40 protein-coding genes and 1 pseudogene are annotated in these 51,171 nt (G+C 66.3%); 13 read left to right on the top strand and 28 right to left on the bottom strand.

What is annotated here, in order from left to right:
• Positions 1-804: PfkB family carbohydrate kinase (locus WBV89_RS20800; protein ID WP_423983242.1), on the bottom strand; the 804-nt coding region annotated here is incomplete at its 3' end.
• A 148-nt stretch (positions 805-952) separates the two neighbouring features.
• On the opposite strand from WBV89_RS20800, the gene htpX reads away from it, so the two are divergent.
• The gene (gene htpX, locus WBV89_RS20805; protein WP_423983244.1) at positions 953-1,855 is read left to right on the top strand and encodes a protease HtpX; all 903 of its coding nucleotides are present in this window, start codon (positions 953-955) and stop codon (positions 1,853-1,855) included.
• 33 nt (positions 1,856-1,888) lie between these two features.
• Here htpX and ppgK read toward each other — a convergent pair whose 3' ends face one another.
• Complete coding sequence (gene ppgK / locus WBV89_RS20810) at positions 1,889-2,644, bottom strand: polyphosphate--glucose phosphotransferase (RefSeq protein ID WP_423983245.1); 756 nt, start codon at positions 2,642-2,644, stop codon at positions 1,889-1,891.
• A gap of 43 nt (positions 2,645-2,687) precedes the next feature.
• Positions 2,688-3,914 carry an acyl-CoA dehydrogenase family protein gene (locus WBV89_RS20815; RefSeq protein ID WP_423983246.1) on the bottom strand — a complete coding sequence of 409 codons (1,227 nt, stop codon included), beginning with the start codon at positions 3,912-3,914 and terminating at the stop codon, positions 2,688-2,690.
• 113 nt (positions 3,915-4,027) lie between these two features.
• On the opposite strand from WBV89_RS20815, the gene WBV89_RS20820 reads away from it, so the two are divergent.
• Together WBV89_RS20820 and WBV89_RS20825 are read left to right on the top strand one after the other, a co-directional pair.
• Positions 4,028-8,776 (top strand): NAD-glutamate dehydrogenase, encoded by a 4,749-nt coding sequence (locus WBV89_RS20820; protein WP_423983247.1) that lies wholly within the window; start codon positions 4,028-4,030, stop codon positions 8,774-8,776.
• A gap of 60 nt (positions 8,777-8,836) precedes the next feature.
• On the top strand, positions 8,837-10,522 hold the full coding sequence (locus WBV89_RS20825; protein ID WP_423983248.1) for a flavin-containing monooxygenase: 1,686 nt from the start codon (positions 8,837-8,839) through the stop codon (positions 10,520-10,522).
• Between the two features lie 28 nt (positions 10,523-10,550).
• Here the strand turns inward: WBV89_RS20825 and WBV89_RS20830 are convergent, their stop codons facing one another.
• Genes WBV89_RS20830 through WBV89_RS20840 form a run of 3 tightly spaced genes read right to left on the bottom strand, consistent with a single transcriptional unit; the run spans position 10,551 to position 15,152 of the window.
• Positions 10,551-11,399, bottom strand: coding sequence for a 2Fe-2S iron-sulfur cluster-binding protein (locus WBV89_RS20830; RefSeq protein ID WP_423983249.1), 849 nt, complete (start codon positions 11,397-11,399; stop codon positions 10,551-10,553).
• Positions 11,396-13,159 (bottom strand): NAD(P)H-dependent oxidoreductase subunit E, encoded by a 1,764-nt coding sequence (locus WBV89_RS20835; RefSeq protein ID WP_423983250.1) that lies wholly within the window; start codon positions 13,157-13,159, stop codon positions 11,396-11,398. The genes WBV89_RS20830 and WBV89_RS20835 overlap by 4 nt, the downstream gene beginning before the upstream one ends.
• Positions 13,152-15,152, bottom strand: coding sequence for a molybdopterin oxidoreductase family protein (locus WBV89_RS20840; RefSeq protein ID WP_423983251.1), 2,001 nt, complete (start codon positions 15,150-15,152; stop codon positions 13,152-13,154). The genes WBV89_RS20835 and WBV89_RS20840 overlap by 8 nt, the downstream gene beginning before the upstream one ends.
• A gap of 163 nt (positions 15,153-15,315) precedes the next feature.
• On the opposite strand from WBV89_RS20840, the gene WBV89_RS20845 reads away from it, so the two are divergent.
• Complete coding sequence (locus WBV89_RS20845; protein ID WP_423983252.1) at positions 15,316-16,431, top strand: L,D-transpeptidase family protein; 1,116 nt, start codon at positions 15,316-15,318, stop codon at positions 16,429-16,431.
• A gap of 219 nt (positions 16,432-16,650) precedes the next feature.
• Here the strand turns inward: WBV89_RS20845 and WBV89_RS20850 are convergent, their stop codons facing one another.
• Genes WBV89_RS20850 through WBV89_RS20860 form a run of 3 tightly spaced genes read right to left on the bottom strand, consistent with a single transcriptional unit; the run spans position 16,651 to position 18,659 of the window.
• Entirely contained in the window at positions 16,651-17,142 is a 492-nt protein-coding gene (locus WBV89_RS20850) for a DUF2231 domain-containing protein (protein ID WP_423983253.1), read from the bottom strand.
• A gap of 42 nt (positions 17,143-17,184) precedes the next feature.
• Positions 17,185-17,811 carry a hypothetical protein gene (locus WBV89_RS20855; protein WP_423983254.1) on the bottom strand — a complete coding sequence of 209 codons (627 nt, stop codon included), beginning with the start codon at positions 17,809-17,811 and terminating at the stop codon, positions 17,185-17,187.
• 26 nt (positions 17,812-17,837) lie between these two features.
• The gene (locus WBV89_RS20860) at positions 17,838-18,659 is read right to left on the bottom strand and encodes an LLM class flavin-dependent oxidoreductase (RefSeq protein ID WP_423983255.1); all 822 of its coding nucleotides are present in this window, start codon (positions 18,657-18,659) and stop codon (positions 17,838-17,840) included.
• A 55-nt stretch (positions 18,660-18,714) separates the two neighbouring features.
• Between WBV89_RS20860 and WBV89_RS20865 the strand changes: the two genes are divergently transcribed.
• Positions 18,715-19,533 (top strand): arylamine N-acetyltransferase family protein, encoded by an 819-nt coding sequence (locus tag WBV89_RS20865; RefSeq protein ID WP_423983256.1) that lies wholly within the window; start codon positions 18,715-18,717, stop codon positions 19,531-19,533.
• A 4-nt stretch (positions 19,534-19,537) separates the two neighbouring features.
• On the opposite strand, the gene WBV89_RS20870 is transcribed toward WBV89_RS20865, so the two are convergent.
• Positions 19,538-20,017, bottom strand: a complete 480-nt coding sequence (locus WBV89_RS20870; RefSeq protein WP_423983280.1) for a VOC family protein — start codon at positions 20,015-20,017, stop codon at positions 19,538-19,540.
• Positions 20,018-20,338: 321 nt separating this feature from the next.
• Here WBV89_RS20870 and WBV89_RS20875 point away from each other — a divergent pair, with 321 nt between their 5' ends.
• The gene (locus WBV89_RS20875) at positions 20,339-20,734 is read left to right on the top strand and encodes an AhpC/TSA family protein (protein WP_423983257.1); all 396 of its coding nucleotides are present in this window, start codon (positions 20,339-20,341) and stop codon (positions 20,732-20,734) included.
• Positions 20,735-20,786: 52 nt separating this feature from the next.
• A complete protein-coding gene (locus WBV89_RS20880) occupies positions 20,787-23,432 on the top strand; it encodes a DEAD/DEAH box helicase (RefSeq protein ID WP_423983258.1) in 2,646 nt (881 codons plus the stop codon).
• Positions 23,433-23,540: 108 nt separating this feature from the next.
• On the opposite strand, the gene WBV89_RS20885 is transcribed toward WBV89_RS20880, so the two are convergent.
• The 4 genes from WBV89_RS20885 to WBV89_RS20900 form a co-directional block, all read right to left on the bottom strand.
• Entirely contained in the window at positions 23,541-24,737 is a 1,197-nt protein-coding gene (locus tag WBV89_RS20885; protein ID WP_423983259.1) for a hypothetical protein, read from the bottom strand.
• A gap of 127 nt (positions 24,738-24,864) precedes the next feature.
• Positions 24,865-25,599 (bottom strand): DedA family protein, encoded by a 735-nt coding sequence (locus WBV89_RS20890; RefSeq protein ID WP_423983260.1) that lies wholly within the window; start codon positions 25,597-25,599, stop codon positions 24,865-24,867.
• On the bottom strand, positions 25,596-26,300 hold the full coding sequence (locus WBV89_RS20895) for a hypothetical protein (protein ID WP_423983261.1): 705 nt from the start codon (positions 26,298-26,300) through the stop codon (positions 25,596-25,598). The genes WBV89_RS20890 and WBV89_RS20895 overlap by 4 nt, the downstream gene beginning before the upstream one ends.
• Entirely contained in the window at positions 26,297-27,673 is a 1,377-nt protein-coding gene (locus WBV89_RS20900) for a glutamate decarboxylase (protein ID WP_423983262.1), read from the bottom strand. The genes WBV89_RS20895 and WBV89_RS20900 overlap by 4 nt, the downstream gene beginning before the upstream one ends.
• Positions 27,674-27,847: 174 nt before the next feature.
• Between WBV89_RS20900 and WBV89_RS20905 the strand changes: the two genes are divergently transcribed.
• Positions 27,848-29,743: a CASTOR/POLLUX-related putative ion channel gene (locus WBV89_RS20905; protein ID WP_423983263.1), complete on the top strand. Its 1,896-nt coding sequence runs from the start codon at positions 27,848-27,850 to the stop codon at positions 29,741-29,743.
• Between the two features lie 13 nt (positions 29,744-29,756).
• On the opposite strand, the gene WBV89_RS20910 is transcribed toward WBV89_RS20905, so the two are convergent.
• The 3 genes from WBV89_RS20910 to WBV89_RS20920 form a co-directional block, all read right to left on the bottom strand.
• Positions 29,757-32,657, bottom strand: coding sequence for an arylsulfatase (locus WBV89_RS20910; protein ID WP_423983264.1), 2,901 nt, complete (start codon positions 32,655-32,657; stop codon positions 29,757-29,759).
• A 90-nt stretch (positions 32,658-32,747) separates the two neighbouring features.
• Complete coding sequence (locus tag WBV89_RS20915) at positions 32,748-33,140, bottom strand: SHOCT domain-containing protein (RefSeq protein WP_423983265.1); 393 nt, start codon at positions 33,138-33,140, stop codon at positions 32,748-32,750.
• Positions 33,141-33,303: 163 nt separating this feature from the next.
• The gene (locus WBV89_RS20920; protein ID WP_423983266.1) at positions 33,304-35,559 is read right to left on the bottom strand and encodes a LuxR C-terminal-related transcriptional regulator; all 2,256 of its coding nucleotides are present in this window, start codon (positions 35,557-35,559) and stop codon (positions 33,304-33,306) included.
• A 207-nt stretch (positions 35,560-35,766) separates the two neighbouring features.
• On the opposite strand from WBV89_RS20920, the gene WBV89_RS20925 reads away from it, so the two are divergent.
• Complete coding sequence (locus tag WBV89_RS20925; protein ID WP_423983267.1) at positions 35,767-36,252, top strand: DUF6325 family protein; 486 nt, start codon at positions 35,767-35,769, stop codon at positions 36,250-36,252.
• 854 nt (positions 36,253-37,106) lie between these two features.
• Here the strand turns inward: WBV89_RS20925 and WBV89_RS20930 are convergent.
• The 4 genes from WBV89_RS20930 to WBV89_RS20945 all read right to left on the bottom strand — a co-directional run bounded on the left by WBV89_RS20930 (position 37,107) and on the right by WBV89_RS20945 (position 41,362).
• Entirely contained in the window at positions 37,107-38,825 is a 1,719-nt protein-coding gene (locus tag WBV89_RS20930) for a SulP family inorganic anion transporter (protein ID WP_423983268.1), read from the bottom strand.
• A gap of 63 nt (positions 38,826-38,888) precedes the next feature.
• Entirely contained in the window at positions 38,889-39,050 is a 162-nt protein-coding gene (locus WBV89_RS20935) for a hypothetical protein (RefSeq protein ID WP_423983269.1), read from the bottom strand.
• 3 nt (positions 39,051-39,053) lie between these two features.
• Positions 39,054-40,304, bottom strand: a complete 1,251-nt coding sequence (locus tag WBV89_RS20940; RefSeq protein ID WP_423983270.1) for a DUF2252 domain-containing protein — start codon at positions 40,302-40,304, stop codon at positions 39,054-39,056.
• A 224-nt stretch (positions 40,305-40,528) separates the two neighbouring features.
• Positions 40,529-41,362, bottom strand: coding sequence for a DUF1269 domain-containing protein (locus tag WBV89_RS20945; RefSeq protein ID WP_423983271.1), 834 nt, complete (start codon positions 41,360-41,362; stop codon positions 40,529-40,531).
• A 255-nt stretch (positions 41,363-41,617) separates the two neighbouring features.
• Between WBV89_RS20945 and WBV89_RS20950 the strand changes: the two genes are divergently transcribed.
• The gene (locus WBV89_RS20950; RefSeq protein WP_423983272.1) at positions 41,618-42,094 is read left to right on the top strand and encodes a hypothetical protein; all 477 of its coding nucleotides are present in this window, start codon (positions 41,618-41,620) and stop codon (positions 42,092-42,094) included.
• A 65-nt stretch (positions 42,095-42,159) separates the two neighbouring features.
• Here the strand turns inward: WBV89_RS20950 and WBV89_RS20955 are convergent, their stop codons facing one another.
• A complete protein-coding gene (locus tag WBV89_RS20955; RefSeq protein ID WP_423983282.1) occupies positions 42,160-42,318 on the bottom strand; it encodes a hypothetical protein in 159 nt (52 codons plus the stop codon).
• On the opposite strand from WBV89_RS20955, the gene WBV89_RS20960 reads away from it, so the two are divergent.
• Positions 42,278-42,958: a hypothetical protein gene (locus WBV89_RS20960; RefSeq protein WP_423983281.1), complete on the top strand. Its 681-nt coding sequence runs from the start codon at positions 42,278-42,280 to the stop codon at positions 42,956-42,958. The two genes, WBV89_RS20955 and WBV89_RS20960, sit on opposite strands and share 41 nt — an antisense overlap.
• Before the next feature lie 112 nt (positions 42,959-43,070).
• A complete protein-coding gene (locus WBV89_RS20965) occupies positions 43,071-44,861 on the top strand; it encodes a molybdopterin-dependent oxidoreductase (protein ID WP_423983273.1) in 1,791 nt (596 codons plus the stop codon).
• 417 nt (positions 44,862-45,278) lie between these two features.
• On the opposite strand, the gene WBV89_RS20970 is transcribed toward WBV89_RS20965, so the two are convergent.
• The 5 genes from WBV89_RS20970 to WBV89_RS20990 form a co-directional block, all read right to left on the bottom strand.
• Positions 45,279-46,775: a Ppx/GppA family phosphatase gene (locus WBV89_RS20970; RefSeq protein ID WP_423983274.1), complete on the bottom strand. Its 1,497-nt coding sequence runs from the start codon at positions 46,773-46,775 to the stop codon at positions 45,279-45,281.
• Positions 46,776-46,877: 102 nt separating this feature from the next.
• Positions 46,878-47,315, bottom strand: coding sequence for a nuclear transport factor 2 family protein (locus WBV89_RS20975; protein ID WP_423983275.1), 438 nt, complete (start codon positions 47,313-47,315; stop codon positions 46,878-46,880).
• Positions 47,312-47,560: an SHOCT domain-containing protein gene (locus tag WBV89_RS20980; RefSeq protein ID WP_423983276.1), complete on the bottom strand. Its 249-nt coding sequence runs from the start codon at positions 47,558-47,560 to the stop codon at positions 47,312-47,314. The genes WBV89_RS20975 and WBV89_RS20980 overlap by 4 nt, the downstream gene beginning before the upstream one ends.
• A 10-nt stretch (positions 47,561-47,570) precedes the next feature.
• Positions 47,571-47,855, bottom strand: coding sequence for an SHOCT domain-containing protein (locus tag WBV89_RS20985; RefSeq protein WP_423983277.1), 285 nt, complete (start codon positions 47,853-47,855; stop codon positions 47,571-47,573).
• 45 nt (positions 47,856-47,900) lie between these two features.
• Positions 47,901-48,341 (bottom strand): DUF6325 family protein, encoded by a 441-nt coding sequence (locus WBV89_RS20990; RefSeq protein WP_423983278.1) that lies wholly within the window; start codon positions 48,339-48,341, stop codon positions 47,901-47,903.
• Positions 48,342-48,603: 262 nt separating this feature from the next.
• Between WBV89_RS20990 and WBV89_RS20995 the strand changes: the two genes are divergently transcribed.
• A complete protein-coding gene (locus tag WBV89_RS20995; RefSeq protein WP_423983279.1) occupies positions 48,604-50,685 on the top strand; it encodes a RecQ family ATP-dependent DNA helicase in 2,082 nt (693 codons plus the stop codon).
• Positions 50,686-50,697: 12 nt separating this feature from the next.
• Here WBV89_RS20995 and WBV89_RS21000 read toward each other — a convergent pair.
• A pseudogene (locus tag WBV89_RS21000) lies at positions 50,698-51,171 on the bottom strand (hypothetical protein); the annotation flags it as partial.

Consider the following 51,171-nt stretch of genomic DNA (forward strand, 5'->3'; position numbering starts at 1 on the left):
GTCCCGCCCCCATCCCGACGCGGCCCACCACGCGAGCATCCCGGCGCCGAACGTGTCGCCCGCTCCGATCGTGTCGACGACCGAGCCACGGATGGACGGGACCGCGATCTCGGCACGGTCGTCACCGGCGAGAACCGTCGTGGCCGACGAACCGGCCGTCAACACGACCGCACGGGCACCGACGTCGAGCAGGCGACGAGCGGCGGCGAGCGGACCGACACCGGGAAACAGGTACTCGAGGTCCTCGTCGGAGACCTTCACGATGTCGGCGCGGCCGATCACGGCCACCACCCGATCGACGTACGCGCTCCGGTCCTCGATCACGGCCGGTCGGCAGTTGACATCGATCATCACCACGACGTCACCGGCGAGTGATCCGATCGCATCGACCACGGCGGTCGCCAACGGTTCGAGCACGAATCCGAGTCCACCGGTGAAGAAGATCCCGACCCCGGTGTCGACGCTGGGGACGGGAATCGTGCCGACCTCGACGGTTCCCGCCGACGTCTGCTCGAGGTAGAAGCGATAGGTCGCTGACCCGTCCTCGCCGATCTCCGCTGCCGCGAGTGTCGTCGGTCGGTCGGTTCGTGTGGCGTGTCCGATGCCGACGCCGTCGTCGGTCAGGCGAGCAGCGAGCAGCGAGCCGAACCGGTCGTGGGAGATCCCTCCGACGAACTCGACGTGAGCACCGAGGCGCGCGGTCGCACGGGCGGTGTTGAACGGCGCGCCGCCGAGCACCGCGTCGACGGCACCATCGGTTCCCACCACGAGGTCGACCAGGGCTTCTCCGACGACGACGATCACCCGATGATTCGTACCACGCGCGCGTCAGCAATCCGTCGGTATCGGGTTCCGCCCGACGACTCAGCCGAACGACTGTGCCGCGTCACACGGCGGCGGTGCGGGTCCGCACAGATATCCTGACCTGCTCGAACGAGACGCGGAGGACGCGATGGACACCACCGAACTCAACACCGGCCAACCCAAGAAGATCGGCGGATTCGCGACGCGGATCGGTCTGCTGATCGGGACCAACCTGGCGGTGATCGCGCTGTTCACGTTCGTCGCCTCGATCTTCGGGGTCGACCCACAGGGCATCGTCGGGCTCACGATCTTCGCGGCGCTGTTCGGGTTCGGCGGTTCGTTCGTCTCGCTGGCGATGTCGAAGAAGATCGCGATCCGCTCGACTGGTGCCGTCGTCATCCAGACACCGACGAACGACACCGAGCGTTGGCTCGTCGACGTGGTGACGCGGCTGTCGCGCGATGCCGGAATCGAGACCCCGGACATCGCCGTGTTCGACCATCCGGTCCCCAACGCATTCGCGACCGGCGCGAAGCGCAACGACGCTCTCGTCGCCGTCAGCGTCGGACTGCTCCAACAGATGAAGCCGGCCGAGGTCGAAGCGGTGCTCGGGCACGAGATCGCCCACGTCGCGAACGGCGACATGGTGACGCTGACGCTGATCCAGGGCGTGGTGAACACGTTCGTGATCCTCATCTCGCGGATCCTCGCCAACGTGGTCATGAGCGCACTCGGCCGTGATCGCGGTGGGATGGGCATCTACTTCATCGTCGTGATGTTCCTGCAGGTCATCCTCGGATTCTTCGCCACGATGATCGTGATGTGGTTCAGCCGCCATCGCGAGTTCCGCGCCGACAGCGGGTCCGCTCAACTCACGAGCAGCACGCAGATGGTGTCAGCTCTCCAGGCGCTCCAACGCCAACACGCCGAGGACACACTTCCGGACGAGGTCGCCGCGTTCGGTATCCGCCCGAGCAAGGCGAAGGGTGTGCGCAAGCTGTTCTCGTCACATCCCCCGCTCGAAGTCCGCATCGCAGCCCTCCAGAACTGATCGGACAACTGGTGCCTGACACCAGTTGTCGGGTCAGGGGGCGACGAGGGCGGCGCCGACGATCCCGGCGTTGTTCGCCATCGAGGCGACCTGGATCTCGGTGTCGATCGAGATGTGGTCCAGCCACTTGTGCGGGTGTTTGCTCACGCCGCCACCGACCACGAACAGATCGGGACTGAACAGGGCCTCGACGTGGCGGAGGTAGTGCTCGACCTTCTTCGACCAGTGCGACCACGACCAGTCGTGGCGCTTGCGCGCGCTCGCAGCCGCTCGACTCTCCGCGTCGTGGCCGTCGAGTTCGAGGTGGCCCAGTTCGGTGTTCGGAACGAGCACGCCGTCGATGAACAGCCCCGACCCGATGCCGGTCCCGAACGTCAACATCATCACGACGCCCGTGCGACCGGCGGCCGCGCCGAAGCGCACCTCGGCCAACCCGGCAGCGTCGGCATCGTTGATCATCCGCACACCCGAGCCGAGGGCGTCGGTGAACAGCTTGTCGGCATCGACGTCGATCCAGGACGTGTCGATGTTTGCCGCCGACTCCACGACACCGTTTCGGACCACCGCGGGAAATGCGCAGCCGACGCCGCCGTCCCAGCCGTGATGCCGGACCAGCTCGACGACGACCTCGGCCATCGCCTCGGGCGTGGCCGGTTGCGGGGTGGCGATCCGGAACCGGTCACTGAGCAGCTCGCCGGTGGACAGGTCGACCACAGCCGCCTTCATCCCGCTGCCGCCGATGTCGATGCCGAACGCCTGGCCGGCACGGTCGTTGGTCGATGTCGTCACGCTGGACAACGTAGCGTCCGCCGACCGTCCGTGGAACGACCGGCTACACGGCCAACTTGCGCGCCTCGGACCACGACATCCCGCGTTCGACGTTCGGCTCCCGGGGCAGGCCGAGGACGTGCTCGGCCACGATGTTGCGCTGCACCGCGAACGTACCACCGCCGAGCGTGAGCGCCGGGGAGAAGAGGTAGCCGTAGTGCCAGATCGGGTCGACCTCGGGCACCTCGTCGGAGGTGAAGTTGTTCTCGGTCGGCGTGCCCTTCGCCTCGGGCGGCACGCGGCCGACCGGCCCGGAGCCGTCGAGCATGCCGTCGGCACCGGCCAGATCCTTCGCGAGTGCGAGCACGTGCTGACCGTGGTCGTCGGCCATGATCTTCTGGATCGAGGCTTCCGGCCCCGGGGTCTTGCCCTGCAAGGTCGCGCTCAGGCTGCGGAACCGGTTCAGACGCAGCAGTTCGGCTTCGATGTGGACGTCGACGGCGCGCTGTCGCAGCACCGGGTCGGCGAGTCCACCGTTCTCACGGATCAGGTTCATCAGCAACTCGGCCGACGGGCCGACGCCCCACATCGACCCGGCCGCCGACAGCGACACCCGCTCGTTGGACAGCGTCACCTTCGCGAGTCGCCATCCGTCACCTTCGGCCCCGACGCGGTTCTCGACCGGGATCCGCACGTTGTCGAAGAACACCTGATTGAACGAGTGCGCCGTCGTCATGTCGACGATCGGCGACATCGAGAGGCCCTCCGCATCCATCGGCATGATGAAGTACGAGATGCCCTTGTGCTTGGGCTGGTCCGGATCGGTCCGCGCGATGAGGATGCCGAACTGGGAGTGGTGTGCGCCACTCGACCAGATCTTCGAACCGTTGATCACATACTCGTCACCGTCACGCTCGGCACGAGTCGCGAGGTTCGCCAGATCCGAGCCCGCCTCGGTCTCGGAGAACAACTGCGACCAGAACTCCTCCCCCGAGAAGATCTTCGGCAGGTAGCGCTCGTGCTGTTCGGGTGTGCCGGCGAGAAGGATCGTCGGCGCGGCCCAGCCGATCCCGATCGCGTTGTTCGGACGACGGACACCGGCGCGGCGCAATTCGTCGTCGATCACCAACTGATCGATCGGATCGGCGTCGAGTCCCCAGGGAGCGGGCCAGTGGGGTACCACGTAACCGGCCTCGGCGAGGTCCGCTCCGGTCGGCTCCGGATTGGCCTGGAGCCACTCGCGGACACGCAGACGTGTCGGATGATCGTCTGGCGGCAGATCGAAGTCCATCGAGACCGATTCTGGTCGCTCACAGTCCGTCGGAGAGCATCGGCGCCGATGGGCGGGCGCGACTACGTTGAGAGGTGGCGCTCAACGTGGATCGCCGGGAACGGAGAACGATGGTGGCCGAACAGGACCACACGACGACGCTCGATGTGCTCGGGGCACTCGCCTCCGAGCGCCACCCCGACGATCCCCTCCTCGAGGATTTTCTCCGCGACTACTACCGCCAGGTCCCCGACACCGACGCCGGCGACCGCCGCATCGACGACATCTATGCTGCGGGACTCGCGCACTTCCGTCTCGGTCGGGTGCGCAGGGCCTCCGACGTCCTGGTCGAGGTTCTGTCCCCCGACTTCGAGCGCGACGGCTGGCAGACCGATCGGTCGATCCTGCTGTTCATCACGTCCGACATCCCCTTCCTGGTGGACACGGTGCGGATCGTGCTCGAACGTTTCGAGTTGGGAATCCACCTCCTCGTCCACCCGATGCTCGCCGTGGATCGCGACGAGGATGGTGCGCTGACGTCGGTTGCAGCGAGCGCCGGCAGCGGCGATGACACCGTCCCGGTCCGTCTCTCGGGCGACCACGCCGCCGACGATGTCGAGGCGTGGACCCAGATCGAGTTCGACCGGTGCCCGCCGGGCATGCGTTCGACGGTGGAGGAAGCGGTCAGGTCGGCGATCGGTGACCTGCAGCAGGTCGTCGCCGATTTCGTGCCGATGCGCGACCGCCTGGCCGAACTGTCGCAGGGCGATGCACTGACCGAGTGGCTCGCCGATCCCCACTTCGTCTTCCTCGGAGCGGCCTGCTACCGACGGATCGGCGACGACCTCGAACTCGAGCCCGACTCCGTTCTCGGGACGTATCGCGACGCCGGCCGCCTCGATCCGCTCACGATCGATCCACCGAGCCGCGCAGGTGACCAGCGGTTCGTGATCTCCCGGACCGAGGCCGTCTCGGTCATCCACCGACCGGTCCGGATGACGTCGATCGCGATCCGTCCCGAGGGAACCGACCTCGAGTATCGCTTCGTCGGACTGCTCGGGAGCGGCGCCTACCGCGACAGCGTCTTCGCGATTCCGTGCGTCGCGGAACGCGCCAAGGAGGTGTTGCAGTTGGCGGGCGTCTCGGCGCGCAGCTACCTGGGCCGAGCGGTCAAGAACACGCTCGAGACGCTGCCCCGCGACCTGATGTTCGAGTTGGACAGCCACGAACTCGCCGAACTCGTCATCGGGATCGTCGGAATCCAGGAACGACGCATCGTGCGGGTCTTCGATGTCGCCGAGCCCGTCGGCCCGTACACCACCGTGCTCGTCCACGTCCCGCGGACCCGATTCAACGCCCGCCTCCCCGACACCGTCGCACGGATCGTCGAGGAGAACTACGGCGGCGCCGTTCGAGACGTCGAGACCACGCTCAACTCGAGTTCGCTCGCACGCGTCTCGGCATCGGTGCGCGCGTCCAACCGATCGGTCGACCTCGAGCGTCTGGCCGACCTCTTGGACACCGCGACGCGGAGCTGGGACGAGCGCGCCGAGATCGCGCTCGTCGACAGCTTCGGCGAGCTCGAGGGTCGCCGGATCTTCGCCACGGTGAAGGATGCGGTGCCATCCGACTATCGAGCTCGGACCCGACCCGAACTCGCCGTCAAGGACCTCGCCCACGTCGCCGAACACCTCGCGATCCCACCCGGTTCGGTCCTGGTCACCACGACGTTCGGGCGCACACTCGATGCACCCGACGGCGTGGTCCGGTTCCGCGTGTTCCTGAGCGGACGCAGTGCGACGATGGCCGAACTGGTCCCGATTCTGGATCACCTCGGCATGCACGCGCTGGAGGAACGACCGTCGGAGTTCCGTGGTCCGAACGGCACCACCTACTTCTACGACATCGACGTCCGCCTCGACGTCGGTCGCATCGACGACGCCCAGGCCGAGGAGGTCCAGCGCACCTTCGCCGGTCTCGCCGACGGAACGATCGAGTCCGACGGCCTCAACCGTCTCGTGCTCACCGCCCGACTGTCGATCCGCGAGGTCGCCGTCCTCCGCCTGTACCACCGCTACCTCCGGCAGGGCGGGTTCCCGTTCAGCCGCTCGTACATCGAGCGCACGTTGACGTCGCAGCCCGACATCGCGGCGTTGCTCGTGCAGCTCTTCGCTGCGAAGTTCGACCCGACCATTGCGACGTCCGTCGCGGATCGGCGACGTCGGGTCGAGGAGATCTCCGAACGCGTCGCGCACGCGCTCGATGCGGTTCCCTCGCTCGATGACGACCGGATCTGTCGGGCGTTCCTCACCCTGCTCGACGCAACGGTCCGGACGAACGCGTTCTGCGAGACCGACGAGATCGCCGTCAAGTTGACGCCCGCCACGATCTCCTTCCTCCCCGAACCGCGCCCGGCGACCGAGATCTTCGTGTCGTCGCCGTGGGTCGAGGGGGTTCACCTGCGCGCCGGACCGATCGCCCGTGGAGGCCTCCGCTGGAGTGACCGGCCCGAGGACTTTCGGACCGAGGTGCTCGGCCTCGTCAAGGCGCAGATGGTGAAGAACGCCGTGATCGTGCCGGTCGGGGCCAAGGGCGGTTTCGTCGTCCGGCGTTCGCGCGCCGAACCGAGCGATCGCGACGCCGTGCGCAACGAGGCCATCGATCGCTATCGACGCTTCATCGTTGCCCTGCTCTCGATCACGGACAATGTCGTCGACGGGGAGATCGTGCACCCGGAGGGTTGCGTCGTCCACGACGGGCCCGACCCGTACCTCGTGGTGGCGGCCGACAAGGGCACGGCGACATTCAGTGACATCGCCAACGCGATCGCGGTCGAACGCGGCTTCTGGCTCGGTGACGCGTTCGCGTCGGGTGGAAGCAACGGCTACGACCACAAGGCGATGGGGATCACGGCGCGCGGCGCATGGGAGAGCGTGCGCCGTCACGCCCGGGTCATGGGTCGAAACATCAAGACCGACGAGTTCACCGTCGTCGGCATCGGCGACATGTCGGGGGACGTGTTCGGCAACGGGATGCTGCTCTCACGGCACCTACGGATCGTCGCCGCGTTCGATCATCGGCACATCTTCCTCGATCCCGATCCGGACCCCGCGGTGTCGTTCGCCGAGCGTTCCCGTCTCTTCGAGCTGCCGCGTTCGAGTTGGGCCGACTACGACCTCTCGCTCATCTCGGAGGGCGGCGGCGTCTACCCGCGCACGCTCAAGACGCTCGAGGTGAATCCCCTCGTCCGCGCCAGCCTCGGGATCGACGACACGATCACCCACCTCCGGCCGGACGAGCTCATCTCCGCGATCCTCCGAGCCCCCGTCGACCTGTTGTGGAACGGTGGGATCGGGACGTACGTGAAGGCGCGTTCCGAGCACCACGACGACGTCGGCGACCGCAGCAACGACTCGGTGCGCGTCGACGGCGCCGACCTGCGATGCAAGATCGTCGGCGAGGGCGGAAACCTCGGCCTCACACAACTCGGCCGCGTGGAGTTCGCAGCGGCCGGTGGCCTGATCCTGACCGACGCGATCGACAACTCGGCGGGTGTCGACTGCAGCGATCACGAGGTCAACATCAAGATCGCCCTCGATCAACTCGTCCATTCGGGCGATCTGACGGTCAAGCAGCGCAACGAACTGCTCGCCGAGATGACCGACGACGTGGCCGAACTCGTCCTCGACGACAACCGGACCCAGACGCTCGCACTCCGCATCGCTCGCCGACAGGCGCTGCCGATGGTCAACGTGCATGCGCGCTACATCGACGTGCTGGAGTCCGAGGGGTTGATCAATCGGACACTCGAGTTCCTCCCGAGTGACAAGGTGCTCGCCGAGCGGCAGTCGAACGGACAGGGGATGTTCACACCCGAGTTCGCGGTGCTGATCGCATACACGAAACACGTCGACGTGCAGGAGATCCTCGACTCCGACCTGCCCGATGACCCAGCGCTCGACGACGACCTGCTCGCCTACTTCCCCGCTGCCCTCCGCAACCGGTATCCGGAACAGCTGCGGGCGCATCGCCTCCGGCGCGAGATCATCGCGACCTCGATCGTGAACAGCATGGTCAACCTGTCGGGCATCTCGTTCGACCACCGCATGACCGAGGGAACCGGGGCGACGGTGACCGACGTCGCTCGTGCGTACGTCGTGTCGCGCGAGGTCACCGGGTTCGCGAAGTGGTGGGGTGAGATCGACCTTCTGGTCGGCATCGACGCCGACGCACAGGTCGATCTGTTCCTCGAAGCACGACGGATGGCCGAGCGGAGCGCGACCTGGCTGCTCCGGAACCGACGCCCACCACTCGACATCTCGGCCACGATCGAAGCGTTCCGAGACGGCATCGACGCCTTGTCGACCTCGCTCATCCACGTGACCGCGGGCCGGGTCAAGGACGACATCGACGAGCTGCGACAACGGCGCCTCGATCAGGGCGTCCCGGCCGAGCTGGCCGAACGGTCGTCACAGTGGCCGTGGCTGCACACCGGGTTCGACATCATCGAGATCGCTCGACCGCGCGGCTGCAGCGTCGAGCAGGCGGCCTGTACCTATTGGTCGGTGTTCGACGCGTTCGACCTCGGCTGGCTGTGGGACGGGATCGGTGCACTCCCCCGCTCCGACCGCTGGCAGACGCAGGGACGCGCGGCACTGCGCGATGACCTCCTGGCTCTGCTCGGGGTGCTGACCGGCCACGTGCTCGACACGGCGGACGGTGACCCGCACGCGTGGATCGCGGCGAACGACCGTCCCGCGCAGCGCGCCATGTCGATGCACACCGAGATCCGTCGAGCCGACAGCTTCAACATGACCACACTGTCGGTTGCCCTGCGTCAGCTGCGCAACCTGACCCTCACCGCCGTCGGCTCCGACACATGACCGCTCCGCCCATCCGGGTGTGATTCGGTCGGTCGGGTGGGCCGATGCGAGGCTGATCGCGTGAGCTCTGACCCCCGTGACGCGCCACTCGAGAACAGGGCCCGTCACCGCACGGACGTGCTCGTCGTCGGTGCCGGGTTCGGTGGGATGTACGCCGTGCACCAGTTGCGCAGCGCGGGCTTCGACGTGCGCGCGATCGAGGCCGGAAGTGGCGTCGGTGGGACCTGGTACTGGAACCGCTACCCGGGGGCCCGGTGCGACGTCGAGAGCCTCGAGTACTCGTACTCGTTCGATCCCGACCTGCAGCAGGAATGGAGCTGGAGCGAGCGCTACGCACCTCAACCGGAGCTGCTCCGCTACGCCGAGCACGTCGCGGATCGCTTCGACCTCCGCGAGCGCATCGAGTTCGACACGCGCGTGACGCGTGCGGTGTATGACGATGCTCGTGGACGCTGGACGGTGACGACGAAGCCGGTCGTCGGTCGGACGGTCGGCGGCGATGACCTCGGCGCGTCGGCGTACGTCTACGACGCGCAGTTCGTCGTCATGGCGACGGGCGTCCTCTCGAGCACGAACATCCCCGACTTCGACGGGATCGACGACTTCCGGACCGCAGGGGGCAGCGTCGTCCACACCGGGCGCTGGCCGGCAGACGGCCTCGACGTGTCGGGGCGCCGCGTGGCGGTGATCGGAACCGGATCGTCGGGTGTCCAGGCGATCCCACTGCTCGCGCAGGATGCCGATCACCTGACCGTTTTCCAGCGCACCCCCACGTATGCGACCCCGGCCTACAACGCCCCACTCGACCCCGATGTCGAAGCGGAGGTCAAAGCCGACTACGCCGGATTCCGCGCCACGTTGAGCCGACGCGCAACAGCGTTTGGCGCGAGCTACCCGCGCCCGGCCGGGAACGCACTCGATCACGCTCCCGACGAGCGGACCCGCATCCTCGACGACCGGTGGCGCCTGGGCGGCTTCGCACTGTCGAGCGCGTTCACCGACACCCTGCTCGACCCCGAGGCGAACGAGGTCGTCGCCGAGTTCGTCCGCGACAAGATCCGCTCCGTCGTCACCGATCCGGCGACCGCCGCGCTCCTGTGCCCCGATCAGACCTTCGGCTGCAAGCGCCCGTGCGTCGACACCGGGTTCTACGAGACGTTCAACCGGCCCGACGTCACGCTCGTCAGCGTGCGTGACAATCCGATCGAGCGACTCACCGACACGGGCATCGAGCTCGCCGACGGATCGTCGTTCGAGTTCGACACGATCGTGTTCGCCACCGGTTACGACGCGATGACGGGCAGTCTGCTGCGCATCGACATCCGCGGACGTGACGGGTTGCCGCTCGGCGATGCGTGGGCGGCGGGACCGCGCACGATGCTCGGGCTCGGCATCCCGGGCTTCCCGAATCTGTTCACGGTCACCGGACCGGGGAGTCCGTCCGTGCTGGCGAACATGATCACCGCCGTCGAGCAGCACGTCGACTGGATCTCGGCGTGCCTCGTCTGGCTCCGCGAGAACGACCGATCGACGATCGAGGCCGACGAAACCGCGGCCGATCGATGGGTCGACCACGTCAACCAACTCGTCGACGGCACGCTGTATCCGACCTGCAACTCGTGGTATCTCGGGGCGAACGTCCCCGGCAAGCCGCGGGTGTTCATGCCGGCACTCGGGTGGCCGCGCTACGTGGATGCCTGCGACGCGGTCGCCGCGGCCGATTACGCCGGCTTCCACACCGCCTGATTCACGACTCGCCGACGCGCAGCGCAGGTCAGTTGCCGACGTACTTGTAGCCGAAGCGGCCCTTGATGCACAGGTTCCCGTGGGTGACGGAGTGATCGACCGGTGAGGTGACCTTCACGATCTCGTTGTCCTGGACGTGCAGCTCCAGATTGCACCCGACACCACAGTACGAGCAGACGGTCGTCGTCACGGTCTGATCCTCTTCGCGCCAGTTTCCGGCCGAGCGCAGATCAAACTCCGAGGTGAACTGCAGCGCGTTCGTCGGGCACACCGCCACGCAATTTCCGCAGTAGACACAGGCCGAGTCGGGCAGCGTGACGTCGAACTCGGTGGAGATGCGGTTGTCGAATCCGCGGCCGGCCACGGCGATCGCGAACGTGTGCTGAGCGTCGTCCCCGCACGCCTCGACGCACTTGTAGCAGAGCACACACTTGTCGTAATCGCGGATGTAGAGCTCATCCTGGATCCGGATCGGCTCGTCGATCACGGCGCGACTATTGACGTAGCGTGACACATCGGCCTCGTATCGAGCGGAGTACTCGTTGATCTCGGGCGCTTGGCTCAGGTCGACCCCCGACCCGAGGAACTCCAGCACCATCTTGCGGCTGTGGCGAACGCGTTCGGAGTCGGTCTGGATCACCATCGACTCCTCCGCCACACGTGAACACGACGGGACCAGAGTTCGGCTTCCCTCGACCTCGACGACGCACACCCGGCACACGTTGACCGGTGTGAGATTCTCGGCGTAGCAGATCGTCGGCGTGTCGACACCGTGCGCGTTGCAGGCGTCGAGGATCGTGGCACCCGCGGGCACCGAGACGTCGTCGCCGTCGATCCGCACCGTCACGCGGGTCGTGGTCGTTGCGTCCTGTGTCATGGGCGGGCTCCGATCAGACCGAGACGAATCGCCGACTGGACCGCCCCGGCAGCCGTGTGGCCGAGACCACAGATCGAGGCGTCGGCCATCGCCCGCGCCATGTCGTCGATGAGCGCGTTGCGGTCGTCGGTCAGCGAGCCCCGTTCGCTCATCTCGACGAGCACCTCGTGCTGGCGAACGACACCGACCCGGCACGGGACGCACTGTCCACACGACTCGTTCCGGAAGAACTCGGCGACCCGCAGCACCAGCGCGGTGAAGTCGACCGAGTCGTCGAACAGTGTGACCACCCCGGATCCCAGCGTGACCCCGGCGTGACGGGTCGCCTCGAGCGAGAGTTGGAGATCCAGCTGATCGGGGCCGACGAAGAAGCCGGCCGCACCGCCGAGCAGGATGGCCCGGGTGGTGCCCGTCGCTCCCCCGGCGAGGGCGATGAGCTCACCGAGTGGGAGTCCGAACGGCACCTCGTAGACACCGGGGACCGCCACGTGTCCGGACACGCAGAAGAGCCGATGGCCGTTCGAGCTGTCCGACCCACGCGATCGGTAGTGCTCGGCTCCGGACTCCAAGATGTCGAGCACGTTGAGCAGCGTCTCGGGATTGTTGACCACGGTCGGCTCGCCGAACAGACCGTGGGTCGTGGGGAACGGCGGTTTGTTCCGTGGCTCGCCACGGAAACCCGCGATCGACTCCATCAGGGCGGTCTCCTCGCCGCAGATGTACGCGCCGGCACCGCGGCGGATCTCGATGTCGAACGGTTTCCCCGACCCCATCACGTTGGTGCCCAGCAGGCCTTCCGCGCGTGCCTGCTCGATCGCGCTCTCCAGACGAGCAGTTGCCAACGGATACTCGCCACGGATGTAGATCCAACCGTTGTCGGCACCCGTGGTGACACCGGCGATCGTCAACGACTCGACCACGGCGAACGGGTCGTTCTCCATCAGGATCCGGTCCTTGAACGTCCCGGGCTCGGACTCGTCGGCGTTCGCGATGACGTGCTTCGGCCGTCCGGTCTGCTCGGCCACAGCGCGCCACTTGACCGCCGTCGGGAATGCGGCACCACCGCGCCCGGTCAGCTCCGCGGTACCGATCTCGTCGAGCACCGCGTCGGGGCCGATCGCGACGGCGTAGCGGAGCATGTTGTAGCCACCGTTGTCGCGGTACGACTGGAGCGACGTCGGGTCGACGACTCCGATGCGGTGGAGCAACCGCAGATCGGGTGACCCGTGTTGGGGCAGGCGGTAGCTGCCGGGCTCCGCGACGACCGCCGCATCGGCGGGAACGTGATCTCGAACACCGCGACCCTGGACGAACTGGGCCGGGGCCCGCTCGCACTGTCCGAGACACGGCCCGCGATGAACCTGCCTGCCGTCGGCTTCGAGCCCGGCCGCGAACTCCTCCGCCCCGGCGATCTGACATGCGGTGTCGACACACACGTGATGGACCGAGTCGCGATGACCCGGATCGGTCGTCCGGAACAGCTCGTAGAAGGTCGCGACGCCGTAGGCCTCGGCCGGGGGGACCTGGAGCGCATCGCACAGATAGTTCATCCCGCCGGGGCTGATCCACCCGGCCTCGGCCTGCAGCGCGTGCAGCCCCGGGAGCAGGAGATGGCGGCGCTCGCGTCGACGCGCCGTTCCTCCGCGGACCGACCGGTCGGATTCGTGGACTACCGCGCGGCCGGACGGTTCGACGACCGCATCGACCGCCGCTCGTTCGTCGGCCGTCGACGTGTCGACATGGACCTTCAGATCAGCCATCGACGACCGCCGCCGCCGCGCCATCGGGTGTCTGCGACACGACGGCGGGGAGTTTGTCGATCCGGATGGCCGCGGCCTTGAACTCCGACGTTCCCGATCGCTTGTCCCACGCGTCGTTGGTCAATACGTTGACGTCGACCAACTCGGGGAAGTGATACGTCGTGAACGTGAGTCCGACCGGAATGTCGGGCTGGATCCGAACGGCCATCTCGACCGAACCTCGCGGCGACGAGACCGTGACGCGTTCACCGTCGTCGATCGACAGCGCGGCCGCATCATCCGGGTTGACGTCGAGTGCTTCGCCGTACCGGATCGGTGAGGTGAAACCGCCCGATTGGACGCCGGTGTTGTACGAGTCGAGCGACCGACCCGTGGTGAGTCGCAGTGGGAACTCGTCGGTCACCGACTCCTTGGGTCCCTCGTGTTCGACGACCGAGAACGGCGCCGGTTCACGACCGCCCAGATCGTCCTCCCACAACCACCCGTGGAGAAACGGAGAACCGGGGTGCTCGAGGGTCGGACACGGCCATTGCAGGCCGCCATCCTCGAGGCGCTCGTACGACATCCCGGCATGCAGCGGCGACAGCGAACGCAGCTCGTCCCAGAGCTCCTCCGGGCGACTCACACCGAGGTCGACACCGAGACGCTCGGCGAGCGCGATCATGATGTCGATGTCGTGGCGGGCCTCGCCAGGCGGCGTCACGGCTGCTCGCACCCGTTGCACGCGGCGTTCCGACGAGGTGACCGTGCCGTCGTGTTCGGCCCATGCAACCGACGCGGGAAACACGACATCGGCCATCTCGGCGGTCCGGGTCATGAAGATGTCCTGGACGACCAGGCAATCGAGAGCGCCGAGCAGCTCGCGGGCGTGCACGATGTCCGCCTCGGAGTCAGCCGGGTTCTCGCCGACCACGTACGCCGCGGTCATCTCGCCCCGCTCCATCGCTTCGAACATCAGCGTCAGGTGCAACCCCGGAGTGGGGTTGAGCGACGTCCCGTACACGGCCTCGAACTTGCCACGCGATGCATCGTTGTCGATGTTCTGGAATCCGGGCAGCTTGTCCGGGAGCGCACCCATGTCGCCCCCGCCCTGGACATTGTTCTGCCCGCGCAGCGGGACGAGGCCCGAACCCCAGCGTCCGACGTGACCGGTGAGCAGCGCCAGATTGCACAGAGCGAGCACGTTGTCGACCGCGTTGTGGTGCTCGGTGATGCCGAGCGTCCACAGGATCTGGCACTTCGCTCCGGACGCGTATGCGTGCGCGAGTTCACGGATCGATGCCGCCGGCACCCCGGTGATCTCAGCAGCCACATCGAGGGTGTACGGCTCGACGGCTGCTGCGAACTCGTCGAATCCGGACGTCGAGTGGGCGATGAAGTCGTGGTTGGCGAGTCCGGCATGGATGATCTCGCGAGCGATCGCGTTCGCCAGTGCGATGTCGGTGCCGACGTCGATCCCGAGCCACAGATCGGCGAACTTCGACGACGAGGTACGCCGCGGATCGACGCAGTACATGGCCGCGCCGTTGTCGAGACCCTGCATCAGGTGGTGGAAGAAGATCGGATGCGCCTCACGCGCGTTCGAACCCCACAACACGATCACGTCCGCGTTCTCGATCTCCTCGTAGGACACCGTTCCGCCACCTGCTCCGAAGACTGTCGCCAGACCGACGACCGAGGGAGCGTGTCAAGTTCGATTGCAGGAATCGATGTTGTTCGATCCCATCACCGCCCGGGCGAACTTCTGGCCGAGGTAGTTCACCTCGTTCGTCGCCTTCGAGCACGAGAACATCCCGAACGCGTTCGGCTCGGAGCCATCGGCGATCTTCGAGCGGGCGCTCGACAACCCGGCTGCCGCACGGTCGAGCGCCTCGTCCCACGAGGCCTGCCGCAAGGGTTCGCCGCGAGCGTCGCGCACCATCGGCGTGGTCAACCGTTCGAGCCGGGGTGCCGACATCCGTTCGTGCTGGAACCGTGCCGAGCGCTTTCCCATGGACCTCAAGCTAATCGGTCGCGCCATGGCGACCGCGTCCAGCGCCATCGGTTCGCCGGCACGTCCTCCCGACGTCCCGACCGCCCGGACTCGCCCGCCGCGTGAGCGGTTTGTGGAGCAAGAGCCCGAATCTCCGCCCAACTGCTCGCTAGGCTTCGATCCCATGCGCGACCAGTGGGAAGGCCAACGTGACGAGATGGCTCCGCGGGCGCACCACAAGTACTCGAAGTCGGTCGAACAGCGGCGCCGCGAGGTCTTCCTCGGGATCGCCGTGGTCGGGGTGCTGGGCGTGGGCGCCCTCGCCGGCTTCGCCACCGCCGGCGGCGATGACGCCGATTCGACATCGATCGTCAGCGCCGACGAAACCGATGCGCCCGACGATGCCCTGGCCGACATCGACCAGGCGATCGCTGCCACCGAGCAGGCCGAAGCTGCGGTTGACGGGGACGAACCCTTCGTCGAGATGGTCGACGTCGAACTCGCCGGACTCGCCGACCCCGATCCGGCCACCCTCGAGGAGACCAACGAGCAGGCGCGAGCCGACGGTGGCTGCACCATCGAGGCGCTCTCGTTGCGACTCGGAGCGACCGGTGATGGCGTCACCTGCCTCCAGAACGCGCTGATCGATGCTGGCGAACTCGCCGGAACGGCCACCGGCGAATTCGACCAGGCGACCTACGACGCCGTCAGCAAGTTCCAGAGTGACGAGGACTTCTACGTCGACGGCATCGTCGGCCGCGAGACGGCACTCGGCCTCGCGATCTGGCCCGACGAGGAATCGCTGGTCACCCGCACGCCCAAGCCGGCACCCGGAGCCGTCGATCTGTGGGGCGTCGAGCTCTCACCGGTGGGCTCCGCCGGCGACGACGCTCCCCCGCTGCCCGAGAACTCGGGCTCGGGATACCGCGTCGTGTACGACCGGGCCGGTCAGCGCGTGTGGGCCGTCGACGAGAACGAGCGGATCATCCGTTCCTGGCTCGTCTCCGGCAGCACCTACGCCAACGAGATCCCCGGAACACACCAGGTGTACAGCCGCTCGGAGATGTCGACGGCATGGAACGGCAAGGCCTACCTGCCGAACATGATCCGGTGGCTCAAGACCGAACGCGGCGCGATCGGCTTCCACGGGATCCCCACCAAGGTCGCCACCGGTGAGGTGTACCAGACCGACGACGAGCTCGGCACCCGCCTCTCGGGCGGCTGTCAGCGTCAGAACAACCTCGACGCCTCGTTCCTCTGGGGTTTCGCCCCGGTCGGAACCACCGTCGTCGTCCTCTGATCGTCCGACGACCTCCGCGCACGGACGTCGTCGGCCCCGACCACCCGGTCACGACCGCCCCCGCCAGCGGGTCACCCCCGCTCCGGTCCGGTGAGAGTCCGGTCGACCCCGCCGTCTCACATCTCACCAGAGCGACGACCCGCCCGCGTGCGGTGAGAGTCCGGTCGACCTGTACGTCTCACATCTCACCGGACGGGTGTCCGGCGCTCCCGCGTTGGGTCAGATCTTCCAGCGCGATTCGGAGCCGGCGTGGCCGGTGCGCAACAGCCAGATCGTCGTCACGACGGCGGCGATGGCAGTGACAGCGCTCAACACGAGACCGATCCGATCCTGGCGCGTCGCGGCGCCGGCCGAGAGGGACCGGACTCGCTCGACACCGACGCGGTCCCACACCGCCAGGGCGAGGGTGAGCACGAACCAGATGATCGCGAGGGTGAAGGTGGACTCTGCAAGGTCCTCGTGCAGGTCGATGTCGCCGATCACGTTGTCCGCATCCTCGGCAGCCTCGCCGGACTCCTTGGCCACGAAGAGCATCCCGACGAAGACCAACACGATGGCCGGTGCAAACCATCCGACGCGTCGGCGCCAGTCGGCCCGCACGACGAAGACGATGGCGACGACGGTCGCGATCGGAATCAGCACGAGCGGCGCATGCACGGCGAGAGGGTGGGTCGGCACCCCGAGGAACTGGTCGAAGACGCCGGCGATCATCTGGCAGAACCTAGCGGTTGACGACGAGGCGGTCGATCATCATCACGACACCGAGATGTCGAGATTCTGGCCCCGCCCGGCGTGGCTGGACGTGCCGCCGCCGAGGTTGCACACGAGCACATAGTTGCCCGCCTCGAGTGTCACCGTGAGATCGGCCGACGTGCCACCAGCGATCCTCTCGGTTCGGTCGAGCAGTGCGCCGGCCGGAAGCTCGTCCTCGATGACGGCGCCGCCGGCTTCGAGCGGGAGCGATTCGTACCCGTCGCCTCGGATCACGACGAACTCGTGCGGAAAACTCCCGTTGTTCGTCGCTGTGAATGTGACCTCGCCGGCCACGTACTCCGTCGGGGCGTCGATCTCCCACTCGACCATCGACACTTCCGCGACACTCGCCGCCGCGTCTGCCCCACCGGCGGTGGAACCCGCCGCGGTGGTGACCGCTGCCGTCGTCTCGGTCGCGACCGTCGTCTCGGTCGGCGCGCTCGTGCTCGTCGTGTCGTCGACCGCGTCGTCCTCGACGAGGGTGAACTCCTCGGTCGGCTCCGTCTCGGCTTCGGTCGTCGCAACCGTCTCGACGGTCGTGTCACTCGCGGAATCCGATCCGCCACAGGCGGTCAGAACGAACGACACCGCGATGCCGATGGACAAGACACTGCGACGGTAGATCATGGTCGTGAACGGTAGCCGACGACCGATCATCTCTGCTGGGCATCGAGGTGAGTCGTGGCCGTGACGTCGAGCGAACGGAGGCGACGCACGTGGTGGGGAACCGAGATTCCCAACACCAGGCGATCAACACCGAGTTCGACTGCTGCGTCGGCGCGCGATGGGTCGCTCGCAACGTCGTCGAAACTGTCGAGCAGACTCACTTCGAAGCTGGGCGGGCGGAGTTCCACGATCCGCCGGACCAGGCCGTCCGATCGGTCGGACCTGCGAACGTTCACACCGTCGGCATGCGCCAGTGCGACCTCGATCGTCGGCCACGCCGACGCTCCGACGATGATCGGTGGGCACGGCGAGTCATCGACGATTCCGTCGAGACCGTCGAACCCGACGCCTGTCCGCGCGTCGAACGTCGTCTCGCCTGCCCAGATCGCGCGCAGCGCCTGGATCGACTCGGCCAGCATCGCCCGCCTCCCGTCAGCGTTACCCAGGTCGGTGCCGATCGCCTCGTGCTCGACGGCGAAGCGCGACCCCTCGACGGCCCCCGAACCGATTCCCAGCCGTACCCGTCCCGGCGCGAGCGACTGCAACGAGTTCACCGCCGACGCGACTTGTGCCGGGTGCCGGTTGTGCATGTTCGCGACGAGCACACCGAGTTCGAGATGTTCGGTCGCCCCCGCCATCGCTCCGAGGCAGACGAACGGGTCTCGCGACCAGCGGCGCCCGACGACGGCACCGCTGAAGTGGTCGGTCAGCCAGACCCCGTTGTACCCCGCTTCGCCGGCTGCAGCGGCGAGGGCGACCATCGAAGCGACATCGGCATCGAACGGGTGGATGGCGAGGTCGATCAGCACTTCGACGAGGCTACGCAACCTCGCCGGCGGGACCGGGCGCGCCTAGCCTCGCGACGTGCACGATTCCGACATCGAGCGGTACCTCGATCGCCTCGGACTCCAGCGGCGTTCGATCCGCCCCGACCTCGACGGCCTCGCCATCCTCCAGCGCGCCCATCTGACCAACGTCGCGTTCGAGAACCTCGACATCGTCTTCGCCGACGGCGTGCCCCACGACCGCGAGCAGGCGTTCGACAAGATCGTTCGCGATCGGCGCGGCGGATGGTGCTTCGAACTCAACGGCGTGTTCGCATTGCTCCTGGAGGCGCTGGGTTTCGAGGTCAAACTGCTCGGTGCGGCCGTACTGCTCGGCGGTCCGAGCACGGTGCTCGAACACCTCGCGCTCGAGGTGTCGACCGGTGAGTCCGATCTCGGACCACACTTCGTCGACGTCGGATTCGGTGACGGTCTCGTGCGGCCGATCAAGCTCAATCGCAGCGGACCGCAGGACGGCGGGAACGGGATGTACGAACTCCTCGGCAGCCCGCAGGGAACGACACTCGCACGGCTCGTCGACGACATTCCGGAGGCGCAGATGCGGTTCAAACGGGTCGCTCACCGCTTCGACGACTTCGCCCCGATCGCGGCATCGATGCAGGTGGACCCGAACAAGCACTGGTCGTCCAAGCCGTTCGCCACCCGACTGCTCGACACCCCCGAGGCGTTACGTAACGGGTCAGACCCGTTACGTAACGGGCGGGTGACGTTGACCACCGACCGGCTCGAGATCGTGGCCGACGGCGAGTCGACGACGCGTCCCGTCAGGCGCGACGAGTGGGACGGGGTGCTCGACGACTGGTTCGAGATGGAGCGGCCGGGGCCCTGGCCCGACTGATCGATCAGGCGTCGGCGGCGCGGCGCGGCTCGTGCGACACGTCGTGCGGTCCGAGGTCGCGCGTCCACGCCGCGATCTCGAGCGAGATGCCGTCCGGATCGCTGAAGTAGATCGACCGGACGAACACGCCGTCGTGCTGCTCACGCGACACGCCCCATTCGCTGTCGTCGTGATTCCAGACCTCGGTGCACTCGACGCCGGCTTCGCGCAGCGCCGCGACACAGGCGTCGATCTGATCGGCGGCGACGTTGAGCGCCAGATGGTTCATCGAGCCGTGGGCGCTCACGATGTCACCCTGATCGGGGCGGTGAGCCGGTTGCGACACGCCGGGCACGCTCTCGGGTGCATTCGGGAACCAGAAGAACGCCAGCGAGTCGCCGTGGCCACAGTCGAAGAAGAAGTGCTGGCCGCCGCCGGGCAGTTCGATCGTCTTCGTCAACGGCATCCCGAGCACTCCGCTGTAGAAGTCGACCGTCTCGGCCATGTCCCGGCTGACGAGCGCCAGATGGTTGATGCCGGTGAACTCGATCTTGCGCGTTGCTTCGGCGGTCGCCCCGCCTGTGGCCGTCGTCGGGGGGTTCGCCTGGGTGTCGCTCATGGCCGTACATTCTCCCACGGCCGGTACGGTCGAGACGTGCCAGGACCATCTGCCGCCGCGCCGCAGGCGCCCCGTTTCGAGCTTCCGAGCCACCAGGGACGCCCGTGGTCGCTCGACGATCACGTCGGTTCGAGGCACGAACGGCCGGTCGTGCTCGTGTTCCATCGGCACATCCATTGACTGCCCTGTGCCGAACACATCGCCGCCGTGAGCGAGCGACTCGACGAGACCGCAACCGTCGTGCTGGTCACGTTCACCACCGGCGATCGACTCGACGACTACCAGCAGCACCGATCGGTGTCGGTGCCGATCCTGATCGACGCCGACCGCGAGGTCTACCGTGCCTACGGATTGGGCCGCGGCAAGCTGCGCGACGTGTGGGGCTGGGCAACGCTGCGCCGCTACGCACAGATCCTCCGGACATCTGGTGTCAGGCACGGGTTGTCGGAGATGTCCGGCGGCACCGAGGACACGCGTCAGCTCGGCGGAGATTTCGTGATCGCTCCCGACGGAACGATCGCCTGGAGTCACCGGGGCAACGGGCCCGCCGATCGACCGAGCGTCGACGCGATCGTCGGCGCCGTGGAACGCGCGACGCCGTGATCCCGCCGATGTTCGCCGCCACGGATCGGAACTCCGCCATGATGAGTCGTCGATGATGTCGACCACTCCCCCGCTCGTTCGCCACCTGCCCGAGCGATCCGGTGACGGCACCGTCGACGACGACGCCGTGTTCGACGGGTTCACCGCGTACACCGAAGAACTCGGGATCGAGATGTACCCGGCGCAGGAAGAAGCGGTGTTCGAACTGCTGCTCGGCAATCACGTGATCGTCAATACGCCGACCGGCTCGGGCAAGTCGTTGGTTGCGACGGCCGCCCACTTCGCAGCGTTGGCGTCGGGTCGACGCAGCTACTACACGGCTCCGATCAAGGCGCTCGTCAGCGAGAAGTTCTTCGCCCTGTGCCGGGACTTCGGTTCGGACAACGTCGGCATGATCACCGGTGACGCAGCGGTCAACGCCGACGCTCCGATCATCTGCTGCACCGCGGAGATCCTGGCCAACCAGGCACTTCGCGACGGACGGCACACCGACGTCGACGTGGTCATCGTCGACGAATTCCACTACTACGGCGACCCCCAGCGCGGGTGGGCGTGGCAGCTCCCGCTCCTCGAACTCCCCGATGTCCAATTCATCCTGATGTCCGCGACGCTCGGCGATGTCGGTTTCTTCCAGCGCGACCTCGAATCGCGCGCCGATCGCAAGGTCTCGATCGTGAAGTCCGCACAGCGTCCCGTGCCGCTCCACTTCGAGTACCGCACCTCGACGTTGCACAACAGCGTCGAGCAGTTGCTCGAGTCCGGGCGGGCACCGATCTACATCGTCCACTTCACGCAGAAGGACGCGACCGATGCCGCGCAGGGCTACCTCGCCCTCGATCCGCTGACGAAGGCGGAGAAGACCGCCGTGCGCGACGCCATCGGCGCGTTCCGCTTCGACTCCCCAATCGGCAAGGACCTCAAGCGGTTCATCACCGCCGGCGTCGGCGTCCATCACGCTGGATTGCTCCCGAAGTATCGGCTGCTGGTCGAGAAGTTGGCGCAGGACGGGCTGCTGAAGATCATCTGCGGCACCGACACGCTCGGCGTCGGAGTGAACGTCCCGATCCGGTCGGTGTTGTTCACCCAGCTGTGCAAGTACGACGGGACGTCTGTGCGGATCCTGTCGAATCGTGAGTTCGCGCAGATCGCCGGGCGCGCCGGGCGCAAGGGATTCGATGATCGTGGGGACGTGTGGGTGCAGGCTCCGGAGCATGTCGTGGAGAACCTGCGCCTCGCCGAGAAGGCCGAGACGTCCGGGCGGAAGAAGATCGTCAAGAAGAAGGCTCCCGATCGCAACTATGCCGCCTGGGATCAGAACGTGTTCGACAAGCTGGTCGGCGGCCAACCCGAGGAACTGCGATCGCACTTCCACGTCAACCACCAGATGGTGATGTCGATGCTCGACCGTCCGGTGATCGAGGACGCGAACGGCCGGTCGGAGGACGGGTGTGCGGCGATCCGTCGTCTGCTGACCGACAACCACGAGACCCGCAAGCGCCAGCGCGGACACATCCGGCGCACGATCTCGATCTACCGCTCGCTCGTCGATGCCGGGATCCTCGAGTTCCTGGACGAACCCGACGAGCAGGGTCGGCGGGTCCGCGTCACGTTCGACCTCCAGGACGAGTTCGCCCTGCACCAGCCGCTCTCGCTGTGGGCGCTGCAGGCGATCGCCGAGTTGCGCGACGGAGTGGGCGCAGCGCTCCCCGTCGAGCTCGACGAGGAGTCGGACGCGGGCATCCCGGTCGGGCCACCGCCGCGATCGAACGAGGTCAGCGATGCGCTCAACGTGTTGACGATCATCGAAGCGGTGCAGGAGAACCCCGGCGTGGTCGTCGCGGCTCAGGTCGACGAGGCGAAGAACATCCTGATGGCCGACATGAAGTCATCGGGCGTGGAGTACGAGGAGCGGATGGAGCGACTCTCCCAGGTCGACGCTCCGAAGCCGAACAAGGACTGGATCTACTCGAGCTTCAACCGTTTCCGCGCGCACCATCCGTGGGTCGGTGGCGACACGGTGAAGCCGAAGTCGGTCGTGCGCGATCTCTACGAGCGTTCGATGACGTTCGGTGAGTACGTCTCGCACTACAAGCTCAAACGGTCCGAGGGTGTGGTGCTGCGCTACCTCTCCGACGTCTACAAGGGCCTCGTCCAGAACATCGCCGACGAGTACCGCACCGAGGAGATCGACGACCTCACGTCATGGCTCGGCGCCCTCGTCCGCCAGGTGGACTCGAGCCTGATCGACGAGTGGGAGCGTCTCATCGCCCCGTCCGATGACGACGGTGTCGCTGCGGTGCGTCCGTCGACACCGGCGACCGTGGTCGACGACGAGCGAGCGTTCCGGGTGATGGTCCGCAACCAATTGTTCGAGTGGGTCCAGCGCCTCGCCCGTCGCAACGGCTACGACGCGCTCGTCGTCGATCCCGTCGACCCGGACCGGTACTCGTCGACCGACGAGATCGCCGCCGTGATGGCTCCGTACTGGGAGCGCTACGACACGATCGACCTCGGACCGGATGCCCGCAGCCCCGACCGCTTCGTCTACGAGCCGCGCATCAACCGCGTGGCCCAGGTCCTGCTCGACCCGGACGGGACGAACGAGTGGAGGGTCGAAGCGATCGTCGACATCGATGCCTCGATCGAAGCCGGACGCGCCGTCCTGCGCCTCGTCGGCATCGTCGACAGTGCCGACTGACACCCGGACCGGAAACCATCCTCCACTCCCCCACCCCGCCACACCACCGTCGTTCGCGTGAGGTGTGTGCGCTCCTGGAACGCACACTCCTCACGCGAACGATCAGAGTCAGGTGTGGGGTTCGGTGGCGGTTTCGGAACTGGTGCGGTCGAGTGTGACCTGGCGGAAGAAGGCGACCACGGCACCCACCACCAGCGCGATCAGCACGAGCGTCTGGATCCACCCATCGAAGAGGCGGCCCGGATTCCACCAGAAGAGGAGGAGCAGCGCGAGGATGCTCGCGACGATCACCACTCCGGTCGAATCACCGACTCGACCGACGGAGCGACGAACGGCAACCGCCCAGCGGTACGGTCCGATGAGCCACGCAAAGAGGATGAACACGGTCCCGTACACGATGCCCGTCCACCCTGTTTCGCGCAGCATGGTGGTTGCGACGTCGCCGACCAGCTCACCGATCGTCTCTTTGCTCCGGTCGTTGACGACCTGCCCGACGCCGACCCGGATGCCGATCCCACGGAGCAGCAGCACGGTGACTCCCCCGGCCACCAACCCGATCCCGACCGACTGGATCGCCTGTCGGCGACGCCCGTGTGCGAGGAAGACGGCCAGCGCGTACAGCCCGACCACCACGATGAACAGGAACCACGACATGAAGTCGAGTACCTGCACCGCCAACTGGGCGTCGGCGAGTTGACGAGAATCGAAGATCTGGATCGTTCCGGCGTCATCCGGGAGTTGATCGAGCAGGTTCCCCGAGAGGCCGACGCGCTCACCGACACTCGCGACGAGCGGCTTCAGGTCGAGCGTCACGTTGCCGTTCGCGGTCGAGATTCCGTCCCGGGCCTCGTCGCGGAGGATGGCGACGAACGCCTCGTGCGCGGTCCGGTTCGCCGTCTCCCACAGAGCGGCGAACTGGTCGGACGCCACGATCTGATCGATCGTGCTCTCCGTCGGCCCGCGCAGCGCTCCGGCGAGCGGACCGGCGAGACCCGAGAGCTCGTCGGGAAGGATGTCGGTGAGCTCGGACTTGACGTCGACCCGTTCGAAGAGTTGATTCGTCAGGAATGTCGCCAACGCATCCTGGATCTCCGGCTCCGCCAGCAGCTGGTCGCTCGTCCTCACCCAGTCGTCGGTGTCGAGCATCTGCACGCGCACCCAGGTGGTGAACGTGGCGAGCACGGCGAGTACCGTCGCCACCACGACGAGGACGACGGGAACGCGGCTGCGCGGCGCAGACGCCTCGGCGGGGGCGTTCACGGGCGGTTCACCGGGATCGATGACGTCGGTCGGTTGGTCAGACATTGTGAGCTCTCTTGTTCCATGTTGTGATCGAGCGGACAGGGACCACTCCGCGTGCCGACGGCAGCGTCCCCATGTTGACCGTTGCGACGGCCGGCGTCATCACCCATTCCGGTCGATCCTCCGATGATCAACCCGGTTCGGGAGAAACATCGCCAACTTCGAGCCGATGGGACTCTTCCCAACTGCGCTTGATCGGCCGATACATCAGCCCGAGCAATGCGGTCGTCACGATGACGGACATCACGATCGAGATGATCGGCTTGTTGTCGAGGACCGATGCGATCAGATACGAGAAGATGCACGTATAGGCGGCCCAGAAGAACCCTCCGATGCTGTCCCACAGCAGGAACCGGGGGTACGGGTAGCGAGTGATCCCCATCGTCGCGCCGAGAACGAATCGCACACCGGGGATGAACCGGCCGAAGACGATCAACAACGGAGCGGAGTTCCGCATCACGTCGAGCGACCGCGCGACCTTCTCGTTCTCCTCCAGTTTGTCGACCCTGGCCGACATCGCGTCGCGGAGCACCGTTCGCGACAGCCAGTACAGCAGCGAGTCGCCCACGACCGCTCCGAGCGATCCGGCGAGGATCAACTTCCAGATCTCGATCGACGACCCGTCCTGGGCGGCGAGATTCGAGCCGGTCGTCAACAACGACTCGCTCGGGAAGATCGGGATGACCGCGTCGAGAACGACGAATCCGCTGATGAGCAGGTATGGATGCGACAACTCGCTGAGGTCGATGCTTCCGACGAGCGATGCGATCATCGGCGCCACCCACAGCATCGCGAGCCCGACGAACACGACGAGCGCGACGGTGCGCTTGCTGGGGAAGTCTCGGCCGTGGAGAAGATGGGTCATGCGGGTTCGTTTCGGTGGGAGCACCGCGGGCTGGCAGGAAGGAGCAGGTAGGCCCCGACGAAGAAGCACACGGCGCCGATGAAGGTCGCAGCGTTGACGATCGTGATGTTGAGCACTTCACCGGTCGTCGGCAACACGATCGCTGCGATCGCCGACAACATGAAGAAGATCGATCCAATGTAGTTGAGCGCCGCAGACCACCAGTTCTCGTCGTCCGTGCGAACCGCCCAGACCCGCCTGCAGACGCTCAGCCACGCGAGGTGGCTGGCAACCAGGAACGCGACCGAGCCGAACACGTCCGGGCGCCAGACGATTCGATTCTGCTGTTCGGTGTCGAGCGCGGCGAGCATCGCCCCGATCGTGCTGACGTTGAAAAGCAGGGTGCCCACGAACTGGACCGCCGACGACCACACGTCGATGTCGCTCCAGTCCAGCGTCCAACGCCCGCCACCCGACGCGGCCCGGTCGCGCATGGACTTGACCAGTTGACTGGCACCCGCCGACGTGAAGAAGAGCGCGCCGACGACGAACGTGACCCCGACGACGGAACCGTCGACCCGGGTCGCGTACGCAGGAAGCGATCCGGCGGCAAACAACGCCGACCCCACCATGAACAGGACCGCGATTCGCCATCCGATGTCGGTCGGGTTCCAGCCGGGTGAACGCCTCCAGCAGATGCCCGGTCTCTCCGCACCCGTCACGTGTGACTGAAGAGTTCGGTTTCGGGTGGGTTCGCCGGCGGGTACTCGAGGAGGTGGGCGACCGACTTGCGCAGTTCCGCGAGCAGCCCGTCGGCCAGATCGGGGCTGAAGCCCTCGCGGACCACGACACGCAGCACGGCGACATCACTCGCGTCGTCGGGCATCGTGTATGCCGGCACCTGCCAGCCGGCCATGCGCAACTGGTCCGACACGTGGAACACCGTGAACGGCTGATCGGCAGCCATCTTGAACGCCAGCACCGGGATGGCGGAGCCGTCGCTGACGACCTCGAACTCGGGCATCGCGGCGACCCCCGACGAGATCTGCATCGCGGTGTCGCGCAACGCCTCCATGATCCGGCGGTAGCCGTCGCGGCCGAGTCGGACGAAGTTGTAGTACTGGCCGACCAGCTGGTTGCCGGGTCGCGAGAAGTTGAGTGTGAACGTCGGCATGTCGCCGCCGAGATAGTTGACGTGGAACACCAACTCCTCGGGAAGATCCTCGGCCGAACGCCAGATGTTGAACCCGAGTCCGGGGTACGTGAGCCCGTACTTGTGGCCGGAAACGTTGATCGACTTCACCTGCGGCAGCCGGAAATCCCACTCCAACTCCGGATGCAGGAACGGCGCAACGAACCCGCCGCTCGCGGCGTCGACGTGGATCGGGATGTCGTCACCGTGCTCGGTGTTGTACGCCACGACGCGATCGTGGATCTCCTTGATCGGCTCGAATTCACCGGTGTAGGTGGTTCCGAGGATCGGGATGACGCCGATCGTGTTCTCGTCGACACGGTCCATCACCTCACCGGGATCGACGACGAAACGGTCGGTGGCCACGGGGACGTAACGCGGTTCGACGTCCCAGTAGCGACAGAACTTCTCCCACACCACCTGCACGTTCGAACCCATCACCATGTTCGGACGATCGGTCGGCAACCCGGCAGCTTCACGACGGGCGCGCCACCGCCACTTCATCGCCAGGCCGGCCAGCATCACGGCCTCGCTCGAGCCGATCGTCGACACTCCGATCGCGTCCCCACCACTCGGGGCGTTGAACAGGTCGGCCACGATGTTCACACAGCGCCGCTCGATCTCGGCCGTCTGTGGATACTCGTCCTTGTCGATCATGTTCTTGTCGAACGTCTCGGCCATCAGACGATCGGCCTCCGGCTCCATCCACGTCGTCACGAACGTCGCCATGTTCAACCGCGAGCTTCCGTCGAGCAACAGCTCGTCATGGATCATCCGATACACCGCCGTCGGAGGCGATTCGAGATCCGGGAGCCGGTGCTTGGGGATCGGGGCGTGGTTGAGGCGGCCCGCATACGCGGGGACAAATTCTTCCTCGTCCGAAACGTGCTTGTGAATGGTCATCTGTGGCTCCTCGGGAACGCCACCGGTGGTGGCACGCAGACACCTTAGGGAAACGTTCGTCCGCTGACGCCACCTGCATCGGGTGGAATGCGGGACCGGGCAACTCGGATCGGAGCGCGACGTCTACGCTTCGCGCTTGATCGGCCACATCGTCGCCGAACTGTTGGAGGAACTGTGGACAACGATGTCGAGCGCAACGATCCCGTGTCGGGCTACGCCAGCGTGCGGCACCGGATGCGTTATCGGCTCGACAACGTCCTCGGACGGGGAACGACAGCCGTCCTCGCATGGCTCGGACTCCTCACCCTGGCGTTCGTCGTCCTCAGCGCGGTGCTCCTCTGGCTCTTCAGCGTCGACTTCAGCGGTGCCTCCGGGAACTCGTGGATCGAGGACTTCTGGCAGAGCCTGCTGCGCATCCTGGACACCGGCACGATGGCGGGCGACGTGGGTTGGGGACGGCGCATTCTGGCGCTCGCCGTCACGATCTTCGGCGTCCTCGTCGCGGGCACACTGATCGGTGTCATCGCGAGCGGTGTCGAGGACCGGATCGACCAGATGCGCCGAGGTCGCAGCGTGGTCATCGAGCGGGACCACGTCGTCGTTCTCGGGACCTCCCAACGCCTCCCGGCGCTCATCGACCAGCTCGTGACGGCCAGCCGGCGTCATCCTGGTCGGGTGATCGTCGTCATGGCCGATCGCGATCCGACGGAGATGATGAGCGAGGTCAACGACATCGTGGGCGACCGCCTCGGCACGCGCATCGTGTACCGCAGTGGTGATCCGACGCGTCGCGGCGATCTCGAGCTCGTGCGTCTCCACGCGGCGCGCACCGTGATCGTGTTGGCCCATGACGAAACCCACGACACGGCCACGGTCCGGACGCTCTTCGCGATCGGTGCCGAGCTCGGCGGGTTCGATCGTGTTCCGATCGTGGTCGAGCTCAACGACCCGACGACCGCGGCGCGGGTCATGCGCTCCTGTGGAGCGATGGTGCATCCGATCCTGCCGACCCAGGCCACCGCCCGCACCGCGGTGTTCGCCCTGCTCGACTCGGGTCTGATGCACGTCGTCGACGAGTTGCTCGACTTCCGCGGATGCGATCTCTATGTTCGCGACGACGCCGACCTGGTGGGTCTCACGTTCCACGAGATCGTCGATCGGTACGAGAAGGCGCGTCCGATCGGCCGAGTTCGAGCCGATGGAACACCTGAACTCAACCCTCCCCCCGGCTCGGTGTTCGAGAGCAACGACCGTCTCGTCGTCATCGCCGACGACGATGACGACCTCGACCTCGTTCATGTCTCGGAATCCTCCCCCACAGCCAGGGAGGTGCGGTCATCGATCGAGCCCGCCCCGCTCGACACCGATCACCTGCTCGTGATCGGGTGGAACCGTTTCGGCGCCGAGCTGATCGAGAACTGGGCCCGTCTCACCGCTCCGTCGTCATCGATCGAGGTGATCCTCGACCCCCTCGTGTGTGACCCGGCCACCATCTCACTCGACGGGGTCGGCCTGGAACACGCCTCGACGACGATCGACACGAACGCCGTGGATCGCATTCTGCGACCCGACGGTCGCCCGACGATCACCACCGTGTTGATCCTCCCGACCGACGACGGCGATTCCGACCACGCCGATGCCGGCGTGCTGCTCGACCTCGCCGAGCTGCGAACCGGCATTCCGGCATCCGAACGACCCCGTTGCGTCGTCGAGTTCCGCGACGTGACCAGCAGCGCCCTCATCGATCTCGGGAACAGCAACGACTACGTGATCAGCGATGCGATCGGGAGTCGCTTCATCGCGCAGCTCTCGGAGCTGCCGGAACGACGCCGGGTGTTTCTCGAACTGTATGACACGGTCGGCCCCTCGTTTCGACTCGAATCGGCCGATCGGTTCGGACTCATCGGTGCGGTCACGGCCGAGCAGGTTTTCCGCTCTGCGTACGACGCCGGGTTCACAGCGTTCGGCTGGCGAGCAGCCAGCGAGCCGGACGGTGGTCTGGTGCTCAATCCGCACAGGCAGCGTCGAGCCGAACTCCGGCCCGGCGACGACATCGTCGTCATCGGCTGAGTCACTCAGGGGTTCAGCCCGAGGCGCCTTGGCCCACCGCCTGCATCGCCGCGTGTTCGTGAAGTTCCTGTTCGGCCTCGTGGTGTGCCGGCCTCAGATCGAAGACGACCCGTTTCACCGTTCCGGTGAACGAGTACGGGGCCTTGTCGTCGTACGTACGGTCGACGACGAGTCCGTTGTCGCACCCGATGTCCATCCCGGCATACGTCGAGAAGGCCACCGGTACCGTCCGGTCGAGGCGCCCTTCGCCGATCTTCACATCGTCGGCCCAGAGGGTCACATCACCGCCGGTACCGGGTTTCGGCTCGTCGGCTTCGAACAGCATCTTCAGCGTGACCGACCCCGTCGGGATCTTCTCGGTGGACGTCTGCGTGTACTTCTCGACACCGAGGAAGGAGTAGGTGTGGCGCAGCCTGCCCTGATCGTCGACCCAGAGCGCGAACCCTCCGATCTCGTCGGCGTTGGCGACGAGCACTCCTTCAGCTCCGTGGTCGGGGATCTCGACGACGGCCTCGATCGCGTACGAGCGCCCGTAGACGCGCGGCACCATCCCGCGCTGGACGTTCTGCACGTCGCCGTAAAAGGTGAATCGGGTCTCGGTCGGGAGGGGTGGCAGGATCCCGAAGAAGATGCACATGCCACCGAGGATGGGCAGCACGCGATTTCGCTCGGCCTCGCTCCAGAACAACTCCCGGAGCTCGGCCAGCTTCTCGGGATGTGTCTCGGCGAGATCGACCGCCTGCGAGAAGTCATCGGGCAGGTAGTAGAGCTCCCACACATCGTTCTCGGGGTCGTAGACGCCGGGCGCCAACTTCTTGATCGTCTCGGGAGAGAAGTCCCAAGGTACTCGGTCAAGGCGGGCGCACGCCCACCAGCCCTCGTGGTAGATGGCGCGACTCCCCATCGACTCGAAGTACTGGACGGTGTGTTCCTCCGCAGCGTCGACGTCGTCGAAGCTGCTCGCGAAACTGGTCCCGTCCATCGGCTCCTGCTCGATGCCGTCGACCGACGTCGGTGCCGGAATCCCAGCAACGTCCAGAATGGTCGGACCGATGTCGATCACGTGCGTGAACTGGCTGCGAATGGCCCCGCGCGCGGCGATCCGGTCGGGCCACGCAACGACGATCGCGTCCCTGGTTCCACCGAGGTGGCTCCCCGTCTGCTTGCCCCACTGGAACGGGGTGTTTCCGGCCCATGCCCACGCAGCTGCATAGTGCGGAGCCGTGTCGGGCCCGCCGAGCGCATCGATCCCACCTGCGTCCTCGATCAACTCGAGCTGGCGCTCGGGAGGCAACACGAGACCGTTGAGGAACGTCGTCTCGTTGAACGAACCGGTGATGGTTCCTTCCATGCTGGCACCGTTGTCACCCCAGATGTAGAAGATGAGCGTGTTGTCGAGATCGCCCATCTCGTCGATCGAGTCGAGCAACCGACCGACGTTCCAGTCGGCGTTCTCGGAATAGCCGGCGTAGACCTCCATCTGACGAGCGAACAGCTTCTTCTCGTCGTCGCCCAGCGAATCCCATGCCGGGAAGAGGTCCGGCCGGTCGGTCAGTCGAGCGTCAGCTGGCACGACACCCAGTTCCTTCTGACGTGCGAACACCTCCTCGCGGTAGGCGTCCCAGCCCGCATCGAATCGGCCCGCGTAGCGGTCGGCCCACGATGGGGCCACCTGGTGCGGAGCGTGTGAGCAACCCGTCGAGTAGTACATGAACCACGGCTTCTCGGCGTCCTGCGCACGGACGGCGTGGAGCCATTCGATCGACTTGTCCGTGATGTCGTCCGGGAAGTAGTACTGCTCACCGTCCTGCCCCTCGGGGACGCCGATGATGCCGTTGTCCTGGGTGATGATCGGGTCGTACTGGCCGGCGGCTCCACTGAGGAAACCCCACCAGTGATCGAATCCCCAGCCGGTCGGCCAGCGATCGAACGGTCCGGCAGCACCCTGCACGTTGTCGGGGGTGAGGTGCCACTTGCCGAATCCACCGGTGACGTATCCGTTGTCCCGAAGGATTCTCGGGATCGGGGCGCAGGTCTTCGGCACCGCTGCCGTGTACCCGGGGAACGGTCCCGGATACTCGGCGATGCTCCCGAAGCCGACTCGATGTTGATTGCGGCCCGTCAGAAGCGCCGCACGGGTCGGAGAGCAGATGGCCGTGACATGGAACCGGTTGTAGGCGTGGCCCATGTCGCGGACTCGGTTCATCGCCGGAGTGGCGATCGGTCCGCCGAACGTTTCGGGATTTCCGAATCCGGCGTCGTCGATCAACACGACCAGCACGTTCGGCGCGCCTTCCGGCGGCTTGTTCTGCGCGATCATCGTCCAGTCGGCCACCGAGTCACCGATCGTTCGGCCGGCCACACCTCCGAACGGTGGGTCGGCCAGCGGCAGCACGGTGCGGTCGGGGGCGAACTTTCCCGCCGCATCGGCGAGAGCACTGCTGAGATCCTTCAGCGAGTCTCCGTCCATCTCGACGCGGGACTTGGCCGGCGAACCGGACAGGGCCTGCTCGGCCGCGAGCAGACTGTCCTGGGCAACCAAGGTGAGGATCATCGAGGTTCCCGGTCGGAGCTTGTCGCCGATGCCGGTTTCGAGGCCACCCTCGACCCGATGCTGAGCGAACTTGCCGACGATTCCGCCGGCTGCCGCTCCCACGGCCACCGACGCCAGCAACGGCGGTGCGGCGAGCCCGACGAGCACGCCGACTCCGCCTCCCCAGCCGGCGCCGCGCCTGCCCAATTTGTTGCCGGTCTTCTGAATGCCGACGTTTCCGTCGTCGTCGCGTTGGACGAGCACGACGCCGTCCGAGGCGACATCCCTCGAACCGATGAGACCGACGAGTCGGTCGAAGTCGGCGTTGGCGGCGTCCGTGTCCTGATACGCCGCGAGCACCAGTTGCATTCCCTCACTCATCGAGGGCCTCCTTCAAGTCGGGTCACGTCGCCCGGATGGCGGGTCATGACGGCTTCGTTGATTCGATCTGGCGGATGTGGTCCCGCCGGCTCACGCCAGGAGCTTGGCCTTCTGGCGCTCGAACTCATCCGCGGTGATGACATTGTCGTCGCGGAGTTTGGCGAGCTTTGTCAGCTCGCTTGCCGCACCCCCACCTCCTGCTGCGTCCTGCACATAGGACCGGAATGCTGCTTCGTTCTGCTGAGCTGCCTCGACGTCGCGATGCCTCATGTTGTCGCCGCGAGCGATCACGTACACGAGCACGCCGAGGAACGGGACCAAGAGCGTGAAGACGAACCAGAGGGTCTTGCCCCACCCACCGAGATCGTCACTCCGGAAGATGTCTGCAAACACGCGGAACAGCAGGACGAACCATGCGATCCACAGGAAGAAGACGAACATGCTCCAGAACAGACCTAGGAGCGGATAGTCGTATGCCAACATCGGTGCACCTCCATGCAACACGGCGACCTCGCCGGCCGCTCCGGTGCAGGCTCCCAATTCTGGGGGGGCAGCAGCATCACCCAAAGTGGACCATCGCGCATGCCGGGGCGCCGGGGATGCTTGCGCTCCCGCCGTTCAGTCTCGAGGGTGAGCTCGACCGAGCTCAGGCCGTTTTCGGATCTGCGATGAGGCCCGCAGACCGTGCTCGGTCGACCGCGTCGGTTCGCTTGGTCGCGTCCAGCTTTCGATAGATCGCCGCCACGTGCGACTTGACCGTGTTTCGCGAGATGTACAGGTCGGACGCGATGTCGGCGAGGCTCAGGTTGGTCGGGAGGAGGCTCAAGACTCGGAGTTCGGCGCCGGTGAGCGCCATCGATCCGGTCATCGGCCGATGCATGGCGTCGACCTGTGTACGCAACTCACAGACGATGGCGGCTGCCGACCCGGGGGCGTTACCGGCTTGCTGCGTATCGAAGCGTGCGTGATGCTCGAGTTCGAGCATGACGGAACGTGCGGTCTCGTGGTCGTCGAGCAGGAGTGCGGTCTTCACGATCGCGATCCGAGGGATGACATTGAACCACGGCGCCACCGAGCGGAATCCGGTCAGCGCCCGACGCGCCGCAGCCACGCCCCGGGCCGCCTCGTCTCGTTCGTTCTGACGAGCATGATGCAAGGCCGTCAGCGCCATCGACGTTGCCGTCGTCGGAAGCAATTCTGCCCCACACGACCGGATCGCTTCCGCGGCGCGGCGGCTGAGTGTTGCAGAGTCGACGTGATGGCCCTCGCAGTCGTCGATGATGGCCGTCACCGCCATGCATTGACTCATCGTGATGGGACTCTGAGCGATTTCGGCCTCGAAGGCACCTGCGTTGAGCGCGCTCCGGGCGGCATCGAGATCGCCGACAACGAAGTTGAGCGCACCGTGGACCCAGCAGGCGAATGCCCCCCAGGGCCCGCCCCCAAGGTGGTGGCGAGCCGACACCAGGGAAGGAATCATTTCGGTCGCTGGCCGTTCATCGAGCGCGGCATGGAAGATCGCAGCCCACCACGTCGGCGGATCCTCGCTCGGATTTCCGGCGCTGCGGACCACATCATCGAGGACGCGCAACCACTGCACGGCGCGTTCGTCGTCACCCCGATTGATGGCATGAGCCGTGCGGAGCCCGATGAGGCCCGGTGACGACCGCACGAAGTCGATCGGGAACGACTCCAGCCACCGGTCCACCGTTGCGTGGAGGCCGCTGGTGAAGTAGCGGCCACCGTGAGCGGCCACCATTTCCTCGAGCACATCGAGGTCACCGACGATACGAGCGTGCTCGACCGCTCGATCGACGTCACCCTGGCTCTCCCAGAATCGAGCGGCCCGGACGTGGATCTCCGCCCATCGCTCTGGATCTGCGCTCCGCAGCTCGGTGGACAACCAACGAACCAGTAGTCCGTGCAGTCGATACAACTCGCCGCGCTGGTCGAGAGCGAAGACCACCACCCGATCTCGGTGGAGGCGTCGGAGAAGGTCGGCCGAACCCGCTCGCTGGAGCACCTCGTCGCACAGATCGCTCGTGAACTGTCCGAGGCACGCCGCCTCTCGAAGAAACGCGAGTTCTTCACCGTCGAGCTGGCCGACCCACTCACCGCGCAGGAAGTCGATGAGGTTGACGTGGTCCGCGATCTCACGCGGCGGCGTGCCGGAACGCAACACCTCTCCGGCAAGAAGAATCCCTGCAGGCCACCCCTCGATCGCGTTCAACACGTCGACGATCTCGTCTGAGCGGGCATCGACACCGATCAACGCAAGCAGCCGATGGCCCTCCGAAGAATCGAACGCGAGGTCGTCCGCATCGACGTCGACCACGCCGGGCGCAAGACGAAACCGGCCGACAGATCCATGATCGTGGTGGCCACGACCGATGAGCAGCACGGTCGAATCGTTCGGAAGATGATCGATCACGGTCTCGATCAACCAATTTCCGGCCGTGGACCGAATGCGGTGGACGTCGTCCAGCACGAGGACGAACGCTCTGGCCGGTGGTCCGCGCGTGAGTCCGTCCTCGATCGCTCGCACATACGGGTCGGCGGAGCCGGCATGAGCGATCGTCGGGGTCGGGATCTCGAAGATCCCGTCGAGAGCGTCACGAAGCGTGCTGAACAGTGCAACCGGGTCGTCGTCACCCCGAGAGAGACCGACCCATCGAACGCAACGCTGCTCCGAGGCCACCCACCGTGCTGAGATGTTCGTCTTTCCATATCCGGACGGTGCCAAAACACGCATCAGACGCCCGGGCGAGCTCGCATACAGGTGGTCGAGTCGGCGCCGCCGTACCTCGACATGCGCGGTGGTCGGCGCGCTCCAACCATCCCCACGGACGTCGCCGACGTCGCTGCGGAGGTTGGTGTCGATCTGGATGCCGGGCCCGCTCAAGTACCACACGATAGTGGCGAGAGAGAATCGCCCCGCCGAAGTCTCGCCGATCGAGGGCCGACGTCCATCCGAGCGCGACATTCTGGAGACCGATCATCCGTTCTGGGCGATGTCTCGCGACGCACCGGCGCTGTACTGTCCAGGCAATCCGCGCGTTTTCGTCGACTGGTGTCAGCGGTTCGTGCTCGAGCAAGCCAAGGAGAAGAGATGAGCGATGACATCATCGACCTGGAGAGCGACGATCAGTCGATCGACGATCTGGGGCCCGTGGACTATCTGGTGGTCGAGTTCCCGGTGGGAACATCGACCTTCAACGGAGAAATGGCGGGTCAACTCGCCGACCTGGTCGCTGCCGGAACGATCCGACTGCTCGACCTCATGGTGATCCACAAGGACGAGGAGGGATCGATCGACGCGTTCGAGGTCGACGACATCGAAGGACTCGACGACCTACGCGGTCTGGAGACGGAGATCGCCGAGATTCTGGCCGCCGAGGACGTCGTCCACCTCGCTGCCGCGATGGAGAACGGCAGCACCGCCGGCGTTCTCGTGTGGGAGAACGCCTGGGCGGCACCGTTCGCCTCGGCCACTCGCCGTGCCGGAGGTCAACTCGTGGCCACCGGCCGGATCCCGATCCAAGCGATCGCCGCCTCCATCGAGGCGGAGATTCACGACTCGACAGAAGGAGAATGACATGCCACTACGTCCCGCACGAGTAGCCCGCCGCGGGGTGATCGGTCGACCGGTCGCCCGCACCGCCGCAGCTGTCGGCACCGCAGCCGTCGTCACCCATGGCGTGAGACGCCGTCGGTCACGACGCGTCGGTCGCCGTTGACATCGCCGTCGCGGTTGTCGGCATCGTCGTTCTGATCATCATCGACGACGACTCCTCCCACGACGCCCCCGCGCCCGACAGCGACGTGCCGACGGTCTCGGCCACGCTGGCACCACGTGGGGACGACGCACCGTCGACCCACGGCGGTTGAGCGACGCGCCGCGGCCCCGATCTCCACGCCCCGACTGTGCGACCGAACGTACGGAGGGTTCTCTCTCGCCGATCCAGCGGTGTCGCCGAGATTCGATCAGCACACGCGCGGCGGGTCGTCGCTGACTCTCTCGTCGGCGACCAACGGGCGCGAGCCCCCGACACGTGCGGAGAAGCAAGAATCCGCCGCCGTACGAAATCGTCGGAGTACTCCAGCAGCAGGAGGACACCGCAGAGATCGCCGGGACCACCGGGGTCGGACGTCGTCTGCTCGAATCAGGGGCCGTATGCGACGTTCTCTACGAGTGGACGACAGCGAGCTCTTCGCTGAGGCGACCAGCCTCATCATCGCGATCCCGATCAGGCTCACGCTGATCGCAGTCGGCGCCCTCATCGCGAATCGGCTGCTTCGCCGCGGCGTCAATGAGCTGACCCGGCGGCTCGGTACCGTGACCGCCCAGCAGGGCGAGGCCGTGGTGTCCGAGCGGAGCGTCGAGCGGGAATCGAGATGCCCAACCGTCAGGTCGATGTCTGGATGAAGCAGGCCGCCCCATCGTGAGGGCTAGGTCGTGAGGCCGCGGGCCGCATAGGCGGCGCGGACGGCGGCGATGTTCGGGTAGACGGCATCGCCGCCGATGATCTCGGTCGTTCCGTAGTGGTCGAGTGCGGAGCGAGCATCGTCGCTGAGGTTCGCGATGACGAGGCGGACACCGCGGTCACGCAGCTGGTCGTACAGTTCGTGGAGTGTGTCGGCCGAGGTGATGTCGACCCCGGCCACGGCGGTCGCCTCGACGCAGAACCACTCGGGGGTCTCCTCCGCTCCGTCGACCAGCTCGAGCACTTCTTCGGAGAACTGATTCGCGTTCGCGAAGTACATGCTGTGTGCGAAACGGTAGACCACGAGTCCCGGCACCATCTCGGCGTGGTCCTCCAGCGGGGTGGTGTGGACCGCGCCATCGGTGCCGATCGCTTCGAGGGTGTTGCGAGGTTTGTAGCTGGCTCGCAGGTGGATGACGATCGACAAGAAGATGGCGAGCAGGATGCCCTGCAGGACACCGACGAAGACGACCGTGACCGCCGTGAGCAGTGCCACGTAGAACTCGTCTCGTCGCAGACGGAAGATCCGTCGCATCCCCGTCACGTCCACCAGGTCGATCCCGATCAGGAACACCACCGCTGCGAGCACGGCGTTCGGCAGGTACTGGAGGGGCCCGGTGAGGAAGAGCAGCACGATCAACACGATCGCCGACATGGTGAGGTTGGCCACCTGGGTCCGGCCTCCGGCGCTGTCGACCATCTGGGTCTTGGTCGGGCTGCCATTGACGACGAAGGTTCCGGTGACGCTCGCCGCAGCGTTCGCCAACCCGAGCGCAACGAGGTCCGTGTTCTCGTCGACGCGTTCGTTGTACCGCGCGGCGTAGGCGCGCGCTGTCGCGGCGCTCTGGGCGAGGATCACCACGAAGATCGACACCGCAACCCCGGCCAGGGTCGCCACGTCGTCCATCGGCACCGACGGGATCTCGAAGCTGGGCAGACCGCTCGGGACGGCGCCGAGGGTGGTGATGCCATGCTCGACGAAATCGAAAGCTGCGCTGGCGATGATCGAGCCGACGACCGCCACCAGAGCCCACGGGATCTTCGGCATGAGGACGCGTCCGCCACGGATGATGACGATGACGGCCGCCGACACCGCCACCGTCGTCATGCTCGCGTCGCCGAGGTCGGCCACGACGTTCCACAACTGCATCACCGGTCCCGACCCCTCCTTCGTCAGCCCGAACAGGCCGGGGATCTGACCGACGGCGACCTGGATGCCGACCCCAGTGAGGAAACCGACGAGCACAGTCCGCGACAGGAAGTCGGCGATGAACCCCAGACGAGCAAGGCGGGCGACCACGAGAAAGACACCGGCGATGAATGCGGTCATCGCTGCGAGCGCGATGTAGTCCGATGATTGCGTTGCCGCAAGACCCGCGAGACCGGCGGCCAGGATCGCTGCGGTCGCCGAGTCGGCACCGACGACGAGGTGACGCGACGAACCGAGCAGAGCGAAGACCACCGTGGGGAGGAGCACCGAGTACAGCCCCGTGATCACGGGCATCCCGGCGATCGTGGCGTAGCCCAGCGACGAGGGAATCGCCAGCGCAGCCAACGCGACCCCGGCAACGACATCGCGCGGCACTTGTGCGCGGTCGAGGGGCAGAATGCCCTGCAGCGCGCTCGAGCGGAGTCGGCGGATGATGCCCGCGTCCCGCCGCTCCGCTGAACTCTCGCCGGTCATGATGAGAACGCCTCCATGGACACCTCGGCGGACATGCCGAGCTCCTGGGTCTGGACCAAGCTTCTACGCTGGATTTTCGTCGCCGGCCCGTGCCGGGTCGTCGACCTGTCGTTGCCCGAGCCTGACCATGACGACCTCGCGCTGAGCGCGACCATGCTCGGTGCCGAGGATGTAGCCGAGCGCGGCGATGAGCAGCAACGCTGCGAGGGGGACGGTGACCTTCATGATTCAACTCCTTGCGTGATGGCGGACATGCCGACCGATCGGATCGTTCGTGGACTCGTCATTCGGGACCGCCAGCCGGTTCGAGGCGATCGCTTCTTGGAACTCCTCGAAGTCGATGAGGTTCTGCGCGGCGTAGAGCAGGCCGAATGCTCCGACGGCACGCGCGAGACGCTTCCCGCCGCCGATGTAGGCAGAGATCGCAACCGGGTCGCCGGTACGGGCGTGAGCCCGAGCCAGCGTCTTGCCACACAGGTCGGCGTAGAAGCCCAGCTGGGATGGAGTGGCGTCCTCGATCTCGACCGAGCCCTTCCAATCGCGCAGCTGACGAAGGTAGTAGTGGTGGTGCTCGATGCGGCCTTCGGTCCATCCGAGAAAGATATCCGACTGAGCCTGCGACATCCGTTGCCCCTCGACGATGCGTTGCCCGTGGTTTCGGTAGGGACTCGGCTCGAGGAATGGTTCGAGGACCGACGCCTGCGCCTCCTTGGCCTGGAGGAAGAACACATCGTCGGAGCTGCGCCCCTCCAGGAGCAGAATGAAGCATCGCGTGCCCACACTGCCGACACCCACGACCTTGAGCGCGATGTCGACCAGCGAGTAGCGATCGAGCAGGAAACGACGCGCATCATTGAGGGTCGACCGGTACGAATCGAGGGCGGCGGTCGCCGCGGATTCCACCTCGGTCGCGGCGTATCCGAACGGCAGCTTGCGGAGTGGGAACAGAACGGGTGGATCGTGGGCGATCTGGCGACGCCCGTCAACGATTTCGGTCAGCTTGCCGACGGCTTGGCGGCTGTCCTTGCGACGAGCCCTGCGCTCGAAGCGTTCGATTCTCTTCGCCAGTTTGGCCTGCGTCATCCCCGTGTCCGTGATCAGATCATCGACGGTGAGGAGCCGATTCCAGACGTCGAGGTACCCCATCTCTGCGTACTCGGCCATCGCCGCTGCGTACGCTCGACTGGTCCGATCCGTGACCTGCATGCAGTCGTCGAACCCGAATCCGAGGTGTTGGGCAGCGATCAGGACGCTCGTGGCGAGTCGCTTCAGGTCCCACTCCCATGGGCCGCGAAGCGTCTCGTCGAAGTCGTTCGCATCGACGACCAACTGCCGTCCAGGCGAGGCATAGGCGCCGAAGTTCGACAGGTGGGCGTCGCCTCCGAGTTGAACGGTCAGTCCACTGGTGGGAGTCGTGGAGAGGTCGGCCGCCATGATCGCGGCGGCGCCGCGATAGAACGTGAACGGCGAGACGCGCATCCGGTCATGTCGCACCGGAACCAGCCATGGCACCCGGGTTTCGTTCTGCGCCTCGAGGATGGAGACCGGGTCGCGACGGTCGTGAGCGGCTGTCCACTCACCGTGTGAACTCCTCGGAACGGACGTGCGCGCAGCGCGGCCTCGTTCGCAACCTTCGTCGTATGCGTTCATGTGCGACCTCCAGAGTCGGGAACCGGGGATGACCCCACCGCGGGGTCCGGGCGTCAGCCCGCGGTGTCTTCGAAGGCGGCGTCGAGAGCACCGTCGGTGTCGTACGCGCCGTTGATCACGTGCTTGTCGTCGGCGTTCACCAGAAGTGCACCGACATCGGTGCCCTGCGGGTTCACGGCAACCACGATGACGCCGTAGGCCCCGGTTTCGAGCAGTTCACCCATCCTGCGCACGTCGTCCTTCGGGATGTTGCGCCAGAAGTGCCCGACCAGCCCGCCTGCGCCGGCGTAGATGGCGGTGTTCGCCACGAGGGGTCCGAGGAAGACGAGGCCGAGCGGTGCGAACACGACGGTCGCCGCCGCGCCGAGGATGCCACCGCCCCATGCGAGATGCTTCGCGGTGCTGTCGTGGCGATCGATGTCGAGCTTGCCGTCGGCGCCCTTGGTGACGATCGCAACGGCGAGATGATCGAGCTGCCCGCCCGACTTCACGGCGCGCACAGCGTCATAGTCGAGTTCGGCGCTGGCCTGGTTGGGATAGGTGGCGACGGCGACGGTGCTGGGCTTGTTCGACATGACGAGGTCCCTTTCGATGGACAGATGTTGGACGTTTCGAGCGTACGAATCCGCACCTCGACGGGAATCCCCCAGAACGGGCGATTGCAGGAACCAGGTTGCTCCAACCGATGCGACGTGGTGGTGGACGAGCTCGCCGAGCGTGGCGCCGGTCAGGACGAGACCGTAGACGGCGTGGACGAGTGCGTCCTCGCCGCGCAGGAACAGCGAGCGACGGCCACCCCGTCTCCCGTCCATGTCGCCGGTGGGGCCGGCCAGGTTCGCTCGGCTCGCGTTTGCCGAGTGTTTCGGAAATTCTGGTGTCGAGGTCATCGGTCAAGTCGCCAAGCGGTGACCCGACCCTCTCAACGACGCGGCGCTCCAGCATCCCCCGTTTCGGATGACCTGCGCGGGCGAAGTTCGGGTGGAGTCATCCGGTTCGGGGGATGTACTCGACCACGATCCTGCCGATCGTGTGATGTGATGTCGATCCTGTCCCAAATCGTGCCCCGCGACCCGGACGGTCTGATATCGATCGAGATCCCAACGGCACGGACCCTGTCCCCGCCCCGCCGACCGATCGTCGGTGTGACGGACGTTGCATCCGAGAGCGGTGGTCTGCTGCTGGGTGCGAAGGCGATCAGCCGGATGCTGCTCTGTGGAATCGGTGCCGATGAGTTGGCCGCAGCTGAGTTGGAGGCGGGCGTCGACGAGTACGTCGACGTCTGGACCCCGACCTTGCACACGGTGGCCAGGTTCGAGCTGATCTCGGTGTTGGTCGACCTCGATGATGCCATCGGCGACGTCGCGGTGGCGTTCACCGAGGCGGTCGCGACGGGGTCGGTCGCCATGCTGAACTGGCAGGTGACCGCGCGGTTCGTGCGGCCGGTCTTCCTGGACAGCGACCACCTCCTCGAGCCGACCGGAGCGGTACTCCACGTGGCCGGCGCGGCCAGTGTCTCCTTCACGGCCGCCGGACGCGCCGACCGTGTTCGCTGCTATTACGACCGGCTGGCGCTGGTGGAGCAGATCGTGTCGCCGCGTGGGGGCGGGACGATCGCATGACATGGTGGTGTCATCGCGGGCGGGAGTCCGAGAGCAGACCGGCTTCTCGTGCATGTTCGACAGCCTCAGCGCGCTTTGTTCACCTCGAGCTTGCGATAGATCGATGCGGCCTGGGACTTCACCGTGTTCGGTGACACGAACAGTTTCGCCACCGCCCTGTGCGCGCCGTCGCGCGCCGCGCTGCTGACGGGCCGGAACCACCATTCGGTGGCGTCGGGCGTCATCCAGGAGATGGCGACCGGGTTCCCCGGCTCCTGCGGCGTGATTCCGAAGAGTTGCGCGACGATCGGGGACCTGTTGAAGCACGCCGGCTACACGTGCGGCCGGTGGGGCAAGTACCACAACGTCCCCGACTATCACACGAGCTCGGCCGGACCGTTCGACAACTGGCCGACCGGACAGACTTCGACTACTTCTACGGCTTCATCTCCGGGGAAACCGACCAGTTCTTCCCGTTGCTCTACCGCAACACCACCGCCGTCGAGGCGCCGAGCCGTCCCGAGGACGGCTACCAGCTCACGCTGGATCTCGCCGACGACTGCATCGCCTGGATCCGTCAGCAGAAGACGATCGCCCCGACCGTCCGGTTTTCTCGTGCGTCCGGAGCTGCCCACGGGCCGCATCAGCCACCGCTCGACTGGCGCGGCCGCAACAAGGGCCGGTTCGGCATGGGCTGGGACGAGTTCCGCACCCAGGTGCACGCGAACCAACTCGAGATGGGAACCATCCCCGAAGGAGCCCAACTCACCGAACGGCCCGAGCAGATTCCGTCCTGGGACAGTCAGCCCCCGAGCACCAAGCGCTCTTCGCCCGCCGGGCGGAGAACTTCGCTCTCCCGGGCGACATATCGACCAATCGAGGTGATGACCACTCGCGCGATCTGGGGTTCGATGGCCGGATCGACATGTCGGCGACAGCCTGTCAGATCCGAGTTCGAGTGTGAGCCACAATCTTGAGGAATGAGGGGGACGACCACATGAGTGTTCACGACGCGCCGGTGCCTGGTGCACCGGATCGGCTCGAAGCCGATCTGATCGACGATCCGACCGAACGACTCGACGGCCGGATCGAGGTCAAGGATTGGGCTGGGGGGCTCCCGCAAGAGAAGGCACAGATTCCGTCGGTGCGTTTCGGGAAGAAGTGGGTCACCACCGCGTGGCTCCTCCCGATCGCGGTGATCGCGCTGGTGATCGCGATCGCCGTCGCCCAGCAGCTCCGAACCCGCGAGTGGATGCAGGAGTTCATCACCGACTACCCGGGTACATCGAAGGCGCAGGCACCCGAGGTCACGTCGGGGTTCCCGTGGTGGTTGCGCTGGCAGCACCTCTTCAACCTGGTCTTCATGATGTTCATCGTGCGCGCCGGGCTCCAGATCCTTGCCGACCACCCGCGCCTGTACTTCAACGCACACAGCAAGCGCGGTTCGGAATGGTTCCGGATGCGCGGTCCGATCCCGTTGGATCGCCGTGATCCCGACGACGCGAAGCACGTGTGGACCGCGAAGGATGATGCTGTCGCGTTGCCGTCCTGGATCGGGATCCCCGGGTTCCGGCACTCGATCGGTCTCGCCCGCTGGTTCCATTTCAGCTTCGACGTGTTCTGGTTGCTGAACGGGATCGTGTTCTACGTTCTGCTGTTCTCGACCGACCAGTGGCAGCGCGTCGTTCCCCAGTCGTGGGATGTGATCCCCAACGCGATCTCGACCGCGATCCAGTACGCATCGCTCGACTTCCCTCCCGACACCGGATTCCTGCACTACAACGGGTTGCAACTGCTCGCGTACTTCTTCACGATCTTCTTCGCGGCACCGTTGGCGTTCCTCACCGGGATCGCCCAGGCACCGTCGGTGGCGGGACGCCTGGGTCTGGCGACCGGATTCTTCAACCGCCAGGTCATGCGCACCATCCACTACGTGGTGATGTCGTGGATGGTGATGTTCATTCTGATGCACACCGTGATGGTGTTCATCACCGGTCTGATCCCGAACCTCAACCACATCACGTTGGGCACGAACACCGATTCGTTCTGGGGACTGTGGATCTATCTCGCCGCGATGGCAGTCGTGGTGTTGCTGTGGCTCGCAGCGTCGCCGTTCACGCTCAAGCACCCCCGCACGGTTCGGCGGTTCGGCCAGGCGGTGACCGGCAGGTTCAAGATGATGATGGAATGGACCGATCCGACGAAGACCTACGACGAGAGCGACATCTCGGAGTTCCAGTGGCCGAACGGACACATTCCCGAGTCCGCAGAGTACGACGCGTTGCTCGCCAACGGTTTTGCCGACTACAAGCTGCGCATCGATGGACTCGTCGCGAATCCGGTCGAGTTGAGCCTCGATGACCTCCGCGCGCTCCCGTACAACGATCAGATCACCCAGCACTACTGCATCCAAGGCTGGTCCGGGATCTCCAAATGGGGCGGCGTCACCATGGCCGACATCTGCGAACTGGTCAAACCCGATCCATCGGCGAAGTGGGTGGCGTTCTACTCGTACGGCGAGGGGCCTCTCGGCGGCCTCTACTACGACTGCCACCCGATCGAGAACATGTTCCACAAGCTGACGATCCTCGCGCTCGACCGCAACGGCGAACCGCTCAACGAAACGTACGGAGCGCCCGTCCGGCTGCGTGACGAGGTCGAACTCGGCTTCAAGATGGTGAAGTGGATCCAGGCGATCGAGTTCGTCGAGGACTTCGAACACCTCGGGGCCGGCCAGGGTGGCTACAACGAAGACCACGAGTTCTTCGGCTACCGCATGCCCATCTGACCCGCAGCTCTCCCCGCCTGACGACCACGTCCTTCGTCGATCGCGTGAGGAGTCTGCGCTGCTCGGGCGCACACTCCTCACGCGTTCGAGGCTTTGGGATGTGGTGCGGCCGACACCGGGTATGCGACGTCGCTGTTCGGCAAGTGGCACTGCGGCGAGACCGAAGGGCGACTGCCCACTGATCAGGGCTTCGACGAGTGGTGGGGATACAAAGAACAGCGCCGACGAGGCCGGACCCGACGGATCGCTCGTGTCGTCGAGGTGGCGCAACGTCAAGGCCGTGCTGCGCTACTGCGAAGGGATCTCCGAGCCGATCGTGGAACCGCAGTTTCCGATGTTCTTCGACCTGGCAGCGGGATCCGGGCGAGCACTACAAAGGCACGGGCTACACGGGCAGCCAGGTCGGCGAAGCCGTCTTCACCATTCGTCACCGGTGTGGGGCTGACCCGCCGCGCTTCCCCCGTTGGGTGAAGGCGATCGGGCCGGGAGCCGGCTGATCAGCACTCCGTGGCGAAGGCCGCGGTCGCTGACGGTCATCGAGTCGTGGCCGAGTTTGTCGAGGATGGTCCGCACGATGGACGCGCCGCCGAGGATCACCTCGGCCCGGGCGGGTTGCAGCCCGGCAATGGTGCGCCGCTCGTCGGCGGTCCTGTTGCGGTAGAGCTCGATCTGTCGGTCGAGCTCCGCGTGGTCGACGATCGTTCCGTGCACGACGTCCGGGTCGTACTCCGCGAGTCCATGAACGACCGCCGCGAGATTCGTGACGGTTCCGCCGATCGCAACGACCGCGTCGGGTCGCGGACGGCCGTCCAAACGGTCGAACTCTGCCGCGACCCACGCGAGTGCCTCGTCGAGGTCGTCGCTCGATACCGCCCTGTCGAGCCCGAATCGCTCCGCGACCCGCCCGGCACCGACGTCGAGACTGAACTGCTCGCCGACGTCCTCGTTCTCACCGAACGTGAACTGCGTACTCCCCCCGCCGGAGTCGAAGACGACGAGCCGACCCCGGGCACGTGGAAGAGAGCCGGTCGCAGCGATGTAGGCGAGTCGAGCTTCCTCCTCGCCCGAGATCACCTCGACGACGACGCCGGTGCGATCGCGCACAGCGTCGACGACAACCGATCGATTGGGGGCACGACGCAACCCGGCCGTGCCGACCGCGACGACGTCGAGGCCGAGCCCACGGGCCTCGTCGACCATCGCCACGACCGCCGCGACGGTCCGACTCACCGGTTCGTCGGCGAGCACGCCCGACTCCGGCTGTTCCTGCCCAAGCCTGGTGACCACGGACCGGTCGGCAATCGTGTGGAGTGAGCCATCGACTCGACGCTCCCCGATGTGGAACTTGACCGAATTGGTGCCGACATCGATGACCGCCAGTCGGCGCGCTCCGATTCCGGCCAGCGACTTGAGTCCCGAGGCGACGGGGACATTGCGACGCCCGGCACATCCGCAGCGGCGCACGGTGTCGATCACCCGGGACGGGTCGGTCGACTCGATCGTCGCCGTCCTCGTCGTGAGACCGGCCGCGCCGACCTCGGTCACCTCGACCGCGCATCCGTCGAGGTCGTAGTGAGTGCGCTCCTTGTGGACCGCGACCGTGAACAGATCGGGTTGCACCTCGATCAACTCGGTCAACGCCTCCATCGAGTAGCTCGCGTTCAGATCATCCGGCGGCTCGATCCCGAGCGCCGACAGCACGGTGCGGGCATCATCGATGGACACCGGAAAGGTCGCCTTCAACGTCGGGGTCCACAGTTGGACCCCGTTGTCGTCGACGTCGAGGAGAACCTTGACGTCCATCAACCCGTCACGCACCTTGACCGAGGCGTCACTCCGGCTCGAGAGGAAGTAGCGCTCGTCGCTCACCTGTTCCCGGGCCGGTGTCCGCGAGCCGACGAGGTCGTCGATCATCTCGAGACGGTCACCGAAGGTCCGCCACTCCCAACGCGGCGTGACCCCGGCCAGAGGACGCCTCTCCGAGCCGTTGGACGCAGAGGTCATCGAGGGTCCACGTCAATCCTCGACACTGCCGTCGAGCGGCAGTTGGTCGAGGACGTCGAACTCGTCCCAGTACTGGCGCACGGAACAGATTCGGTCCTGGAGGAACTCCGCGACCGTCGTTCCGTGCACGACCACCCGAATTCCGGACGGTCCGATCTCGGTCGCATCGGGGAGTCGAAGGCGACCCGTGTGCGTCATCTCGATCGTCCACTCGATACACGCGTGGAGCCCACCCACATCGAGCGGTGACACCGTCAGCTCGAAGTCGGAAAACGACGACCCGCGCTCGTCGAGTTCGTCGAGGAATTCCTCGAGCGACTGGGCCGACAGAGTCGGGGTCCAGACACGGACGTCGTCGGCGAGTTCCGTCTCGAGCGTCGGGCGGTCGCCGACGAGTGCCGCGCGTAACACCCGCTCCAGGGTGTCGGCTCGCGCCCGGTTCGACATCATGTCGCGAGGATGCTCGCCTTCATCGACTCGAACTCTGCGTCGGTGAGCACGCCGGACCGGCGGAGTTCGCCGAGTTCCCGGAGCTGAGTGATGGGATCGGGCGCAGCCGCCGGGACCGCCGGCGCGACCCGACGCGTCGACTCGAACCGATCCCATTGTTGCCGGTTGTAGGCAGCCTGTTGCGTCCGATTGCGCGGCAGCGAATACGGCACACGCGTTTCGCGAGGTCGGTACAGGAACAGCATCGAGCTCAGGTCACGTGGACGCGAGAACCTTCGCCTTCTGGGCGTCGAATTCGGCGTCGGTGAGGATGCCCTGGGCGTGGAGTTCGCCGAGCTGCCTGAGCTGCTCGAGCGGATCCGGTGCGGCGGCGACGGGCGCAGGAGCGGGCGCCGGCGCGTACTGCGGCTCCTGGTACTGCTCGGCTTCCTGCTGCGTCGACCAGCGGTTGGCCTGGCGTCGTGAGACGCGGTTGGAGACGGCGGTCGCCGTCCCTGCGACGACCGCTGTGCGGGCGACACCTCGGAGGAGTCGGGGCATGTGCTGTGTCCTTTCGTACGTTGTTCGGAGTCTGACTCGGCTGAGTCAGCTGGTCTCGGTTGCGTCGAGCGACTCGGTGACCGCATCGAGTGGGATGTAGCCGGCGGCGATCAGCTCGGCGCCACCACGCTGGAGACCGGCGACGAAATCGATCGCCCACCGGTTCTCGAAGATCAGGATTCCCGCCGACGAGCCGGGCTGCAGAGCATCGGCCGCGTCGTCGAGGTCGGACTGGTCGAGCATCCCCGACGAGACGCCCGTGAAAACCGCCATGTCGAACTCGCCGTCCACGTCGAGATCGGCGAGCTCGATCGCCGCGACCGAACCGTCGTCGGCGCACGTGACCAGCTGCAGGTCGAGGATGCGAATCACACCCCGATCGACCAGATCCACGAGTGATGCGAGCCCGTCACCGGTCATCTTGTTTCCGGGGAACTCGACAATCAGGTAGCTGATCGGACCGAGGCCCGTTCCATCTTCAGACATTCATCCACTTCCTCTCTTCAGGAGCGGGTCGCGGTTTCGACCAGCTCGAACGCAGTTCTGGCTCCGTTTTCGAACGGCGCCGTCGGAGATGAACCGACAGCGAGTGTAGACCCATCATCACGCCCCGACGGATGGCTCGACATCACCCTCGGCGGGTGAAATCAGTCCTCCGGCTCGGCGACGCTCGACTCCAGTCGGCCTCGCGGTCCGGGAGAACACCGCGTACGGACGCGATGTCACACCCGCCGGTCATACTCGGGCCATGGACCTCGACTCGGCGCTGCGCACACTCACCGGACGCGATGATGCCGAGTTCCGGCCACACCAGCGTGAGGCCATCGAAGCACTCGTCGCGCACCAGCGCGTGCTCGTCGTCCAACGCACCGGGTGGGGCAAGAGCGCCGTCTACTTCCTCGCCACGCACCTGCTTCGTCAGCAGGGCCTCGGACCGACGCTGTTGATCTCTCCGCTGCTCGCGCTGATGCGCAACCAGATCGAAGCCGCCACGCGCCTCGGCCTGCGGTGCATGACCGTCAACTCGTCGACGAAGACGACGGTCGACGAGCTGGCCGACGCACTCAACACCGATTCGCTCGACCTGATCCTCGTCTCCCCCGAACGTCTCGCGAACCCCGAGTTCGCCGCGAAGGTGATGCCGATGCTCGAGGAACGACCCGGGATGATGGTGATCGACGAGGTCCACTGCATCTCGGACTGGGGACACGACTTCCGGCCGGACTACCGCCGCATCGGTCGCATGCTCGACGAGTTCGGCCAGGGGCGCGTCCCGATCCTCGGCTGCACCGCAACAGCCAACTCGAGAGTGATCGACGACGTCGCCGAACAGCTCGGCGCCGAACTGACCACCTTCCGCGGCGCACTCGGTCGGTCGGGGCTCGCGCTCGGCGTCGTCGACCTCCCGGCGCAACCTGAACGCCTCGTCTGGCTGGCCGAGCGTCTCGAGTCGATCCCCGGCTCGGGAATCATCTACTGCCTGACGATCCGCGACACGATCGCGGTCGCCGACTTCCTGCAATCACGCGGATTCGACGTCGCGGCGTATTCCGGTGCCACCGATTCCGACGAACGCGAGGTCCTCGAACGCCGTCTGCAGGCCAACGAGCTCAAAGCGCTGGTCGCCACCAGTGCGCTCGGCATGGGGTACGACAAGCCCGACCTCGGCTTCGTGATCCACTTCCAGATGCCCGGCTCGCCGATCGCCTACTACCAACAGGTGGGACGTGCGGGCCGCGCCCTCGACGAAAGCGCGGCCGTACTGCTCGTCGGCCAGGAGGACCTGCGCATCCAGAACCACTTCATCGACCGGGCGTTCCCCGATCCCGACAAGGTCGACGAGGTGCTCGCCGTGCTCGACCGTGCGGGCGGGCCGATCGGGCTGCGCGACATCGCTGCCGACGTCAACGTCAAGTGGAACGACATCGAATCGATCCTCAAACAACTCGATGTCGAGGGCACGGTTCGGCGGACCAAGGGTCAGTCGTACGAGCGCACCGATCAGGTCTGGGTGTACCCGACCGAGCGCGTCGACAACGTCACCCAGGCCCGCCGTTTCGAGCAGCAGCTGATGCGCGACTATGCGGAGACGTCCGGCTGTCGCATGCAGTTCCTCACCACTCTGCTCGACGACCCGGCCGACGACCCGTGCGGCATCTGCGACAACTGCCGCCGTGTCGAGCGCGTTCGTTCGGGAGCGTCGGCGAGCGACGCTCTGATCGACACCGGGGTTTTCGCACCGTTCGAGCCCGACCCCGCCGCACTCGGACGTGCCGCGGCGTTTCTGCGCAACCGTCCGATTGTGCTCGGCCCGAAGAAGCAGGGCGTCCCCGCCGACGAACGCAGCGAGGTCGGACACGCGCTGGCGGTGTGGGGCGACGACGGCTGGGGTCGGTTGATCGAACAGGGCAAGTACCGCGACCGGCACTTCGACGGCGACCTCGTCTCGGCCCTCGCCGCACTCGTCGACACGTGGGCTCCGTCTCCCCCCGTGGCATGGGTCACCGCCGTTCCGTCCGAACGGTCGGGGAATCTCGTCCCCGACCTCGCCGAACGACTCGCCGACGTGCTCGGTGTCCCATATGTCGCCGCGCTCGAGCGGGTGGCTGACCGCCCCCCACAGGAAGAACAGGCCAACAGCGCCCATCAGCGATCCAACGTCGAAGGTGCCTTCGCCGCGACCGGAACGGTGCCGGCCGGCCCCGTGCTGCTCGTCGACGACCTGATCGACTCCGGATGGACGCTGACCGAGTCCGGGCGCATCCTGCGCCGCGCCGGGAGCGGGCCGGTGTTGCCGCTCGCTCTCGCGACGACCCCGATCCGCATCTGATGAACGCTGCGTCTACGGTTTGACGATCAGGTCGAGATCGTCACACCCGGCGGCTCCGTGCGGCCGATGCTCCGGCCGGCGCGGGCCGGGTCGCGTCGTGACGTTCCATGGGCGAACGAGGACGGTTGCGGCGATCGTCGTCGGCGTGATCATCGCCACCGCCACCGCATGCACGAGCGGCGGGGCGTCGGACTCGACATCGGCGAGGGACACCGAAGCCACGTCGCCCCAGACCTCCGCTCCGAATGACGACACGCAGACGGTTCCACAGGCCGACGAAGTGGTGGAGACCGTTCTGCCGACCGAAGCGACGATCCCACCAACGGAGCCACCACCCGACACCGTCGAGGTGACCACATCCGCCGAGGTGACCACCCCGATCGAGACCCCCAGCACCGTCGGGGCCGCGCCGCCTGCGACGTGCGCCACGGTGCCGCCCGCTCCCCCAGCCGACGGGCTGTCGACCCAACTGCAGCAGGTCGGCAC

This window comes from Ilumatobacter sp., assembly GCF_049588435.1.
In the GTDB taxonomy this organism is placed as follows: Bacteria; Actinomycetota; Acidimicrobiia; order Acidimicrobiales; family Ilumatobacteraceae; genus Ilumatobacter_A.

Excerpts from the sequence above, each read along its gene's own strand:
- WBV89_RS20910 (WP_423983264.1), bottom strand. The coding sequence starts at position 32,657 with ATGAGTGAGGGAATGCAACTGGTGCTCGCGGCGTATCAGGACACGGAC.
- WBV89_RS20965 (WP_423983273.1), top strand. The coding sequence starts at position 43,071 with ATGAGTGTTCACGACGCGCCGGTGCCTGGTGCACCGGATCGGCTCGAA.
- WBV89_RS20900 (WP_423983262.1), bottom strand. The coding sequence starts at position 27,673 with ATGACCATTCACAAGCACGTTTCGGACGAGGAAGAATTTGTCCCCGCG.
- WBV89_RS20855 (WP_423983254.1), bottom strand. The coding sequence starts at position 17,811 with ATGATCTACCGTCGCAGTGTCTTGTCCATCGGCATCGCGGTGTCGTTC.
- WBV89_RS20870 (WP_423983280.1), bottom strand. The coding sequence starts at position 20,017 with ATGGCCGAGACGGTCGACTTCTACAGCGGAGTGCTCGGGATGCCGTTG.
- WBV89_RS20835 (WP_423983250.1), bottom strand. The coding sequence starts at position 13,159 with ATGGCTGATCTGAAGGTCCATGTCGACACGTCGACGGCCGACGAACGA.
- WBV89_RS20990 (WP_423983278.1), bottom strand. The coding sequence starts at position 48,341 with ATGTCTGAAGATGGAACGGGCCTCGGTCCGATCAGCTACCTGATTGTC.
- WBV89_RS20890 (WP_423983260.1), bottom strand. The coding sequence starts at position 25,599 with ATGACCCATCTTCTCCACGGCCGAGACTTCCCCAGCAAGCGCACCGTC.
- WBV89_RS20970 (WP_423983274.1), bottom strand. The coding sequence starts at position 46,775 with ATGATCGACGACCTCGTCGGCTCGCGGACACCGGCCCGGGAACAGGTG.
- WBV89_RS20940 (WP_423983270.1), bottom strand. The coding sequence starts at position 40,304 with ATGCGCGTCTCGCCGTTCACGTTCTATCGCGGCGCCGCCGCGATCATG.
- WBV89_RS20955 (WP_423983282.1), bottom strand. The coding sequence starts at position 42,318 with ATGACGCCCGACGCCACCGAATGGTGGTTCCGGCCCGTCAGCAGCGCG.
- WBV89_RS20935 (WP_423983269.1), bottom strand. The coding sequence starts at position 39,050 with ATGAAGGTCACCGTCCCCCTCGCAGCGTTGCTGCTCATCGCCGCGCTC.
- WBV89_RS20930 (WP_423983268.1), bottom strand. The coding sequence starts at position 38,825 with ATGACCGGCGAGAGTTCAGCGGAGCGGCGGGACGCGGGCATCATCCGC.
- WBV89_RS20845 (WP_423983252.1), top strand. The coding sequence starts at position 15,316 with ATGCGCGACCAGTGGGAAGGCCAACGTGACGAGATGGCTCCGCGGGCG.
- WBV89_RS20945 (WP_423983271.1), bottom strand. The coding sequence starts at position 41,362 with ATGACCTCGACACCAGAATTTCCGAAACACTCGGCAAACGCGAGCCGA.
- WBV89_RS20885 (WP_423983259.1), bottom strand. The coding sequence starts at position 24,737 with ATGTCTGACCAACCGACCGACGTCATCGATCCCGGTGAACCGCCCGTG.
- WBV89_RS20975 (WP_423983275.1), bottom strand. The coding sequence starts at position 47,315 with ATGATGTCGAACCGGGCGCGAGCCGACACCCTGGAGCGGGTGTTACGC.
- WBV89_RS20915 (WP_423983265.1), bottom strand. The coding sequence starts at position 33,140 with ATGTTGGCATACGACTATCCGCTCCTAGGTCTGTTCTGGAGCATGTTC.
- htpX (WP_423983244.1), top strand. The coding sequence starts at position 953 with ATGGACACCACCGAACTCAACACCGGCCAACCCAAGAAGATCGGCGGA.
- WBV89_RS20850 (WP_423983253.1), bottom strand. The coding sequence starts at position 17,142 with ATGATCGCCGGCGTCTTCGACCAGTTCCTCGGGGTGCCGACCCACCCT.
- WBV89_RS20925 (WP_423983267.1), top strand. The coding sequence starts at position 35,767 with ATGAGCGATGACATCATCGACCTGGAGAGCGACGATCAGTCGATCGAC.
- WBV89_RS20815 (WP_423983246.1), bottom strand. The coding sequence starts at position 3,914 with ATGGACTTCGATCTGCCGCCAGACGATCATCCGACACGTCTGCGTGTC.
- WBV89_RS20830 (WP_423983249.1), bottom strand. The coding sequence starts at position 11,399 with ATGACACAGGACGCAACGACCACGACCCGCGTGACGGTGCGGATCGAC.
- WBV89_RS20985 (WP_423983277.1), bottom strand. The coding sequence starts at position 47,855 with ATGCCCCGACTCCTCCGAGGTGTCGCCCGCACAGCGGTCGTCGCAGGG.
- WBV89_RS20980 (WP_423983276.1), bottom strand. The coding sequence starts at position 47,560 with ATGCTGTTCCTGTACCGACCTCGCGAAACGCGTGTGCCGTATTCGCTG.
- WBV89_RS20880 (WP_423983258.1), top strand. The coding sequence starts at position 20,787 with ATGATGTCGACCACTCCCCCGCTCGTTCGCCACCTGCCCGAGCGATCC.
- WBV89_RS20995 (WP_423983279.1), top strand. The coding sequence starts at position 48,604 with ATGGACCTCGACTCGGCGCTGCGCACACTCACCGGACGCGATGATGCC.